The 53,144-nt window shown below is 72.1% G+C and carries 57 protein-coding genes and 4 pseudogenes (2 of these 61 running past the window's edge); 28 read left to right on the plus strand and 33 right to left on the minus strand.

Going from position 1 to position 53,144, the window contains the following annotated elements; genetic code table 11:
- Window positions 1–165: the 3' portion of a hypothetical protein gene (locus ACFWA9_RS00360; protein ID WP_352291339.1), read on the plus strand. 39 nt of this gene lie to the left of the window's left edge; only the last 165 of its 204 coding nucleotides appear in the window; the start codon falls outside the window, past its left edge; it ends in the stop codon at window positions 163–165.
- Window positions 166–448: 283 nt separating this feature from the next.
- Window positions 449–913, plus strand: a complete 465-nt coding sequence (locus tag ACFWA9_RS00365) for a DUF5709 domain-containing protein (protein ID WP_380382009.1) — start codon at window positions 449–451, stop codon at window positions 911–913.
- Window positions 914–1,129: 216 nt separating this feature from the next.
- On the opposite strand, the gene ACFWA9_RS00370 is transcribed toward ACFWA9_RS00365, so the two are convergent.
- Window positions 1,130–1,579 (minus strand): SRPBCC family protein, encoded by a 450-nt coding sequence (locus ACFWA9_RS00370; RefSeq protein ID WP_329491774.1) that lies wholly within the window; start codon window positions 1,577–1,579, stop codon window positions 1,130–1,132.
- Window positions 1,580–2,226: 647 nt separating this feature from the next.
- On the opposite strand from ACFWA9_RS00370, the gene ACFWA9_RS00375 reads away from it, so the two are divergent.
- The 3 genes from ACFWA9_RS00375 (at window position 2,227) to ACFWA9_RS00385 (ending at window position 4,370) form a co-directional block, all read left to right on the plus strand.
- A complete protein-coding gene (locus ACFWA9_RS00375; protein ID WP_380382011.1) occupies window positions 2,227–2,763 on the plus strand; it encodes a GNAT family N-acetyltransferase in 537 nt (178 codons plus the stop codon).
- Between the two features lie 433 nt (window positions 2,764–3,196).
- Window positions 3,197–3,592 (plus strand): hypothetical protein, encoded by a 396-nt coding sequence (locus ACFWA9_RS00380; RefSeq protein WP_380382013.1) that lies wholly within the window; start codon window positions 3,197–3,199, stop codon window positions 3,590–3,592.
- Window positions 3,593–3,677: 85 nt separating this feature from the next.
- Window positions 3,678–4,370, plus strand: coding sequence for a DUF6766 family protein (locus ACFWA9_RS00385; RefSeq protein ID WP_380382015.1), 693 nt, complete (start codon window positions 3,678–3,680; stop codon window positions 4,368–4,370).
- Window positions 4,371–4,583: 213 nt separating this feature from the next.
- Here ACFWA9_RS00385 and ACFWA9_RS00390 read toward each other — a convergent pair whose 3' ends face one another.
- The 6 genes from ACFWA9_RS00390 to ACFWA9_RS00415 all read right to left on the minus strand — a co-directional run bounded on the left by ACFWA9_RS00390 (window position 4,584) and on the right by ACFWA9_RS00415 (window position 9,358).
- Window positions 4,584–5,141, minus strand: coding sequence for a hemerythrin domain-containing protein (locus tag ACFWA9_RS00390; protein ID WP_380382017.1), 558 nt, complete (start codon window positions 5,139–5,141; stop codon window positions 4,584–4,586).
- Window positions 5,142–5,456: 315 nt separating this feature from the next.
- Window positions 5,457–6,260: a lipase family protein gene (locus ACFWA9_RS00395; RefSeq protein ID WP_380382019.1), complete on the minus strand. Its 804-nt coding sequence runs from the start codon at window positions 6,258–6,260 to the stop codon at window positions 5,457–5,459.
- A 594-nt stretch (window positions 6,261–6,854) separates the two neighbouring features.
- Window positions 6,855–7,148, minus strand: coding sequence for a DUF1330 domain-containing protein (locus ACFWA9_RS00400; protein WP_380382021.1), 294 nt, complete (start codon window positions 7,146–7,148; stop codon window positions 6,855–6,857).
- A 106-nt stretch (window positions 7,149–7,254) separates the two neighbouring features.
- Complete coding sequence (locus tag ACFWA9_RS00405) at window positions 7,255–8,118, minus strand: PhzF family phenazine biosynthesis protein (protein ID WP_380382023.1); 864 nt, start codon at window positions 8,116–8,118, stop codon at window positions 7,255–7,257.
- Window positions 8,115–9,035 carry a carboxylating nicotinate-nucleotide diphosphorylase gene (nadC, locus tag ACFWA9_RS00410; protein ID WP_380382025.1) on the minus strand — a complete coding sequence of 307 codons (921 nt, stop codon included), beginning with the start codon at window positions 9,033–9,035 and terminating at the stop codon, window positions 8,115–8,117. The genes ACFWA9_RS00405 and nadC overlap by 4 nt, the downstream gene beginning before the upstream one ends.
- A complete protein-coding gene (locus tag ACFWA9_RS00415) occupies window positions 9,032–9,358 on the minus strand; it encodes a hypothetical protein (protein WP_380382027.1) in 327 nt (108 codons plus the stop codon). The genes nadC and ACFWA9_RS00415 overlap by 4 nt, the downstream gene beginning before the upstream one ends.
- 133 nt (window positions 9,359–9,491) lie before the next feature.
- On the opposite strand from ACFWA9_RS00415, the gene ACFWA9_RS00420 reads away from it, so the two are divergent.
- Complete coding sequence (locus tag ACFWA9_RS00420; protein ID WP_380382029.1) at window positions 9,492–10,514, plus strand: LysR family transcriptional regulator; 1,023 nt, start codon at window positions 9,492–9,494, stop codon at window positions 10,512–10,514.
- A 281-nt stretch (window positions 10,515–10,795) separates the two neighbouring features.
- Here ACFWA9_RS00420 and ACFWA9_RS00425 read toward each other — a convergent pair whose 3' ends face one another.
- Window positions 10,796–11,452: a hypothetical protein gene (locus ACFWA9_RS00425; protein WP_380382031.1), complete on the minus strand. Its 657-nt coding sequence runs from the start codon at window positions 11,450–11,452 to the stop codon at window positions 10,796–10,798.
- Between the two features lie 338 nt (window positions 11,453–11,790).
- Here ACFWA9_RS00425 and ACFWA9_RS00430 point away from each other — a divergent pair, with 338 nt between their 5' ends.
- Window positions 11,791–12,453: a serine protease gene (locus ACFWA9_RS00430; protein WP_380382033.1), complete on the plus strand. Its 663-nt coding sequence runs from the start codon at window positions 11,791–11,793 to the stop codon at window positions 12,451–12,453.
- A 389-nt stretch (window positions 12,454–12,842) separates the two neighbouring features.
- Here the strand turns inward: ACFWA9_RS00430 and ACFWA9_RS00435 are convergent, their stop codons facing one another.
- Complete coding sequence (locus ACFWA9_RS00435; RefSeq protein WP_380382034.1) at window positions 12,843–14,261, minus strand: trypsin-like serine protease; 1,419 nt, start codon at window positions 14,259–14,261, stop codon at window positions 12,843–12,845.
- A gap of 337 nt (window positions 14,262–14,598) precedes the next feature.
- Between ACFWA9_RS00435 and ACFWA9_RS00440 the strand changes: the two genes are divergently transcribed.
- Entirely contained in the window at window positions 14,599–15,318 is a 720-nt protein-coding gene (locus tag ACFWA9_RS00440) for a hypothetical protein (protein WP_380382036.1), read from the plus strand.
- 261 nt (window positions 15,319–15,579) lie between these two features.
- Here ACFWA9_RS00440 and ACFWA9_RS00445 read toward each other — a convergent pair.
- The 4 genes and pseudogenes from ACFWA9_RS00445 to ACFWA9_RS00460 all read right to left on the minus strand — a co-directional run.
- A pseudogene (locus ACFWA9_RS00445) lies at window positions 15,580–15,755 on the minus strand (transposase); the annotation flags it as partial.
- Window positions 15,756–16,099: 344 nt separating this feature from the next.
- Window positions 16,100–16,954: a class I SAM-dependent methyltransferase gene (locus ACFWA9_RS00450; protein ID WP_380382119.1), complete on the minus strand. Its 855-nt coding sequence runs from the start codon at window positions 16,952–16,954 to the stop codon at window positions 16,100–16,102.
- A 779-nt stretch (window positions 16,955–17,733) separates the two neighbouring features.
- A complete protein-coding gene (locus ACFWA9_RS00455) occupies window positions 17,734–18,447 on the minus strand; it encodes a hypothetical protein (protein ID WP_380382037.1) in 714 nt (237 codons plus the stop codon).
- A 539-nt stretch (window positions 18,448–18,986) separates the two neighbouring features.
- Window positions 18,987–19,991 carry a helix-turn-helix domain-containing protein gene (locus ACFWA9_RS00460; protein WP_380382039.1) on the minus strand — a complete coding sequence of 335 codons (1,005 nt, stop codon included), beginning with the start codon at window positions 19,989–19,991 and terminating at the stop codon, window positions 18,987–18,989.
- Window positions 19,992–20,271: 280 nt separating this feature from the next.
- Between ACFWA9_RS00460 and ACFWA9_RS00465 the strand changes: the two genes are divergently transcribed.
- Window positions 20,272–20,649, plus strand: a complete 378-nt coding sequence (locus ACFWA9_RS00465; protein WP_380382041.1) for a hypothetical protein — start codon at window positions 20,272–20,274, stop codon at window positions 20,647–20,649.
- Window positions 20,650–20,943: 294 nt separating this feature from the next.
- On the opposite strand, the gene ACFWA9_RS00470 is transcribed toward ACFWA9_RS00465, so the two are convergent.
- Window positions 20,944–21,969 carry an Lrp/AsnC family transcriptional regulator gene (locus ACFWA9_RS00470; RefSeq protein WP_380382043.1) on the minus strand — a complete coding sequence of 342 codons (1,026 nt, stop codon included), beginning with the start codon at window positions 21,967–21,969 and terminating at the stop codon, window positions 20,944–20,946.
- 171 nt (window positions 21,970–22,140) lie between these two features.
- Between ACFWA9_RS00470 and ACFWA9_RS00475 the strand changes: the two genes are divergently transcribed.
- Window positions 22,141–23,325, plus strand: coding sequence for a M20 family metallopeptidase (locus ACFWA9_RS00475; RefSeq protein WP_352291350.1), 1,185 nt, complete (start codon window positions 22,141–22,143; stop codon window positions 23,323–23,325).
- A gap of 31 nt (window positions 23,326–23,356) precedes the next feature.
- Window positions 23,357–23,683 carry a nuclear transport factor 2 family protein gene (locus ACFWA9_RS00480; protein WP_380382045.1) on the plus strand — a complete coding sequence of 109 codons (327 nt, stop codon included), beginning with the start codon at window positions 23,357–23,359 and terminating at the stop codon, window positions 23,681–23,683.
- 145 nt (window positions 23,684–23,828) lie between these two features.
- On the opposite strand, the gene ACFWA9_RS00485 is transcribed toward ACFWA9_RS00480, so the two are convergent.
- The 4 genes from ACFWA9_RS00485 to ACFWA9_RS00500 all read right to left on the minus strand — a co-directional run bounded on the left by ACFWA9_RS00485 (window position 23,829) and on the right by ACFWA9_RS00500 (window position 26,661).
- Window positions 23,829–24,047 (minus strand): hypothetical protein, encoded by a 219-nt coding sequence (locus tag ACFWA9_RS00485; protein WP_380382121.1) that lies wholly within the window; start codon window positions 24,045–24,047, stop codon window positions 23,829–23,831.
- 387 nt (window positions 24,048–24,434) lie between these two features.
- Window positions 24,435–25,439, minus strand: a complete 1,005-nt coding sequence (locus ACFWA9_RS00490) for an NADP-dependent oxidoreductase (protein ID WP_380382047.1) — start codon at window positions 25,437–25,439, stop codon at window positions 24,435–24,437.
- 256 nt (window positions 25,440–25,695) lie between these two features.
- Window positions 25,696–25,917: a hypothetical protein gene (locus ACFWA9_RS00495; protein WP_380382049.1), complete on the minus strand. Its 222-nt coding sequence runs from the start codon at window positions 25,915–25,917 to the stop codon at window positions 25,696–25,698.
- Window positions 25,918–25,974: 57 nt separating this feature from the next.
- Complete coding sequence (locus ACFWA9_RS00500; RefSeq protein WP_380382051.1) at window positions 25,975–26,661, minus strand: SDR family oxidoreductase; 687 nt, start codon at window positions 26,659–26,661, stop codon at window positions 25,975–25,977.
- 116 nt (window positions 26,662–26,777) lie between these two features.
- Between ACFWA9_RS00500 and ACFWA9_RS00505 the strand changes: the two genes are divergently transcribed.
- Window positions 26,778–27,338, plus strand: coding sequence for a TetR/AcrR family transcriptional regulator (locus tag ACFWA9_RS00505; protein WP_380382053.1), 561 nt, complete (start codon window positions 26,778–26,780; stop codon window positions 27,336–27,338).
- A 175-nt stretch (window positions 27,339–27,513) separates the two neighbouring features.
- Here the strand turns inward: ACFWA9_RS00505 and ACFWA9_RS00510 are convergent, their stop codons facing one another.
- Both ACFWA9_RS00510 and ACFWA9_RS00515 read right to left on the minus strand, forming a co-directional pair.
- On the minus strand, window positions 27,514–27,990 hold the full coding sequence (locus ACFWA9_RS00510; protein WP_380382055.1) for an MSMEG_6728 family protein: 477 nt from the start codon (window positions 27,988–27,990) through the stop codon (window positions 27,514–27,516).
- A gap of 291 nt (window positions 27,991–28,281) precedes the next feature.
- A complete protein-coding gene (locus tag ACFWA9_RS00515) occupies window positions 28,282–28,521 on the minus strand; it encodes a hypothetical protein (RefSeq protein WP_380382057.1) in 240 nt (79 codons plus the stop codon).
- A gap of 209 nt (window positions 28,522–28,730) precedes the next feature.
- Here ACFWA9_RS00515 and ACFWA9_RS00520 point away from each other — a divergent pair, with 209 nt between their 5' ends.
- The gene (locus ACFWA9_RS00520) at window positions 28,731–28,901 is read left to right on the plus strand and encodes a hydrophobic protein (RefSeq protein ID WP_329485246.1); all 171 of its coding nucleotides are present in this window, start codon (window positions 28,731–28,733) and stop codon (window positions 28,899–28,901) included.
- Between the two features lie 73 nt (window positions 28,902–28,974).
- Here the strand turns inward: ACFWA9_RS00520 and ACFWA9_RS00525 are convergent, their stop codons facing one another.
- The gene (locus tag ACFWA9_RS00525) at window positions 28,975–29,307 is read right to left on the minus strand and encodes a hypothetical protein (RefSeq protein WP_380382059.1); all 333 of its coding nucleotides are present in this window, start codon (window positions 29,305–29,307) and stop codon (window positions 28,975–28,977) included.
- A 209-nt stretch (window positions 29,308–29,516) separates the two neighbouring features.
- On the opposite strand from ACFWA9_RS00525, the gene ACFWA9_RS00530 reads away from it, so the two are divergent.
- Complete coding sequence (locus ACFWA9_RS00530) at window positions 29,517–30,983, plus strand: aminotransferase class I/II-fold pyridoxal phosphate-dependent enzyme (protein WP_380382061.1); 1,467 nt, start codon at window positions 29,517–29,519, stop codon at window positions 30,981–30,983.
- Between the two features lie 20 nt (window positions 30,984–31,003).
- Complete coding sequence (locus tag ACFWA9_RS00535) at window positions 31,004–31,543, plus strand: CinA family protein (protein WP_380382063.1); 540 nt, start codon at window positions 31,004–31,006, stop codon at window positions 31,541–31,543.
- A 168-nt stretch (window positions 31,544–31,711) separates the two neighbouring features.
- On the opposite strand, the gene ACFWA9_RS00540 is transcribed toward ACFWA9_RS00535, so the two are convergent.
- Both ACFWA9_RS00540 and ACFWA9_RS00545 read right to left on the minus strand, forming a co-directional pair.
- A complete protein-coding gene (locus ACFWA9_RS00540) occupies window positions 31,712–32,209 on the minus strand; it encodes a hypothetical protein (protein ID WP_380382065.1) in 498 nt (165 codons plus the stop codon).
- Window positions 32,210–32,544: 335 nt separating this feature from the next.
- A complete protein-coding gene (locus ACFWA9_RS00545) occupies window positions 32,545–33,210 on the minus strand; it encodes a hypothetical protein (RefSeq protein WP_380382067.1) in 666 nt (221 codons plus the stop codon).
- 834 nt (window positions 33,211–34,044) lie between these two features.
- Here ACFWA9_RS00545 and ACFWA9_RS00550 point away from each other — a divergent pair.
- Both ACFWA9_RS00550 and ACFWA9_RS00555 read left to right on the plus strand, forming a co-directional pair.
- Window positions 34,045–34,248, plus strand: coding sequence for a cold-shock protein (locus ACFWA9_RS00550; protein ID WP_030918248.1), 204 nt, complete (start codon window positions 34,045–34,047; stop codon window positions 34,246–34,248).
- A 374-nt stretch (window positions 34,249–34,622) separates the two neighbouring features.
- On the plus strand, window positions 34,623–36,161 hold the full coding sequence (locus ACFWA9_RS00555; protein WP_380382069.1) for a DEAD/DEAH box helicase: 1,539 nt from the start codon (window positions 34,623–34,625) through the stop codon (window positions 36,159–36,161).
- 440 nt (window positions 36,162–36,601) lie between these two features.
- Here the strand turns inward: ACFWA9_RS00555 and ACFWA9_RS00560 are convergent, their stop codons facing one another.
- Window positions 36,602–36,991, minus strand: coding sequence for an STAS domain-containing protein (locus ACFWA9_RS00560; RefSeq protein ID WP_380382071.1), 390 nt, complete (start codon window positions 36,989–36,991; stop codon window positions 36,602–36,604).
- A gap of 485 nt (window positions 36,992–37,476) precedes the next feature.
- On the minus strand, window positions 37,477–37,758 hold the full coding sequence (locus ACFWA9_RS00565) for a MerR family transcriptional regulator (protein ID WP_380382122.1): 282 nt from the start codon (window positions 37,756–37,758) through the stop codon (window positions 37,477–37,479).
- 1,067 nt (window positions 37,759–38,825) lie between these two features.
- Between ACFWA9_RS00565 and ACFWA9_RS00570 the strand changes: the two genes are divergently transcribed.
- Together ACFWA9_RS00570 and ACFWA9_RS00575 are read left to right on the plus strand one after the other, a co-directional pair.
- Window positions 38,826–39,263, plus strand: coding sequence for an Hsp20/alpha crystallin family protein (locus tag ACFWA9_RS00570; RefSeq protein WP_352291365.1), 438 nt, complete (start codon window positions 38,826–38,828; stop codon window positions 39,261–39,263).
- Between the two features lie 322 nt (window positions 39,264–39,585).
- Window positions 39,586–39,984 (plus strand): annotated as a pseudogene (locus ACFWA9_RS00575) (DUF2267 domain-containing protein); the annotation flags it as partial.
- Window positions 39,985–40,323: 339 nt separating this feature from the next.
- Here the strand turns inward: ACFWA9_RS00575 and ACFWA9_RS00580 are convergent.
- A complete protein-coding gene (locus tag ACFWA9_RS00580) occupies window positions 40,324–40,719 on the minus strand; it encodes a hypothetical protein (RefSeq protein ID WP_329491749.1) in 396 nt (131 codons plus the stop codon).
- A gap of 194 nt (window positions 40,720–40,913) precedes the next feature.
- Between ACFWA9_RS00580 and ACFWA9_RS00585 the strand changes: the two genes are divergently transcribed.
- The 3 genes from ACFWA9_RS00585 to ACFWA9_RS00595 all read left to right on the plus strand — a co-directional run bounded on the left by ACFWA9_RS00585 (window position 40,914) and on the right by ACFWA9_RS00595 (window position 42,825).
- Window positions 40,914–41,105 carry a hypothetical protein gene (locus ACFWA9_RS00585; RefSeq protein WP_329491748.1) on the plus strand — a complete coding sequence of 64 codons (192 nt, stop codon included), beginning with the start codon at window positions 40,914–40,916 and terminating at the stop codon, window positions 41,103–41,105.
- Window positions 41,106–41,232: 127 nt separating this feature from the next.
- A complete protein-coding gene (locus tag ACFWA9_RS00590; protein WP_380382073.1) occupies window positions 41,233–41,433 on the plus strand; it encodes a hypothetical protein in 201 nt (66 codons plus the stop codon).
- Window positions 41,434–41,937: 504 nt separating this feature from the next.
- A complete protein-coding gene (locus tag ACFWA9_RS00595; RefSeq protein ID WP_380382075.1) occupies window positions 41,938–42,825 on the plus strand; it encodes an MMPL family transporter in 888 nt (295 codons plus the stop codon).
- Here ACFWA9_RS00595 and ACFWA9_RS00600 read toward each other — a convergent pair.
- The 3 genes and pseudogenes from ACFWA9_RS00600 to ACFWA9_RS00610 form a co-directional block, all read right to left on the minus strand.
- Window positions 42,713–43,465: pseudogene (locus ACFWA9_RS00600) on the minus strand (catalase); the annotation flags it as partial. The gene ACFWA9_RS00595 and the pseudogene ACFWA9_RS00600 overlap by 113 nt on opposite strands.
- A 330-nt stretch (window positions 43,466–43,795) precedes the next feature.
- Window positions 43,796–45,699 (minus strand): annotated as a pseudogene (locus ACFWA9_RS00605) (molybdopterin oxidoreductase family protein).
- A 203-nt stretch (window positions 45,700–45,902) separates the two neighbouring features.
- The gene (locus tag ACFWA9_RS00610; RefSeq protein ID WP_352291593.1) at window positions 45,903–46,226 is read right to left on the minus strand and encodes a plasmid stabilization protein; all 324 of its coding nucleotides are present in this window, start codon (window positions 46,224–46,226) and stop codon (window positions 45,903–45,905) included.
- 301 nt (window positions 46,227–46,527) lie between these two features.
- Between ACFWA9_RS00610 and ACFWA9_RS00615 the strand changes: the two genes are divergently transcribed.
- The gene (locus tag ACFWA9_RS00615) at window positions 46,528–47,088 is read left to right on the plus strand and encodes a hemerythrin domain-containing protein (protein WP_352291591.1); all 561 of its coding nucleotides are present in this window, start codon (window positions 46,528–46,530) and stop codon (window positions 47,086–47,088) included.
- Window positions 47,089–47,311: 223 nt separating this feature from the next.
- Window positions 47,312–47,821 carry a hypothetical protein gene (locus ACFWA9_RS00620; RefSeq protein WP_380382077.1) on the plus strand — a complete coding sequence of 170 codons (510 nt, stop codon included), beginning with the start codon at window positions 47,312–47,314 and terminating at the stop codon, window positions 47,819–47,821.
- 173 nt (window positions 47,822–47,994) lie between these two features.
- Here ACFWA9_RS00620 and ACFWA9_RS00625 read toward each other — a convergent pair whose 3' ends face one another.
- Both ACFWA9_RS00625 and ACFWA9_RS00630 read right to left on the minus strand, forming a co-directional pair.
- A complete protein-coding gene (locus ACFWA9_RS00625; RefSeq protein ID WP_352291587.1) occupies window positions 47,995–48,243 on the minus strand; it encodes a hypothetical protein in 249 nt (82 codons plus the stop codon).
- Window positions 48,218–48,907 (minus strand): hypothetical protein, encoded by a 690-nt coding sequence (locus tag ACFWA9_RS00630; protein ID WP_380382079.1) that lies wholly within the window; start codon window positions 48,905–48,907, stop codon window positions 48,218–48,220. The genes ACFWA9_RS00625 and ACFWA9_RS00630 overlap by 26 nt, the downstream gene beginning before the upstream one ends.
- A gap of 110 nt (window positions 48,908–49,017) precedes the next feature.
- On the opposite strand from ACFWA9_RS00630, the gene ACFWA9_RS00635 reads away from it, so the two are divergent.
- Both ACFWA9_RS00635 and ACFWA9_RS00640 read left to right on the plus strand, forming a co-directional pair.
- Entirely contained in the window at window positions 49,018–49,452 is a 435-nt protein-coding gene (locus ACFWA9_RS00635; RefSeq protein ID WP_380382081.1) for an Hsp20/alpha crystallin family protein, read from the plus strand.
- A gap of 126 nt (window positions 49,453–49,578) precedes the next feature.
- On the plus strand, window positions 49,579–49,872 hold the full coding sequence (locus ACFWA9_RS00640) for an STAS domain-containing protein (protein ID WP_380382083.1): 294 nt from the start codon (window positions 49,579–49,581) through the stop codon (window positions 49,870–49,872).
- A 157-nt stretch (window positions 49,873–50,029) separates the two neighbouring features.
- On the opposite strand, the gene ACFWA9_RS00645 is transcribed toward ACFWA9_RS00640, so the two are convergent.
- Entirely contained in the window at window positions 50,030–50,449 is a 420-nt protein-coding gene (locus tag ACFWA9_RS00645) for a hypothetical protein (protein ID WP_380382085.1), read from the minus strand.
- Window positions 50,450–50,787: 338 nt separating this feature from the next.
- The gene (locus ACFWA9_RS00650) at window positions 50,788–51,756 is read right to left on the minus strand and encodes an LLM class F420-dependent oxidoreductase (RefSeq protein ID WP_380382086.1); all 969 of its coding nucleotides are present in this window, start codon (window positions 51,754–51,756) and stop codon (window positions 50,788–50,790) included.
- A gap of 480 nt (window positions 51,757–52,236) precedes the next feature.
- Between ACFWA9_RS00650 and ACFWA9_RS00655 the strand changes: the two genes are divergently transcribed.
- Window positions 52,237–52,611 carry a hypothetical protein gene (locus tag ACFWA9_RS00655; RefSeq protein WP_380382088.1) on the plus strand — a complete coding sequence of 125 codons (375 nt, stop codon included), beginning with the start codon at window positions 52,237–52,239 and terminating at the stop codon, window positions 52,609–52,611.
- 208 nt (window positions 52,612–52,819) lie between these two features.
- Window positions 52,820–53,144, plus strand: the start of a protein-coding gene (locus ACFWA9_RS00660) for an ABC transporter ATP-binding protein (protein WP_380382089.1). The gene runs 371 nt beyond the window's last position; the window shows 325 of its 696 coding nt (coding positions 1–325); the start codon lies at window positions 52,820–52,822; its stop codon lies beyond the right edge, outside the window.

Raw genomic sequence — 53,144 nt, forward strand, 5'->3', positions numbered from 1 at the left:
GAGCGCGAACCGGACGGCCCGACTGCCGCGCAGGGCGACGAAAGCACACAGGACGAAGCACAGGACCTGGACGAGCGACAGGGAGACGCCACCACGGCCGACCCGACGCCCACCCGCCACCTGGGCCCCGACGACAAACCGGCCCCGGAGGAGTCGAGCCGCTGACCTTCCGGTCCTGACCGGAAGGAAGTCCAGTGGCCCCACCTGAGCGGTGAGGGTTGGCGCCACCAAGTGGGCGAAGGTGCCGGCCCGCCGGGCTGGCACCCGGACACCGCCGGAAGACCACGGTCCACCGCCGGCACCCGCACCGACGGCCCGGCAGCAGGAAGCGGCCAGGAGCGGCGGTCGGGAAGCGGCAGCCGGACCGGCAGGGAACCGGGGACCGATCCGGGCCCCCGGGGCAGGCGCCCGGCAAGCACAGCCCGAGCCCCACGAAAGGACGGACATGATGACCGCAACGGACGACGCCAGGGGCGACGACGTCTACCAGCCCGATGCCACAACCGATGTCGGCGACGACGCCGGCCTCCTGGACCCGGAGGACACCCTGCTCGACCGCGCCGCCGGTCCCTACGAGGAGGGCTGGTCCCCGCCGGATCGGCCGCTCGCCGTCGAACACCAGGGCACCACGGCGGCGGAGCAGAACGAAGGCGAGAGCCTGGACCAGCGGCTGGCCGAGGAGGTCCCGGACCCAACGCTGGCCGTCCCCGCCCAGGACCCCACAGACGGCACCGACGAGACCGCCGACACGAGCGAAGAGCCTCGCGACGAGGAGGTAGGCGCCGCCCGCGCGGGCCGGCTGCGCCCCCGGGCCACCGGACCGAGTACCTTCGCGACGGATGTCGGTGTCGACGGAGGCGCCGCGTCTGCCGAGGAAGCCGCCGTCCACATCGTCCCGGACGAGGAGCCCTGACCATCGCTTGAGCCCGCCCCAGGCGGACACCCTCAGTTCCGGGCCAGGATCCCGGCGACTGGGGGCTGGCCATGGGGACGGTCAGCGGTGAGGGACCGGGCAGCACCTGCTGCCCGGTCCCTCCGGGTTCGCCCCCGCTCGCACATGACCTCGACCAGCCGACCGCCCCCGCCACATCCGTGGGTGTGGCGGGGGCGGCTGAAGGCGTGGTCCGGGTCAGAGGGTGTCGCGGTAGCCGCCGGAGGCGGTGCCGCGCTTCTCGATGAAGTGCTTGAACCGCTTGAGGTCGCCCTTGACCTGCCGGTCGAGCATGCCGGTCATGTCGGCGGCCTTCTCGGCCATGCCGCCGGGCTGGAAGTCCATCTCCATCATCACCCGGGTATGGGTCGCGTCGATCGGCTCGAACCGCACCATCCCCGTCTGCCGCACGTCACCACTGGTGGTACGCCACGCCACGTGGTCGTCCGGCACCTGGTCGACGATCTCGGTGTCGAACTCCCGGGACACACCGGCGATCTTCGTCTTCCAGTGGTTGTGCCGCTCGTCGAGCTGGGTGATCTCCTCGACGCCCTCCATGAACATCGGGAACTGCTCGAACTGCGTCCACTGGTTGTACGCCGTGCTGACCGGCACATCGACGTCGATCTGCTCCTGCACCTTGCTCATCGCTGCTCACTCGCCTTCGCATCGCTTCGCGGTCGGACAAGCGCCTGCCCCGACCGCCGGCCGGTATGCCCGACCCCTACCGATTCCGCCGCATTCCGGACGGATCGGCAACAGCCGCCACCCATCCGAGGCCCTGGACCAGACCCGCCAGGCCCGGACGATGCGAGCGCGCCGGCGACCGGCAGGGCGAAGGGCAGCTCGGGGCCCACCCGTCCTCCTTCACCGGGGCCCTGGGCCGATGCCGAGGAAGCAGGTGAGGGCCTCGGGATGGACGGTGGGCCGGTCTCGGTCGATGCGCTCGCTCCAGGGAGCGGGCACCTCACGCGTTCCAGGGCGCGGTTCGCCCGCAGGCGTCGCGGATCGTCGTCGCGGTCTCGGCGGCGGCCACCCGCCGGGGTCACGGTCCCGACGGCAGGCTCGCCCCGACAGCGGTCGAAGCTCGCGTGACGGCGGCGTTCCCAGGATCTCGGCCGTCACGAGCCTCCCGATATCTCGGCCGTGCTCCCCCACCCGCCCGGCACAAGCGTCGGTTCCGCCGGCTGCGGCCGGCCTCCCTCTCCGCGGGGGTCACCCTGCGGGGGAGCCGCCGGACGAAGATCATCCTCGCGCGTGATCCCGCCACGCCACGGCCGTGCCAGGCTCACCGCATGCACTACGTCGTACACCGGATAGCCGCCGAGGAATGGCGGGAGTTCCGCGAGATCACACTGGAGGCGCTGCGGGACTCCCCCGGCGCCTTCAACCTCTCCCACGCCGACACCGCCGCCCACCCCGACGCCTACTGGCAGCAACAGGCCGCCGCGGAGGCCGCCGGGCAACGTGCCACCCTCACGGCCCGTGACGCGAGCGGGACCTGGGTGGGAACAGCCGGCATCGAGCCCGTCCCCGACGTCCCGGACACCGTGTGCGTCCGCTCCGTCTACGTCACCCCGGCCCACCGCGGCGCCACCGGCCCCGCCACCGGCCTCGTGCGGGCCACCATCCGGCACGCACAGGACCACACCGACGCACGGTGGCTGACCCTCGGCGTCAACGAGAGCAACGCACGCGCCCTGGCCTTCTACCGACGACTCGGCTTCGAGGACACCGGAAAGGTGATCCCCTACGTCCGAAACCCGAGCGAGAAGGTCCTCATCCTGGGCTACCCGGGCTTCCGCAGCGACCCCCGGCAACCGACCCTCTAGCCTGACGGGCCGGCGAAGCGCCCCGCGTCGGCCCCTCCGCTCCCCCGCGAAGTGGCGGCTCGTCCCCCCATCCCGACCTCCGGTGGGCCTGTACGGCGACAGGCCCAGCGGATACAGCGACGGCGCCCCGGCGCAGCCGTGAGCGCGACGGGTCACGGCCCGATGCGTGGCGCGGCCGCCGCAGTGGCCGGCACCCCTCCTGCCCGACCTGCCGCCTCCCGAGGAGTGCGAGGCGCCGCCGGCCAGGCTCGCCGGCGAGGTGGCGCCCCGCTCGCCCGGCCGCCGGCGCCATCGGTGAGGCGAAGCCCTGCGGGGGCGGGCACTCTCGTGACGCTCCGTCGAACCACTCGTTCGGTCGTGTGACGGCCCCGCGTCGCCCGGGTGGGCGGCCGGTCGTGGTCGACTGCCCTGCATGGTGTCAGGGCGGAGCAGGATGTGGGCGGGCCTTCAGGTCGGGCTTGCCGTGGCGGTGCTGTGCGGCTGTTCGTCGCTGTCGGACCGGGAGGACGCGGTCGCGGCCGCGGCACGCGCCTTCGAGGCCGACCTCGCCCGCCAGGACAACGCGGCGCTGTGCGGCGCACTCGCCCCGGGCACGCGCGAGGAACTCGAGGACAGCAGCAAGACGGGCTGCCAGCAGGCGATCGGCGACAGCGACCTGCCCGCAGCCGCGGACGTCCGCCGAGTCGACGTCTACGGCCGGCAGGCCCGCGCCGTGCTGGACAGCGACACCCTCTTCCTGTCCGCCTTCCCGGACGGATGGAAGATCACCGCCGCCGGGTGCGACCCGCAGCCCCGCAAGCCCTACAAGTGCGTGGTCAAGGGAGCGTGAGACCGGTGCGCAGCCTGTTCGCCCTGTGCGTGCTGATCGTCGTCGGCGGTCTGGTCTACTTCACGACGATCGGGGCGCTGCACCGATGAGCCGCACGGACCGCGCGGGGCGATTCCTGCGCGACAACAGCCTCACCCTGGCCTTCGGTGCCGCCTTCCTGCTCACCCTGGTCGGGCAGGCCGCCGCGGGGCTGGCGGAGGTGAACAACGAGCTCGTCGCGGCCGATCTCCAGCCCGTCGGTGTCGCAGGCTATCTGACCGGCTCCGACTTCGCGGTGGACGTCACCGAGAACTGGCAGTCGGAGTACCTGCAGTTCTTCCTGTACATCTTCGGCACCGTCTGGCTGCTGCAACGGGGGTCCCCGGAGTCCAAGAGCCTGGACCGGCCCGGTACCGAGTCCGACCGCGAACAGAAGGTCGGCGCTCACGCCACCGCCGACTCGCCCTCCTGGGCCCGCGCGGCCGGACTGCGCCGCACCCTGTACTCGCGCTCCCTCGGCACGGTGATGGCGCTGTTCTTCGTCGGCTCCTGGTTCGCCCAGTCGATCACCGGTACGGCCTCGTTCAACGCCGGGCGGCTGCGCGACCTCCAGGCGCCGTTCACCTGGTGGGACTACGTGCTGTCCGCGGACTTCTGGAACCGCACCCTGCAGAACTGGCAGTCCGAACTCCTCGCGGTCGCCTCCATGGCGATCCTCTCCGTCTACCTGCGCCAACGCGGATCACCCGAGTCGAAGCCGGTCGGCGCGGCCCACACCTCCACCGGCGTCGAAGGCTGATGCCCACCGGCGGCCCACCGGCGGCTCCCGTCCGGGCCGGGCGGAGGACGCCACGGAGACGCTCCAGCCGGTGGGATCCGCCGGGCGCGCGGAGGTACACGAGTGCGGGCGGGGGCATGACCCCGTCACGCCCTGCCCGACCGAGCGGGGCGTGTGCCCCGTCGGGCAAGGCGTGACAGGGAACCGCCGGGGTTCGGTCGGCGCGGTCGGGGCCTACTTGCCGCGGCCGGTCACGAAGTCGCGGGCCCGGTCCACGAGGCCGACGCCGGGGCCGAGGAGCTTGCTGGCCGTCGGGCTGTCCGGGGCCGCCGGATGCGGGCGGGTCGGGGCCATGGCCTTCGCCCGGCGGACCTTGTCACCGAGGTCGTCCAGCTGCTCCGGGGTACAGGCCGTGCGCAGCATCGGGAAGAGGTTGGTCTCCTCGTCCTCGACGTGGGCGGACACCTCGTCCATCAGCTGCCGGAGCACCGAGCCCATCGTGGGATCGTCGGTGCGCAGGTCCTCCAGCTGCTTGAGGAGGTCCTCGACCTGGCGGTGGTCCTCGATCTCCCTGTCCGCGAGGGCGTCGCCGCCGTCGAGGTGCTCGCGGACCGCGGGGTAGAGGTACTGCTCCTCCGCGACCGAGTGCCGCACCAGCTCGATGGTGACCTGGTCGATCACGTCCCGCAGTGCCTGGCCGCCGCCGCTCATGGCCCGGATGCGGCCGAACATGTCCTCCACCTCGCGGTGGTCCGCCATCAGTTCCTCGATCACGTTTCCGCCGTGTCCCATTGTCCTGCCTCTCGTCGTCCGCGGGCGAGTCGGTCCGCGCCCAGCCGGAGGGCGTTCCCGCTCCCTCGCGGGCCTTCGCCGGTGGCCCGCTCCTCACCGGATCGGGCGGCCGCAAACTCCCCCGGTCCGGTCCGGTCCGGTCCGGTCCGGTCCGGTCCGGTCCGGTCCGAGCGGGCGACGGGCCGAGCGGGCGACGGGCCGGTGTCGTGGTGGGTGGCGGGTTTCAGGTTGGCTTGGCCGTCTCGTCGAAGAACCTGATGAGCCGGGGCAGGGCTTGCAGCACCGATCCGTTGTGGTCGACGTCGCCGACATCGGTCAGCCGGGGCTGTTCAGGAAGGCCTCGGTGAACAGGGCCTCGGAGGTCGCCGGGAGGGCGTGGGCGATCTCCTCGGTGGTGTGGTAGCCGCCGAAGAGGTCCTCCACGTCACCGGCGTAGGGGGGGCTTGAAGGCATCGCCGGGTGTGGGGTAGAGGCCGTACATCCTGTTCCAGGCGGTGGCCAAGTAGGCCAGGTAGAGGCCGGCGTTCCTGATCCTGTCGTCGGCTGCGGCGGCCTCGAAGGCGGAGAGGTTGTAGGGGCCGCTGACCGGGGCGAGGGCCCCAGCCGGAAGTAGCGGTCGGTGTCCTTCTGTTGGAGCGCGCGGCCCACCAGCATGGTCGCGGAGCCGCCCTGCGAGAAGCCGCTGACCTGGACGTTGCGCTGCAGTTCCCGGCCGTTGCGGTGGGCGACGGTGCGGGCCGCACGCAGGCCGTCCACCGAGGCCGCGACGGTGGCCCGGGGGTCGCCGTAGGGGTGGAAGCCCTCACCCGAGCCGAGGCCGACGTAGTCGGGCGCCGAAACGGCTCGTCCGGTCGAGGCCAACAGCAGGGCGACGAGCCGGTCGTTCGACTCGGGATTCCCCGAGGCGACGTCCTTGCGGTAGACGGTGGTGCCGTGCAGCCAGGAGACGACGGGCAGGTCACGCGCCCCACTCCTGGGCAGAACGACGAGCTGGCTCGCGGTCGTGGGGGAACCCGCGCTGTCGGAGGTGCGGTAGGTGACCCGGTAGGTGACCCGGTAGGCGGTCACGCCGTAGCGGACCTGGGTGGAGTCGATCTCGCCCCGGAGTCGTCCGGCCACTTCCTACTTCCTCCGCCGTGAGGTCTGCCGCTTGCCCGACCGAGACGACGGCCCCTCCCTGGGCCCGCTCCCTGGGCCCGCTCCCTGGGGAAGTCGGCCGCCGCCGAGACCGGTACCGCAAGCGCGGACACGCTGCCGAGGACAGCCGCGCCCGCCAGGATCCGAGTACTTGTTCGCCGTGAAGTCATGGAGGGATCCTGCCGCTTGGCCGCTGCGCCGGGACATGGAGCCACCCCCGGCCGTCACGGGGGGGGAAGACCCTCTCAGGGTCTGTCAGAGATGCTGGGCGCCCATCCCTCAGGGGACCGGTCGGATGCCACGGTGCAGGGTGTGGATCGGCGGCCTTCGACCTGGAGCTGGCGATGGCGGTCCTCTCCGGGGCATCACCCCGGCCCAGGCCGAGTCCTCACCGCGGGCCGGGCCGCCGTCCACACCGCCGACCGCGACATCCCGCGCTGCCACGCCCTTGCCGCCGGTCCCGGCCAGGCGGCCCGAAGCCGTGTCGGAACCAGCTGGTGACACCGTTCACGGGAGCGGGCCGGTATACCCCGGGACCCCGCTGTATCGGTGAGGATCCGACCGGAGCACGGTCGGTCAGTCGATGCCTTCGACGATGCGGAAGTCGCGCTCGACGCCGTCGCCGAGGGCGGCCAGCGCCTCCTGGTAGGCCGCGCTCTCGCGGGCCGCGACGGCCTGCTCGAAGCTGTCGAACTCGATCAGGATGGTGCGCGCGGCGATTCCGGCCTCGTGTGCCACGACCCGACCGTCGCGGGCGAGGAGCCGTCCGCCCCCGGCCCGGACGGCCGGACCGGCCAGCTCGTTGTAGGCAGCCAGCTTGTCAGGGTCCGAAATGGTGCGGTAGACGCTGACCCAGTAGCCCTTGGGCATGGAACCTCCAGTGTGGGGATGAGTGCATTCGATGGACGGGTTGGTCTTGGACGAGCGTCGGCGGCCGGCCCGGTCGGCCTGCCGGCCACCGCGAGTCGCTTTCGTGTCAGTCGAGCCGGGGAAGGCGGACGGCGCGCGCGATCTGCGCGGCGCCGCCCACACGGATCAGGGTGCCGGACGCGCCGCGCCGCGCGTCGGCGATGATCGTGGACGGATGGCCGAGGTGATCGCCCATGTCGACCGCGATGGCGGTGACGCCCTGATCCGCGAGATACGCGGCCAGACACGCGGTGCTGTTGGCGTTGGCGACGTCCTCGGGGACGCCGATCGACGGGGCGAACATCCGGGCCGCCGCCCGGCCGTCCGCGTCGGGGACCGAGTAGGCGTAGCAGCCCAGCAGTCCGTAGCGGTCACAGGCATCGCGCAGAGCCGTGAAGTCCGGGCGGAGTTCGGCCAACGCGGTGCGCGATCGTACGGGCAACAGGAGCCGTGGCCGGCCGGGTGAGGCCACGTGGGCAGCGTCGGGAAGGGTTTCGCTGTTCAGGCCGAGGGCGGTCGCGATCGCCCGGAGTCCGGGTCCCCCGGCCTCTCGCGGGCTGATCGGGCCCGGGTCGAACGTGGCCGTCAGGTCGTCGTGTTCCCGCGTCGCCCGGCCTTCGAATACGCGGGTCGTGGTGTGCAGCATGGCCCGGTAGTCGGCGTCGCCGCCGTGGAGCAGCGCGAGCAGCGCCAGTGCGGCGACCGTGCCGTGACCGCAGGCGGGCAACTCGCCTTCGCCGGTGAAGAATCGGAGCCGATACGACGCTCGGGCCCGGTCCTCGCCGTCCACCGCGGTGATGAAGACCGCGTGCGAGGTGCCTGTCGCGGCGGGGACGTGCCGTCGCTCGGCATCGGTGAAGGGCGCGTCGTCGAGCACGGCGGTCGCGCTGCCGCCCCGGCCCTGTCGCCGGCACGCGTCGACGATCGTCACCTCGGGCACGGCGCCGCGTCCGTCGTGATCAGCATCGTCAGGTCGAGCGCGGGCGCGCTGTGTGTCAGGGACCCGATCGAGATGAGGTCGACGCCGGCTTCGGCGATGGCGCGAACCCCGTCCAGGGTGAGGTTGCCGGAGGCCTCCAGGAGGATCTTCGAACCGCCGCGACGGCCGGCCCTCATCCGCGTCACTTCTTCGATGTCGGCCAGTTCCATGTTGTCGAGCATGAGCCAGCCCGCTCCCGCTTCCATGGCCTCGCGGGCCTGCGCGACGGTCTGCACTTCGACGTCGATCGGCAGGCTCCTCCCGGAATCGGCCATACCCTTTCGGACCGCGTCGATCGCCGCGGTCACCCCGCCCGCCGCGGTGATGTGGTTCTCCTTCAGGAGGACCATCGCCGCCAGGGTGAGCCGGTGGTTGCCGCCGCCGCCGGCGGTGACGGCGTACTTGTCCAGCGCCCGCAGCCCCGGGGCGGTCTTGCGGGTGTCCAGGATCCGCGCCGGAGTTCCGGCCACGGCCTGGACGAAGGCGTCGGTGACAGTGGCGATGCCGCATAGGCGCTGCAGGAAGTTCAGCACCGTGCGCTCGGCGGTGATCAGGCTGCGGGCCGACCCGGTCAGCCGCACCAGGACGTCCCCGGCCCGCACCCGTTCGCCGTCCGCGACCAGAGCCTCGACCCCGACCTCCGGGGCGCTCTGGGCGCTCTGGGCGCTCTGGGCGCTCTGGGCGAAGACTTCGCGGACCACGGGCATTCCGGCGACGACGCCGGGCCGGCGGGTGCTGATCTCTGCGGTGGCGACCAGATCGGCCGGGACGCTCCACAAGGTGGTGACGTCGCCGTCGGCCCTGTCCTCCGTCAAAGCGGCGGCCACACTGGCCCGCGCCGCCGACACGGGGAAATCGGCGATCCTCATAGGTGGTTCCTCGCCTCTCGGAGATCGATCATCAGACCGACGAGGCCCTGGACGGCTTCCTCGACGGCTTTCGCTCGCGTCGGGTGGGCATGGATGTGCCTGGCGATCTGCTGTGAGATCCCACATCCGGACGGAACACCACCGGCGCCGATACACCCGCCGCCCCCGTACTCGGCCCCGACCACCGCGGTGCGCGGCCCCGGCGACTGCGCCGCGCGGATGGCCGCGGCGCAGTCGCCGGGACCGGCACCGAGGACGACGACGCCACCGGGAGCAGCGGCGGCGGCGAACCCGACGCCGGCGCGGGGAAAGTCGTCGTCCATGACGTGTTGCTCCGTTCAACAGCCGCCGGATCGACGGTGTGCCCCCATCAAAACCCCTGCGATCCGCTGCCCGCCAATAGACCCACGAGGCCACCCCATAGGCTCGGACCTATCCCGGGAGCAAGGAGCGGACATGCACGACCACCAAGGCGTCGAACTGCGTCATCTCCGCTACTTCGTCACCGTCGCCGAGGAAGGCACGATGACGGAGGCCGCACGGGTGCTGCGGATCGCCCAGCCCAGCCTCAGCCAGCAGATCAGCGCCCTGGAACGCCGGGTCGGGGCCAAACTGTTCCACCGCCGACCCAAAGGGATGGAGCTCACCGAGGGCGGCCGGATCCTGTACACGAGCGCCACACGCACCCTGGCCGAGATCGAGTCGTCGCTGGCGCAGGCACGCGACGCCCGCTCTCCGGTACGCGTAGGGGTCTGCGGCACCGTCCCGGACCACCTGCTGGCACGGGTCGCGCAGGTCCTGGCCGAAGACGGATCCCCGGACGTCGAGTTCACCGAGACCGACTCTCCGAAGCAACTCGACCTGCTACGGACCGGCACCCTCGCCCTCGGGGTGATGCGCGCCTTCCACGACATCCACGGCCTGGCCACGCTCACCCTGGCCGACGAACCACTCGGCGTGCTCCTGCGCCCCGACCACCCGCTGGCCCACCACACGGCCCTGTCCTGGGCCGACCTCGCGGGCCAGGACCTGCTCTGGTTCCCCGCCGAACGCAACCCGCACTTCACCGAGGACGTCCTGGCCCACCTCGCCGGCCACGGCTGGTCACCACGACTACGTACCGTCGACGCGCACAGCCGGGCCCTGTACCGCCACCACCTGCGCAACAACCAGGACCTGATCACCCTACGAACCCGGACCGCCGTCACGAAGGACACCGGGATCACCTGGCGCCCCTTCGCGTCCGACCCGCCACGCGAACGCTTCCTCCTGGCCACCCCCGACGACAGCCCCTGGGCGCACCTGCTGGCACGCTCGGACAGCCGGCCGTCCGGCGACGACGGTACCGGCGGAGCCGGCCAGCACGCGACGAACTCCCCGGTCGCCACCTCGTCGACCAGTGCCGGGCCCATCCGGTCGCCGGCAACCAGCACGACGCGCCCTGGCCCCGCCCGAGCCCGCGGCCGGCACGACCGCTGACCGCTTGCCGCCTCGGCGCCCGGCTTCGCACCTGGGGTCGCCGGAAGGCAGCACCGATTGATCTTGCCGCCCAGATGCCCCCGCTGCCCTCCACCGGCTTCTGGGGCTCAGCATCACGAGCACTCAGTTCCGGTCCGTCCGCGGGGCCCCCAGGAACGAGTCCGCCGCCGAGCCAGCTCGGCGGCTACGAGCATTGCCAGAAGGAGCGTCCTTCGCGGCAATCGGGGCTGACGAAGGCAAATCCTTAACCGTAGCCGAAGTCGAGGACGTACGGATCCTCCTCAGCTTCGCCGGCGTCGCTGATCTTGAAGAGGAACTGCCCGGGGGCCCGACCCGGAAACTCGGGCGGAGGTGACAGCCTGCGCCGCGGCGGCGGCCTCGGTCTGCGCGCGACCGACCTCGGTCGCGGCAGTCGCGGCCCGCCTCGCCGCCCGCTCCTCCGTCTCGGCGAGGGCACTGCGCGCGGAACTCGCCGCCACAGCGGCCTGCGCGGCCCCCGCGCTGGTGCGCTCGGCAAGCGCGGACGCCCGCGCCGCACTCTCCTGCGCGGCGGTGGCACACCCGGCCTGGACGGCCTGTGCCTCACCGGCTCGGGTCGCAGCGTCGGCGGCTGCCTGGGTGGCGCGCTGCGCCGCCTCCGCGCCGGTGCCGGTCGTGGCCTGTGCACGCGCGGCCATGGTCTGGGCGAGTTCCTGCGCCCGGGTGACTCGGGTGGTCGCCTCGATCGCCGCTGCCCGCTCGGCCTCCGCGCGGGCAGCGGCCTGCGCCACGACCGTTTCCGCGCGCCCGGACCGCCCGGCGGCTGCGGCAGCGGCCTGCTGGGCGCTCGCCGACCGCTCGACCGCAGCCCGCACCTCCTGTTGCGCCACCGTGGCGACCTGAGCGGCGGCGACCTGCGCCCGACCGAGCCGGGCAGCGGCCGCCTCGACCCGCTCCACCTCCGTGCGGATACTCGACAACTGGCCGTCGAACGAGCGAAGTTGCTACACGCCGCCGCGCAGCCCGGTCGTCAGACCGGCCAGCCCCGCCTGAAGCTCGACGTAGAGGGTGTAGGCGCCGGCCATCCGGCTACTCCTGCCTGGGCCTCGCACCCGTTGACCTCAAGGACGGCGGTCGGGCCGCTGCCCTGGATACGGACACGCTGAAGCTCGGGGGGTATGGGGGTGGGGGTCATGATCCCGAGCGTAGAAGCCGCGACGGACATGCTGGCCGAGTTCGCGGCCGGCGTCCAACGAACTGACCTAACCAACTACGCCGTTCTGGCAGACTCTTCGGCATGTGGGACGGAGTGATTGATGCGAGGCACCTGTACACCGCGGTTAGGCTAACCGCGCACACCCACGGGCGAGATGGCGCGCCTTCGAAGACAGTTGTCAGCGGAACGGGCTTCATCGTGCGCAGCGGCCTGTTCACCGGGGATCGCAAGGGCTTCCTCGTCACGAACCGGCATGTACTCGACCCTGACTTCGTCAAGTCCAGGCTTCGGACCGTCTACAAGGTTGAGGTCGCGGGGTTCGTGCAGAACTCGGGCGCGTGGAAGGGAGTCTCGTACCTCTCCGGCAACGCGAAGCCGGTCAGGTTCACTATCGAGTCCCCTGAGCCCATGTTCGCGGACGGCGATCACGACATCGCCCTGATCGATTTGGAGACGGCGAAAGTTCCTGGCGGCTGCCCGGACCTTACTGAACTGAGCAACCTGAATCTCGCCTGCAACCTGGACTTCGAGCAGCGGGTTCATGTCGGTGCCCAGGTGATCACCCCGGGCTATCCATCGATCGACCATGTCACCGCGCACCGGCCAATCCTCGTAAGTGGCACAGTGGCATCCAATCCGCGCGAAAGTGCAGAGACCGGCGCACACCAGTGGATGGATCACGTGTTGTGCCACTCCTTCGGCTGGGGTGGCATGTCGGGCTCCCCGGTCTTCGGGTCGAACTAGTCCACATCGACGAACCGTTGGCCGATGTGGAGCCGAACGGCGGGTCGCACGGCTGATCGAGGCTCGGCCCCCAGGCAGACGCGGCGCCCTGGGGGCCGAGCAGGGAAGGCCACAACGTCACGCTTTCGCCTGGGCGGGTCGCCCGGGCCACGGCGACGGTGCTCGCCTCTTCCGGGTCGAGAGCCTGCCCCGTCCGCCCCGTGGTTCCGGTCGGTGCCGCCGCCGCGGTGACGCTGACCGCCGGCACCACGGGGCAGCGTCGACGCGCACAGCGGGGTGACGACCTCAAGAACGAGTAACACCCGATGAGCCAGCACTTTCTACGACGCGTAGCCGTGTCTGGGGCTGTAGAGCCGACGTGGTCCGGCCATAGGCACGGCAGGGGTAGGTCAGCCGGTCTTCAGAACCCATCCCATGTCGGCAAGGATCTGATTGATCGGGACATACCAGATAGTGCTCAGGCACCATGGCGTGCGGTAGCCGGCGTCTGCGGTCTGGCGGCCCTGGCAGTCACGAGTGTTGTCGAGCGAGGTGATGGTCCCCCGGGCCTGGTCCTTTCCTCCACCGTCGGTGAGGGCGAAGACTGGGCCACCGCTGTCGCCATTGGCTGCGGCAATGTCGTTGGGGTCGGTCTGGACGGCCTTGTCCTGGAACTTGCGCCAAACACCGTTGGGTCCCTGCATGTGCTGATCGACGAGCTTGACCTGAAGTCCGCAGTGGACTCCGGAGTTCGCGGCCGACTGGCAGACGTAATCCCCGACGTTGTTGTAGCCAGCTCCGGATACCGGCTTGGCGTAGTTGCTGTCGTCGTTCCACGCGCCGTCGTAGACCCAGGCACTTGAGTGGCCGTTGTTCTTCGGCACGATGCCGATCACGTCGTCAGTGTCGAGGCCGTCGTTCCGGTAAGCGTTTCCCAGGTACTCACGGCTGTACCAGGTGTTGTACGAGCCTTCCCCGCAGTGCCACGCGGTGGTGACAAGGTCCTTGTACAGGCTCGGGCTGTAGACACCGAAGCCCGTCGAGCAAATGCCGCCGCCGGGGGTCTGAACACCGGCTCCACCAGCCCAGGGGTCCCAGTCCGCCCCTCGGGTCAAGTCTGTGACCTGTGGCTCGTACCTCGCATGGACCTCCACCCCCGCTACGGCCGATGTGATGGCGGCGACCTGTGGCGACAACTCATCAGCCGGGAGAGGCGCCCGCAGCGCGAGAGGGTCAGCAGCTCGGGCGTCATCGGTCTCATAGCCAATTTCGAGACCGCTACCGTCGGCGGCCGGCCCGACTCGGTTGATGTGACTGGCTCGCTTCGCCGGGATGGGGAGCGGCTTGCCGTTCGGCAGCAGCTTCTCCCGTGCGGCGTGCAGCTCGGCCTTCGAGTACTTGGCGGACACAACCTGAGTCGTCACACCCTGGGGCAAGTCCCGGAGAACGGCATTGACAAACTCGGGAAGATCACCCTTCCAGTGCAGGGTGATTCGGCTGGCCGCAGCGTCGACCTCGACCTCAGAGAACCCGGGGATCTGATCCCGGTTGGACTCTGAGCGCCCACCAGTGATGCGGTCGACAAGCTTGTCGAGGATCTCCTGCTTCTTCATCAGCTCGATGACCTGAGGGCTTGCTGCTGCAGACAGTACGGCCGCGCCCTGCCCCTGGGTGGCAGTCGGCTTGGGTGCACGATGCGTCGGGCCGCCCGGCTTGGTGAAAGCGGAACTTCCCTGTGCACCCATGGCCGGAACCGCAGCCGAGAGCGACGCGAGGACGACAGTAGCCAAAACCAAATGGCTACGGCTGAATATCTTCCTTTTGGCCATGCAGAAATCCCCCACTATACGATGCCGCCCTGGGCTCACCCCCGGCGAGTACACACTCAATCTTAACGAGCAGGTGCCGCCCTGCGCAGCGGAATTAAAGCCACACTCTGCGCCAATACGGGTAAACTTGGGGCATTTCGCAGCCAGAGTTTTACGACCTCATGACGAGTCCGCCGTGGCCCTTTTGTGAAGACGCTACCCAGATGAGCCAGCGCGGCCCTTCGCCGCTTGACTTGACCGCTGCCCGGCCGCGAGCATGGCAACGACCCCGGGAGGGCCCGTGAAGCAAGGATCTGCCCGCCGCCCACTGCGGCTCGGACGGCACAAGCGCCTGGCCATGATCACAGCAGCCAGCATATTCGGCGCCGGCCTCGCGGTAACGGCGTGGGCATCACAGTCCTCAGACTCAGACGTATACGAAAGCGCCATCCAGGGCCAGCTACTGGTGAGTGCCGACGGCCAAACCATCACATTCACAGCGGGCTGGAGCTGTGAACGGAAGCCCGAACTGGCGGTTCGAGAGAGTTCGCAATCCGTCAAAGTCTCATTGAGGCACAAGAAGCTTTCAGGCCTCTGCGACCCTGGGGGGTACGCGCGAATTACCGCGCATCTGCACTCTCCACTCGGCACTAAATCTCTCGTAGATGCCACTACAGGTGGTGCCATCGTCCATTTCGACGGCCGTAACCTTGCCCAGCCGACCTACCTCCCGGACCACTACCAGCCGTTCAGCGCCGACGAGGTTGCCCAGCTTCCCAGTTTGCCGCCGTTCCCTGCCGACGTCCCGAACTGGGCAACTGGCTATCGCTACGCGTCCGATACCCATCCCGGCTCTTCGCTGCTCATTCGCCAAGCGATGGGGACCTTTGTGGAGTCGACCGGCCAAGGACCCACTATGGTCAACGGCCATCCGGCGGTCTTGAGCAACGCTGACCCCAAGCTCGGTCCCCGGACGCTGACGTGGGCCGATGGCACGTTCACCTACAGCATTTCAACGGGCACTCCATCGTTGCTCTCCGACCAGGATCTGATCCGAATCGCGGAAGGGCTCAAGTAGCGGCTTCTGAAGGGGACCAGGCCGCCTGGAAGCGCCTCCGCAGGCCTGACGAGGCCGGTACCACAGCACACAGCCTCGTCAGACCCAGGTTCAGGTCGATCCCGATAGGTCAGATATAAACGACCTCGTCAAGACGCGTAATCCGGGCAACCGCAACCGTACTCGCCTCCCGTGGGTCAAGGGTCTGCCAGATGCGGCCCGCAGTGCCGGCCGTCGGCGAGGCAGCCGCAATTACGGCGACCAGGCAGTGCCGTCAAAGGGTCAGGTCCACATGAGGAGTGAGGCGAGGGTGACGGCGGCTTTGTAGGACAGGCGGTCTTGTCGTACCTGGTCGCGAGACCGCGCCACTGCTTCAGTCGGTTGAAGCACCGCTCGACGACGTTGCGCCGCTTGTAGAGCTGCCGGTCGAATGCCACGGGGCGACCGCCGAGGCTGCCCCAGGAGGGGCCGCCGCTCCCCGCTCCGGCGGGACCGCCTCCCCCGCTGCCAGTGATCGGCGGCTGGTGCGGGTCCTCCGACCGGCCATGGCTCGCCTTCCCGACCGTGCGACGTGCTCATCTACCCCAGGGCAGGGCATGGCCGAAGACTGCGTTGACCTGTGCCGCGACGTCCTGGCGGACGGTGGCGGGCGAGATGGTGGCCAAGCGGCGAGGGTCCAGGACAACTCGGCCCCTCCGAGGGCTCGGCAGACATCCTCCGCATCCCCGGGCCTGGAAGCGAAGAAGGGCGGCAGTTGACCGATCCCACCGACCGCTGACCGGCCGGTTGCCGGGGCCGTAGGTCAGCGCGCGGTGACCGAGTACGCGGCGAGCGCGCGGTTGCCGCGCGGCTTGGCGATGGCCCGGAGAACGTCGGCCTGGCTCAGGACGAGCTGGCGCACCGGCTCGGGCAGCGCGGCCAGACGCTCCTCCGTCGCGGCGAGGTCGAGGCAGGCGGCTATCTCCCAGTCGCCGTCCTGAAGCTCTCCGGTGTCGACCGGGCCGCTGCCGTCGGCCGTCCAGCCGGCCTCGTGCGTGAGCCTCAGCAGCGCCTCACGGGAGAACGGCGTGCGAACGTTGCCCTGGCCATGAGACCCCGCGGCCTCGGTCTGCCCCTGGATCAGCACGGCGAGAAGGTGCGCCAGCTGGTCGCCGGACGCAGGCGTCAAGTCCCACTCGGCGAAACACAGTCGCCGCGCCCACGGCCGTACCCGGGCCAGTGTGTCCCGCACCTGTCCGAGCGATGCGAAGTACCAGGAGCAATGCGCGAACACAACGTGGTCGAAGGTACTTCCGGGGAAGTCGACCGACGGGTCGAGGACGTCCGTGCCGAAGCGGAAGTCGATGCGCGGCCCGAGAGGGCCTGCCGCGATCCGGGCCGCCGATTCTCCGAGCGTGACCGGCGCCCCGTAGGAGGGGTCGGCCACGTCGACGGCCGTCACGCGCCCTTCGGGCCCCACCGCCTCCGCGAGGACGACGGTCATGTCGCCCTGGCCGCAGCCCAGTTCGAGGACCGTTGAGCCGGGCGCGATCTGCCAGCTCGCCACGAGCGCGGCGCGGTGGCGAGTCTGGGACAGCTGGATGTCCGGGCTGTGATCGGCAGCGGCCATGCCGGCCGCGAGCGAGGGGGCCTTGGCGTGGAGATCGGAGTGATTCACAAAGTCCTTGGTGATACTCGACGGGTCGGTGCGGGCCGATGCTATGGGACTCGTGGGCAGCGCCGCCTCCGATTTCCTGGACATCCCGTGATGCCGCAGTCCGAGCAGGGGGACACACGCGCTCGGTTCCGTCCGATGGTCCATCGTGCGCCAAGGACCGCCGTGCCGTGTCCCCGCTTTGCAGGCTCGCGTACAACGCCTCGACCCGCAGCCGCCGCCCGCCCCAGGTGATCGCGGCGTAGAAGCAGCAAGGGGACGTCTCGGACAGGCACGCTCTTCAGCGCGCCGTCGCCGACCGCGCCCCCCGCGCCCCGCTCCAGGCAGGCGCCTGCTCCGCGCCCCGAAGCGGCAGCACCGTCATCACCCCGCCCCCGAACCTGATCTCGTTCGCCGCGCTCCGCCGCCCGCCGCAGCTCCGCGCTCACCGTCCGGTCCTCCCCGGCCTCGGCCGACTGCTGCGCACCAAGCACCGCGACGAGCGCGAGCACGCCCACGGCAACCGGGCCAGGGGCCGGAGAGCAAGTCACCATGCGGGCAACCCAATGTGGCTGCCCGAGCCCCCGGGACGACCTGACACCGGAACTCCCGCCGTCGGACGACACCCCGAGGCCGGCCTGCCAGGGCCCGTACCAGCCGGCCGCCGTCCGGGCCGTCGGGCAGAGGCACACCGGGCCGCCGTCCGGCGGTCCGCGGACGGCTTCGCGGGACAGACGCGTACCGAGACAGGCCGGAACGCCGCAGGCGCGAACCCCCAGACCGGCCACAGACCAAGGGCGGACTCAGGGGGCCTTGGTGACGACGGGGTCGATCCACGCGCCCACGTTGTTCGAACCGAAGGTGTAGCAGTAGGTGGAGCCAAGGGTGCCGCGGAAGACGCCCTGGACGTTCAAAGTCACGGGCGTCGTCGAGCCGACCGGCACATCTCGTTCCAGTTTCCGGGCGCCGTCCAGCTCGATGTACATCCTCACGGTCTTGCCGGAGGACGAGCTGTCGGCCAGGCCGTATGACGTGGTCAGGGTGGTGTACTGGCGGTCCAGTTGCCAGGTGGCGGTGGCGCAGGTGCTGGAGAGCACGGTGGGGTACAGCGTGCCGTTGACGTTCTGCGGTCCGCGGTCGTAGTTGCCCTGTTCATGGTCGACGGGCAGCAGGTCGTCCACGAGGGAGACCCGCCCGGGTGTGGTGGGCGGCGGCTGGCCGCTGCCGCTCGGGGCCGGAGCGGTGATGGGCGTGGAGGGGCCTGCCGGGGTCGCGGTCACGGTCACGGTCACCGTGGCGCGTACGGTCTCGGTGACGGTGCTGGCGGTGGGTGAGTTCACCACAGCGGGAAGTCCGAGGAAGCCGAGGAGGAGACCGGCGAGGGCGGTGCCGGCCGAGACGAGCGCCGCGATCTCGCCGAGGCGGCGGCCGGACGCGGGCGCGGGTCCGCCTCCGGCACCCGGCGGCGGGCCCGGGGGCACCGGCGGGACACCGCCCGGCGACGGTTCACCAGTCACTGCCGGCTCCTTCAAACGGCGTCACCGCACGGGCGTTGGCTCCCCTGCGCCGACTGACGGAATATCAGGAACGATATTCGCCGATCCCGAGCCCGCACAACAGAGGGCCTGCGGGAAGCATGGGGCCGCGCTGTCCGGAGTGCCGCGTAACACGCGAGGCCAGGGCGGAGTCGATCCGGGGTGAGAACCAGCGGCACCACCTCTGCCTTCTCCCCGGCCCCGGCCCGGCGGGCTCGACCCGAAGGCCGGCCGCGCCATCGCCGGGTCGGCGATCGGCTCGCCGCGCTCTCCGCTGCCCTGGTCGCCAGAAGCGGTGTGGACCGGCCAGCGGGCCGGACTCGGCCGCGCGCGGGCCGGTCCACCCGGAGGTCCGCAGAGCCGGCCGGGCGGCATCGGGCATCGGCTCGGCGGTCACCGGCGCCACGGCGCGGGCGCTGCGGAGGGCGTCGAGTGCCTCGCCCCGTTCGCGGTGGGCACGGGGCCGGTCGCGATCACCGAAGGCGGCGGACCAGGCCGGCTGCACCGGCCGACGCGAGTGATCAGTTGGTTCTGATGTCCGGGATGGCGGTCGGGGCCGGCACGGGCTCCAGGGTGAAGCTCTGCCCGGCGGGAGGGTCTGCGCAGGGGAGCTGGCGTGCGAGGACGCCCGGGGTGCCGATATCGCCCGGGATGGTCACGCAGGCGTTGCTGTGGACCAGCTGGATGAGGTAGCTGCCGGCGCCTCCCGGCGACGCGCGCAGCCGGAACCGTTCCGCGGTCCCCCGCCGGCCGCAGTAGTCGTTCATCAGACGGGCGCCGTCGGCGAGGAGTGCGGCCTCCACTCCCAGGCAGCCGTGACCCATCACCGGATGGAGGGAGCGGATCGTGTACTGGCCGCCGCCGGCCGGCTCGAAGACGTAGGTGGGCACATTGCCCGGGCACGCGAACTGCCCTACCTCCCCGCCGCTTTCGTGCGTGGTCGACTCCCCCAGGCAGAGTCCGGAGCCCACCGGCCGGATCAGATACGCGCCCGCCGCGACCGGTGCCCGTTCCTGGGCGCCGGAGGAGGGAGCGGGCGCGGCCGGGCGGTGCGCACGGTCGTGGAGGAAGGCCGCCCCGCCCGCCACGGCGGCCGCCAGTGCCAGGACCACCACGATCGGAGTAGCGCTGCGCGGCAGCCGCCGGCGGGAGGGCGCGGGCGGTGCGGTCCGCGGGGCGCCGGGCAGCGTCTGCGGGGCGGGTGGGCCGGCCTCGGCGGGGACGCCGGGCCCCGGGTGGGTGGCCTCGTGGGCCAGCCGCTCGCGTGCCGCGAGCCACACGGCCGGGTCCTCGCCGAGGCCGCAGGCCCGGACGAAGGCGTCGAGCAGTTCCGGTCGCGGCAGCAGGTCGTGGCGGAGCGCCTCGGCGATCGTGCTGCGCGGGAGCACGGCCCCGACCTCGGCAGCGCGGCGTTCCAGCGCCCTGTAGGTCAGCCCGGACCGTTGCCGAAGCTGTCGAAGACACGCGACGAACTCGGCCGTATCCCGCGCTAGGGAGGGATTCGGTGGCAAGGGTTGGGAACTCATACCCCGATCCTGGCGGAGCAGTCCGCGGCCAACCACGTTGATTCAAGACGTTGTTGGCCAGGATGAGGGCGGCGGTGCGGCCGGCGCCGTTGTCCCGCGGTCCGGGAGGTTCGGCTGGTCAGACCGAGTCCGGCGTGTCCGACCGTTCCCCGGACCGCCCAGGACAGTCCCGGACAGTCCCGGACACCTCGGCAACCTTGCCCGGCCGTGACCGCGGCGGCAAGGGTGAGGGCTCGCCGGGCCGGCCGGCTCGGCGACCCGCTCACGAGGAGTTCGCTTCATGACATCCCGTCTCCGAAAGACCGCACTCGCCGTCGGGCTGACGGCCGTGGCCTCGCTCTCGTTCCCGGCCGTGTCGGCGGCCGCGGCGCCGTCGTCGTCCGACCTCGCTGCCGTCACCTGCGGCAACGCGAACTGGCCGCACAGCAACCTGGACCCGGGCTCGGGCACGATCTCGGCGAGCAGTGCTCCGGTGCGGACCGGCCCGTACGGAGCGTGCACCCTGGTCGGCTCGTACTCCCAGGGCGTCCGGGTGGACTACGACTGCTACTCCGTCAACGACTACGGAAACACCTGGACCTACGTCCGGGGCCCGGCCGGCAGCGGCTGGATCTACGACGCCAACCTGAGCAACGGCGGCTCCAGCGTTCGCTGCTGACCCAGACCGGACGCAGCGGCCGGCCCGGGCGGGGGCACCGGGGGTGCGGGGCCGGTCACGCGCCCGCGGGCGCCCTCCCGGGCGTGGATCGGCTGCCGGTCCGGCCGCCCGCGCCCGCCGGGCCCCTGCTTGGCCGCAGTGGAATCCTTCCGTCCGGCGGATATGTCGGGCGAACACTTCTGGTGGTTTCCCACCCGACTGCGTACCGCGGGACCCGCAGGCGGGTCGGCCGGCCGGTGGCGGCGAGGCCTCCGCGACCGTCTCGCGGGGTCGGCACCTCCGGGTGGACCACCGCTAGGAGACCGGGATCGGGTCTCGCCAGATGTCCATCGGAACGGCGCGGACGGCGCGGCCGTCCGAGCCCAGGATCCGTCCCATCCTCTTCACGGTGCGCAGTGACACGCGGCGCTCGGCCACTCGCAGGTCGGGGAACCTGCGGGCGAGTGCGGCTTCCAGTCGCTGGACGTCGGCGAGGGAGCGCTGCCAGACGGAGAGGATGAGGTTGTGCCGGCCGGTGACGGCTACGCACAGCCGGATCTCGGGGAGCCTGGCGAGTTGGGGACCGACCTCGTCGAGCCGGTCCGGAGGGATGTCGGCCCGGAAGGTCGCCAGGACCGGTCGGCCGGCGTCTCCGGCGGCGATCTCGCAGCGGAAGCGGATCGCGTCGGAGGCGGCCAGCCGGTCGAGGCGGCGGCGCAGCGTGGACGGGCTGAGCCCGGTGGCGGCGGCCAGCTCGGCTTGGCCGAGGCGGCCGTCGGCGCCCAGCCTGATGAGCAACTCCCGGTCTTCGTGGCGGATTTCGGCCCGTACTGGGGAGGACATCCCGTAGCCCGTCGGGTGGTCGTCGTGGAGTTCCAGGCGCTGGGCGGGGTCGAGTGAGTCCAGTCGCCAGCGGATCCCCTCGGCGTAGAAGCCGGTCGCCAGGTGGGTGCGGACGGCGGTGATCCCCGGGAGCCTGCCCAACCGTTCGGCGGTGTACCGGGAGACCGTCGCCAGGTCGGTGAAGGCCGCGGCGATGACGAGGTCGCAGCCCTGGGAGAGGTGTTCGACGCTCATCACGTGCGGGTCCTCGGCCAGCTCGTCGGCGATCTGCCGGATCCGGTCGGGAGCGCAGTCGATGTCGAGGTACGCGACGCAGCCAGGGTCCTCGGGGTGGGGCAGGCCGTAGGCGGTCACCCAGGCGATCCCGGCCTCCGAGAGCCGTCGCCAGCGGCGCGCGGCGGTGACCGGGCTGATCCCGAGGGTCTGGCCGAGCAGCGACCAGGGTGCCCGGGGCCGCAGCTGCATCGCGTTCACCAGGGCGAGATCCAGCTCGTCCACTGTCTCCTCGGAGCCGGTCACCGTCGACTGCCGGTTGGTTCGTTCATCGAAGGGCCTCTTCGTGGCGTGATCCTGCGAAATCGCGGGAATCCCCCGCTGCGGGCTCCAGAATCGCGGAACAAGATCGCTCCGCACAAGTTCCCGCCCCGCGCGGGCCCGATGGAGGTACCTGTGTCCCTACACGACGACGCCCTGGCTCTGGCTCCCGACCTGGTCCGGCTCCGCCACGACCTCCACCGGTTCCCCGAGCTGGGCCTTGACCTCCCGCGCACCCAGGAGCGGGTGCTGCGGGCTCTCGAGGGACTGCCGCTGGAAGTACGTCAGGGCTCCGCGCTGAGTTCGGTCACCGCGGTGCTGCGCGGCGGGCTACCGGGGCCGGCGGTGCTCCTGCGCGCCGACATGGACGGACTGCCGGTCATCGAGAAGGCCCCGCTGCCGTTCGCGTCCGACAACGGTGCCATGCACGCCTGCGGACACGATCTGCACACCGCCATGCTCACGGGCGCCGCACACTTGCTCGCCGCACGGCGGGAGCGGCTCCACGGCGACGTGGTCTTCATGTTCCAGCCCGGCGAGGAGGGCTGGGACGGCGCCGGAGCCATGCTGGCCGAGGGCGTTCTGGACGCAGCGGGCACGCGCCCGGTCGCCGCATACGCCCTGCACGTGGCGTCGACCATGCCGCACGGGGAGTTCAGCTCCCGGCGCGGGCCGATCCTTGCCGCCTCCGATGCGCTGAACGTCACCCTCCACGGTGCGGGCGGGCACGGCTCGGTACCTCACCGGGCCAAGGACCCCGTCCCGGCGGCCTGCGAGACGGTCACCGCCCTGCAGACCATGGTGACCCGCCGCTTCGACGTGTTCGATCCGGTGGTGCTCACCGTCGGACTCCTCCGGGCCGGTACCCAGCGCAACATCATCCCCGAGACCGCCTACTTCGAGGCGACCGTGCGCACCTTCTCCGCCGAGACGCGGGCCAAGGTCACCGACACCGTGGTGGAGCTGGTGCGGGCCGTCGCGGCTGCCCACGGCCTGCGGGCCGAGATCGAGTACCTTCCCGGGTACCCGGTGACGGTGAACGACGGGGCCGAGACCGATTTCCTCGGGGACACCGTCCGGGAGGTCTTCGGCGAGGAACGCTTCCGGACGATGGCCAACCCGATGACCGGGTCGGAAGACTTCTCCCGGGTACTCGACGCCGTTCCGGGGTCGTTCGCGTGGCTCGGCGCCGCCCCGAAGGGGAGCGATCCCGACACCCTGCCGCTCAACCACTCTCCCTACGCCGAGTTCGACGACGCGGTGCTCCCCGACGGAGCGGCGCTCTACGCCGAACTCGCCACCCGCCGTCTCGCGGCCTGAACCCCTGCCCGAGGAAGAAACGATCAAGCACATGACCGAACCGCGCGACGTGGTCGAGCAGCAGCTCACCGCCTACAACAACCACGACATCGACGCCTTCGTCGCCACCTACGCCGAGGACGTCCTCGTTCTGCGGCGGGACGGCAGCCGGCTGGAAGGCCGTCAGGCCCTGCGCGACACCTACACCCGGCAGTTCGCCGCGGGCCGCTGCCGGGCGGAGATCGTGGGACGGCTCACTGAGGGCGACTGGGTGGTCGACCACGAAGTCGCCCACGGCCTGTCCGACGAACCGGTCCGCGTCCTGGTGGCCTACCGGGTCCGCGAAGGCCTCATCGACCGCGTCGAGTTCCTCGGCTGAGCCGCCTGGGCGTGCGGTGATGTGCGGGCGCTTGACTTCCCCTGAGCCCCGCTGAGCGGCCGGGTCGGCCGAACGGCCCAGGAGCCCGGCATCGCCGCCGGAGGAGCAGCGACGGCAGGTCGGCCCGATCCCGGTGCCGGGCCGGTCAGCCGTTGCGGCGTTTGCCGAACTCCTCGATCAGTACGGGATACTGCTCCGCGCCGTGTCCGGCGGCGATCTGCTGTGCGAACGGCGCGTACGTCGCGGCGTCGACGCCGGCCGTCCTGAGCATGGCCGTGCCCTGGAGCCACGCGTTCAGGACGCTCCACATCATGACCAGGCCGGCCACGTCGTACAGAGCCGCGAGCCCATGGTCCGCCCCCAGGTAGGTGACGGTACCGAGCGTGCCGAGTGTCGACTCCCCACCGCCGCGTCACCAAGCGCGTCCAAGCCGTTCTCCTCGCCCGCGACGCCGGCGTCATCAACTGACTTTGACGAGGCGGCCGTCGACGAAGGTGCCCCAAGCGGTCGGGCCCTGAGAGGCCATCCAGCGGGTCACCACCGAGAACACCACGCTCAAGCAGCGGGTCCGCCGGCTCACGACCGACAACCGCACGCTCGACGGGCGGCTCAAGGCCACTCGCTCCCATCTGCGTTGCCCACACTGCCGCGTCGCCGGCCGCGAAGCCCCGCTGTCCGCGCCAGGACGACACTCGTCTCCCGGCAGCCGAGGGGGGGCTCCGCCGGTCTGCCGGCGGGAGGACTGTTTCGGTCAGGTCATCGTGACGACGACCTTGCCGGCCTTCGCGCGGCCCTTCTCGACGTACTCCATCGCCTCCCCGGTCCGGTCGAAGGGGAAGACACGGTCGACCACCGGGCGGATCTTTCCGGCGTCGATGAGCGCGGTGAGTTCGCGCAGCTGGTCGCCGCCGGCCTTCATGAACAGGAACGAGTACGTCACGCCGCGGCGCCGGGCGCGGCGCCGGGTCCTGAAGCTCAGCGCGCTCATCACGAGCCGCAGGGCCGCGTTCGCGCCCAGCTCGCGGGCGAACGCGGCGTCCGGAGGGCCTGCGACGCTGATGACCGTCCCGCCGGGCTTGAGCACCCGCAGCGACTTCTCCAGCGTCTCACCGCCGAGGGTGTCCAGGACGACGTCGTAGCCGTCGAGGACGGACGCGAAGTCCTGCTTCCTGTAGTCGACGACGATGTCGGCGCCCAGCTCCTTCACCAGGTCGGTTTTGGCGGTGCTCGCGGTGGTGGCCACCTGCGCGCCCAGGTGTTTGGCCAGCTGGACGGCGATGGTGCCCACCCCGCCGGAGCCGGCGTGGACGAGGACCTTCTGGCCCGGCCGCACGTGTGCCCGTTCCACCAGTGCCTGCCAGGCGGTCAGGGCGACCAGGGGAAGGGAGGCGGCCTCCACCATGGTGAGTGCGGCCGGTTTGGGGGCGAGGTCGTCCTGGTGGACGGCGATGAGTTCGGCGAACGTGCCGATGCGGTCCTTGTCGGGCCGCGCGTAGACCTCGTCGCCCACCGTGAACCGGGTGACGGACGATCCCACCTGGACCACCACCCCGGCGAGGTCGTTGCCCAGGACGAGAGGGAGACGGTAGGGCAGGATCGCCTTGAAGGCCCCGTCGCGGAGCTTGACGTCGAGCGGGTTGACGCTCGCCGCGTGGATCCGGACCAGGACGTCGTCGGCGCCCACCCGGGGGTCGGGCATCTCACCGGCGTGGGGGCCGGCCTTGTCGCCGTACCGCTCGATCAGGAAGGCCTTCATCGTCGTCTCCGCTTCTCGTCCGGGAGGGGACGGGATCTCTGGTCCATGCTGGGCTTCTCCCAGTAACGGGACACTCTGTGGTGCTTGTTTCGGTGTTCCGGGGCCATTCGCCGATGCGGCGCTCTGCGCTCACCGGCTCGGCGTCCGTCGCGGGCCCGGGGCGGCGGCGACACTCCGGTCGCCGCCGCCCTCGGGTGTCAGGCCACTGGTGCGAGGGGGGCGATGACGCGGTTGGGGTCGCCGCCGCCCTCGGGTGTCAGGCCACCGGTGCGAGGGGGGCGATGACGCGGTTGGAGTCGCCGCCCTGGATGCCGCCCAGGGAGGCGGCGATCGCCTCGTGGGGAGCGCCGAGCGGCACCGCGCTGACCTTGGACAGGCGGCCGCGCCGGCGCTCCAGCCGGTGGCCGAGGTTCGCCGTGCCGAGCGCGTACTCGGACACGCGCAGACCCGTCCGGCGTCCAAAAGTCGTGTAACGCATCAGGTGTCCTTGCTCAAGGATCAACAGAGGAGGGAGGGAGGGTGCGGCGGGTGCGCTTCACGCCGCGTTCGGCGAGGCGGCAAGGCCTTGCTTGACGTACCGGGTGCTCTCGTCGGCGAGGATCTCGGGCAGGCCCGTCTCGATGCCGTGCAGGGCCTGGGCGGCGACCTCGGCGGGGTCGGCCTTCTGGTCGGCGGGAATCCCTGCGGCCATGTCGGTGTCCATGTATCCGACGTGCAGCGCGGAGACGGTGATGCCGCGCGGGGCCAGTTCCTCCCGGGCCGCGCCGGTCAGTGCCCACGCCGCGGCCTTCGCCGCCGCGTAGGACCCCAGGGCCGCCGGATGCAGCCACGACAGCACGGACAGGACGTTGAGCACGGCGCCGCCGCCGTTGGCCTCGATGACCGGGGCGAAAGCCCGTGTCACCGCGAGCGGGCCGAAGTAGTTCGTCTCCATCTCCAGACGCACCGCGTCCAGGCCGCCCGCGATCAGCGGCGTGGCGGTGGAGATGCCCGCGTTGTTCACCAGCAGCGTCGCGTCGGACGCGACGCGGGCAGCGGCCCGGATCGACTCCTCGTCCGTCACGTCCAGCCGCAGCGGGACGACACCCGGCAGGTCCACCGTCTCGGGGCGGCGGGCCGCCGCGTACACCTTCGCTCCGCGCTCCACGAGCTGGGCGGCCAGATGGCGGCCCAGTCCCCGATTGGCTCCGGTGACCACGGCGACCGCGTCCTTCAGTTCCATGTGCGCTCCCAGCGTCGCGGCGGCCCGACCGTCCGGGCCGCCCCCAATTAGATTACGCATCCAATCTAACCTGCGGCTAGGATAGATGCCAGTCGACTTCCAAATGGAGGTGCCCGATGGGCCGCGTATCGCAGGCGCAGGCGCGGGAGAACCGCAAGCGGGTCGTGGAGACCGCCTCACGGCTCTTCCGCGAGCAGGGCACGCACGTCAGTGTCGCCGACCTCATGAAGGCGGCCGGATTGACCCACGGAGCCTTCTACAAGCAGTTCGCCTCCAAGGAGGCCCTCATCGACGAAGCCACCACCCACGCGTTCGAGGAGCTCACCCAGCGCCGCGGTGCCGGACTCGAGCAGCACGCTGGGCAGCGCGAGGCCGCCCGGCGAGCCCTCGTCGACATCTACCTCTCCACGGAGCACCGCGACGACGTGGCAGAGGGCTGCCCCACCGCCGCACTGGCCGCCGACATGGCGCGCGAACCCGGCGCCCGCGACGCCCACCGCGCCTACACCGAAGGAGTGAGCGACTTCGCCAAGTGGCTCGCCACCGAGGACCAGGACGGCATCGCCCAGCTCTGCACGATGGTCGGCGCACTCGTCCTGGCCCGCGCCACCAAGGGCTCCCCGCTCTCCGAGCAGATCCTCACCACCGCGCGCGCAGCCCTGACGGCAACCAGCTGATCCGCACAGCCAGGCTGGTCGGCGCGGTGCTCGACAACCCAGCGCTCGCGGCCCAGGCGACGCGACCGAGAACCGCCCCGAACGGACGACACCAGCTCGTACCGCGACGCCGAAGCGGCCATGTCTCGGAGCGCAACCCCAGGCCGGCCGCTGCGCGGCGGGCGGTGGCCCCGCCTCACACCCGGCGCGCACGGTCGGATGCGGGCCACACGTAGGACAGGTCGTCCGGTTCGTCCGGGAAACGGGCCCGGTAGAAGGCCGGGTCCTTGCGGAGCAGCGCGGACCGGTGGCTGGCGTGGAACTCCGCGGCTCCCAGCCACGGAGGGAGTTCTCCCGCCGCCGCCAGCTCCGCCTGCGAGCGCACGGCGGGCGCCCCGGCCCCGTGTTCCGGCAGGCCGTCCCGGAGGCTGTCCGCGCAGGTGTCCCGGCGCCCCTCGGCGGTCCAGGCCCGGCAGATCTCCAGCCCGTACCGGACGAGCGCCTCCTCGTACCCGGCCCACATCCCTACGGCCGGATGGTGGCGCCAGCCGTACCCGGGGACGGTCAGCCCGCGAAGCACCTGGAGGGCCTCCACCCGCTGCTTGCCGAGCCGCCTCGGGTCCAGCACCGCGGCGGACTCAGCGAAGTCCGGGTAGGGCAGGAAGGTCTGCACCCCTCCATCGTGCCGGGCCCCTCCGGAGCGCGCGCGGCAACGCGGGCGCCCCGGCCGGCCGGATCAGTGGCCCGGTTCGGGCTCGCCGAAGCGCCGGGCGCCCCGGGCGCCGGAAACGGCCGGAGCACCTCGTACAGGTGCAGGTCGGATCCGCTCAGTCCGCTGGTGGTGACGCTGACGATGACGTCGATCGGGTCCCTGCTCACGGGATCGGGTCCCTCTTCGGTCCTCATGTCCCGCTGGCCGTGCGCCGGCTGACAGCTTTCACTGTGTCCCTTGCCAGGGGGGCAATCACTCGTCGGGTCGGTCGCTCGTGGACTGCTCCCGATCCCCGCTCTCCTGCCGATCGGCCTTCCGGTCGGTCCGCTGTTCGGCGACCGGCTGTCCGGCGCGGACGGTCTTCGCCTCCCGGCCGCGGCCGTCCGACGGACCGCCCGGGGTCGCGGGGCTGTCGGGAGTCCCGGGGTGGCCGGGGTCGTCGTGGTGGTGACCGGGCACTCCGCCGGAGCCGCCCTGGGGGATGTCGTCCATGGCTCCTCCTCTTCGGGTACCGCGCGCCTGCCCGGGCGGTCCTGCGCCAAACGGGCACCGCGGCAGCCCGCCGGGCCCGGGAGGCGCCGAAGCGGTGGGGGGCCCTGCGCCAAACAGGCCCCTCTACCCCGGGCTGGCGGAAGGATTCGGGTGAATATGCGTGCGCCCCCGGGGCAACCGGTTGCTCGACACCGACTGCGGAGGTTCCGATGGTTCCCCTTCTTCTCGTTCTCCTGCTGGCCCTGCTGCTCTTCGGCGCCGGGTTCGCACTCAAGATTCTCTGGTGGGTGGCGATTGCCGTACTCGTGCTGTGGCTGGTGGGTTTCGTGGCCCGTGGCACGCACTCCTCGGGCCGGCGCCACCGCTGGTACCGCTGGTAGGTCACATCCGCAGATCAGGCTCGGCGGGGCGCACGCGTGAAGCGGGCGCCCCGCCGCCGTGCGTGCGGCCCCGTCAGCCGGCCGTCGTTCCCGCCGGACGGGAGCCGTCGTCACGACGGTCCTGAGCGGCCGGCCCGGCGCTCTGCTCGGCTGTCCGGCACGTGTAGCAGGTGTTCCAGCGCGCCTGGCGCCAGGGCTGCTCGGGGTCGGTGGGTCGGTGCGGGGCGAGGGTCATCTCGCCGGTGTCCAGGCCGCACAGGGTGAGGGGGCCGCAGACGCCCGAGGCCTCCGCCGGGGCGGCGTGTGCGCGGCGCACCGGGCCCTGCGGATCGGCCGGGGCGAAGTCCGCTTCCAGGAGCCGAATGTTGGTCGGGGTGTCCGGCTCCAGCACGGTGACGATGTCCATCTCCTCAACCTGGCCGCAGGGACGGTCCGTCGCACCCCCACGGTGGCATCCGGACCAGCCCCGTCGCCCGGTGGGGGGAGCGGAGGGTGCGCGCACCCCCGGCACCCGGGTGCGGACGCCGCCCGGCCCGCGTCCGTCCCGTGGACCTGCGCCGGCTCCGAGCCGGCACCGCCCCGTTTCCTGCCCCGACCGGTGGGAAGACGCGCGGCATGGACCAGTCCCAGGCACCGGTACTCGAAGCCCTCGCGGCATTCCACGCCAACCCGCTGACCGCCTTCACCCCGCCCGGCCACAAGCAGGGCCGCGGCGCCGACCCCCGCGTACTGGAGACCCTGGGCACGGGCGTCTTCCGCGCGGACGTCCTGGCCACGGGCGGCCTGGACGACCGCCTCGATACGCGAGGCATCCTCCAGCACGCCCAGGAACTGATGGCGGAGGCCGTCGGTGCCGACCACACGTTCTTCTCCACCTGCGGCAGCTCCCTGTCGGTGAAGGCCGCGATGCTCGCCGTCGCCGGCCCCCACGAGACGCTGCTGGTGGGCCGGGACGTGCACAAGTCCGTCGTCGCCGGACTCATCGTCGCCGGGATCCGGCCGCTGTGGGTCGATCCCCAGTGGGACGCGGACCTGCACCTCGCGCACCCCCCGACCGCCGAGTCCTTCAAGGCGGTGTTCGACGAACACCCGGACGCCCGCGGCGCCCTGGTGACCTCGCCCACCCCCTACGGGACATGCGCCGACCTGGAGGCGATCGCCAGGGTGTGCCATGACCGCGGCAAACCGCTGATCGTCGACGAGGCCTGGGGCGCGCACCTGCCCTTCCACCCCCGGCTGCCGCGCTGGGCGATGGACGCGGGGGCGGACGTCTGCGTCACCTCCGTCCACAAGATGGGATCGGCCCTGGAGCAGAGTTCCGTCTTCCACCTGCAGGGCGACCTGATCGACCCGGCCGTCCTCAAGCAGCGCGAGGACCTGCTCGGCACCACCAGCCCCTCCACCCTGATCTACGCCGCTCTCGACGGCTGGCGCCGCCAGATGGTCCAGCACAGCCGCGCCCTCTACGACCGCACCCTCGACCTGGCCGACACGACCCGCGCCCGGATCGACGCCCTGGAGGGTCTGCACGTCCACGGCCGCGACGACTTCTGCGCACCGGGCCTCGCCGCCGACCTCGACCCGCTCCAGGTCATCGTCGACATCTCCGCACTCGGCACCACCGGCTACCGCGCCGCCGACTGGCTGCGCTCCCACCACCAGATCACCCTGCACGTCTGCGACCACCGCCGCGTCAGCGCCCAACTCACCCACGCCGACGACACCACGACCGCCGACACCCTCATCCGCGCACTGACCGAACTGGCCGAGAGCGCCCCGGATCTGCGGCCGGCGCCCCGTGTCCACATTCCCGCCCCTGGGGACCTGCGCCTGGCGCAGGTCATGCTGCCTCGCGACGCGTTCTTCGGCCCCACCGAACAGGTGCCCATCGAGAAGGCGTCCGGCCGAATCACCGCCGAGATGCTCACCCCCTACCCGCCGGGCATCCCCGCCGCCCTCCCGGGCGAACGCCTCAACGACGACGTGATCGACTACCTGCGCAGCGGCGTCGACGCGGGCATGCTCGTCCCCGACAGCGCCGACCCCGAACTCGCGTCCCTGCGCGTCGTGGTCGAGACCTGATACTTGTCTGAGAGATCCCCATGCCCCCCGACACAGGCCGCACCGGACACGGCGGCCAGGACGGCTCCCGCGGGCTCGACCCGGCGGGCGTCCTGGTCCGACAGATCACCTCCGCGCTGGCCGCCGCCGGCCACAGCGTCGCGGCGGCCGAATCCCTCACCGGCGGCCGCCTCGCCATGGCGCTGTCGGACGCGCCCGGCTCCGGCGCGACATTCCTCGGCGGAGTCGTCGCCTACGCCACTGACCTCAAGACCGGGCTGCTGCACGTCGATGCCGCCCTGGTCGGCGAGGTCGGAGCCGTCCATCCCGAGGTGGCCGCCCAGATGGCACAGGGCGTGCGCGCCCTCACCCAGGCCACCTACGGCCTGGCCACCACCGGTGTGGCCGGCCCCGCCCCGCAGGACGGCCAACCGGTGGGCACCGTCTTCGTGGCCGTCGCCGCCCCGCACGCCACGATCACCACCCAGCCCGAGCCGCGCTCCGGGCACCGCAACGACATCCAGAACGACGCGGTCCTCGCCGCCCTGCAGCTCCTCCACGACCTGCTGCGACCCGACTGATCAGCACGGACACAGTTCGGGCGCACAGGCGTGGCGCAGTCGGGGAAGAGTCTCCGCGTCGGCGAGGGCTGTCTTCCCCCTTAGCCGGGGGGGGGACGGGCCGCTCCCCCTCTACCCGTGGAGCGCTTCCCGCCGTGCCCGGACCGTGCTCGGACCGGCGGGCGCGTCTCACCCGAGCGGAGGCGCGTCAGCCAGCTCGAAGGCCGCAGCGGGTGGCCACGCGGGCCGGGAGAGGATCGTCGTCAAGGGAATGCACAGGTACAGGGCCTCCCACAGACGTCGGCAGGCCCGACCGAGCGCCTCGCCCGCCAGCGCCGACTCCACACGCCGCAGACACGCGACCGCTTCCTCCACCGTCGCCGCCTCCACGACACTCCGCGGCCTGCCGGAACGGTCGCGCAGCGCGTTCTCGACAGCCACGGCCAGGTGCTGGCGGTCCGGCGTCTGCGGCGGCCGGCCGACTGCGGACCGCAGACGACGCGCCACCTCCGCGGCCGCATCGCCGGACCGCCGATCGAAGAGCGGCACCCCGTGGTCGAGGACGGCCGCCGCCAGGACCAGGAGGCCTTCGTCGACCCGTAGGGCCGCTCGCCGCCGCCCCTGCCCGGGCTCCCCGCCGTCTGGGCGGCCGGGGGAATCGGTTCGCTGTGCCGTTGCGTGCTCCATAACCGCAGGCTGCTGCCGAGTCACACGCCGTGGCCAGCCCAGCGCACCCGTCCAGGTGAGCCGCGCCCGGGACGTCGAAGGGGCCGCGGCGCCGTTTCGCCCGAGCAGGCCTCCTTGCCCACCCGAGGAGCCGCTCGGCGCCCCTACCGCCCGCGAGGTCACGGTGGTCCTGGCGCGTCTCCCGCCGACGCACTCGACCACGGGACGCACGGCGCCCGCTACGCCCTGTTCGGGACGCTCGGCCTGGATCCCGTGTCCCGATCACCGCCGCCGCCCGCTACCGGCACGGCCTCCTCGTCTGGTCCGCCTGACCATCTCCGGGGCGGGCCGCCCGGCTACCGTCCGGCCGGCTTCGGTGCCTCCAACTCGGTGTGGTGGACGGTGAAGCCACCCCGCAGGACCGGGGCGAACGGCGCCGGCGCCATACAGGTGCCGACCACCGGCTGGTACGGCTTCCCGTCGGCCCCCGTGTCCATGTTCGCCACGCCCCAGGAGAACCCGAGCCGACCGTCGCCGTGCCCGGTGCCCTGGTAGACGCTCAGGCCTATCCGCTCACCGGTGTTGCCCACGTCCGACCTGGTGACGACAGCCGTCAGCGTGGCGACCGGGCCGCCGGTGCTCAGGCAGTCCACCTCCGCCTCGGCGCTGTAGACCTCCCCGGTGGCGGCCCTCCGGTGGGAGTAGCGGATGGTGCCCCGGGCGTCGGTGGGCAGCCCCTCGGACGCCTGGGTACCCGGCAAGGGGCGGGTGTACGGCTCCGCCCAGGCATCGAGGGTGAACCGGATCTCGTCGTCCGGAGTGATCGCGTACCAGATACGGGCCGTACCACTGACGCTCGCAGGACGACCGGGCCGCCCGTCCTGCGGCACGGACGGGCCCGCAGCGGGGCCGGTGGCACCGGTGGCCGACGCCGGAGCGATCCCCGCGAGCCCGGCAAGGGCCAGCCCGGCAGCGGCGGCACCCCGGACGACACGGGCGCTGACGCGGGCACGGCTACGCATACGGAACATGGTGGGCTTCCCTCCTCCGGGCGGCCCCGTCGGCCGCCGTCCTGATGCCCCTAACCCTCGCCTCCCCACCCCCTCCCGCACATGTGCCGATCGGCATGAACGGGGCCGCCTTCCCGGGGCGTTGAACCCTGCCGATCGGCACGGCGCAACGCTCCGGGAGAGGCCCCGGCGACCTCAGCCCCCCGATGCCCGGTCACGCCCCCGCCCGCTCGACGGCCCCGCGGGGATTCCTCCGTCGGCTCGTCGCAGTCGAAGCCGTGGACGCCGTGCGGCACGTCGACCGGCCGCCCCTCCGGTGGCGAGCGCACCGGAGGGGTCCGCGTTCGGCGGTACGCGCCGGAGAGCGCGGGCACGAGGCTTTTCCGGCGCATTCGATTTCGGGGGACGGAATGCCGTGTACGCCGCCCGGCGCCTTGGATTGCAAGGTGGGCGTGGTACGTCACGTTTACGGCGCTGCCGGAGGAGCCAGGGTGCCGCCGGTAGCGGGACACCTTTTCCCGGGGAGACACCGGTGCCGACGGGGGTGCGGATGCTTTGTCAACTGACCTTCCATAGAGGGGCGTTGGTGATCCGGCGAGCTCGGGTCCGGCGGGCCCCGAGGAAGGCTGTCGCACAACCGGAGGTGAAGAAATCCACCACGGGAGGCCGTGACCTGCTAGAGTTGCTCTTAGTTGCAGTAGTGGTTCCCATGAACTTTGTGTGCGCCTGCTGATGTTTCGCAGGCGCATTTTTGTTTCCCGGCTCTTCCCCGGGTGGGTGCTCATCGCGGCGACTCGAAGCACGCACGGTGCGTGCTTCGGACAGCCCCTTGAAGGAGATTTCTTTATGGCTAATGGCACTGTGAAGTGGTTCAACGCGGAAAAGGGCTTCGGCTTCATCGAGCAGGAGGGTGGCGGCCCCGACGTCTTCGCCCACTACTCGAACATCAACGCCAACGGCTTCCGCGAGCTGCTCGAGGGCCAGAAGGTCGAGTTCGACGTCACGCAGGGCCAGAAGGGCCCGCAGGCCGAGAACATTCGTCCGCTGTAGTTTCTGCCACGGCACCCGCCTGGTAGCGAGGGGCCCGCACCGCGTACTTGATGCCCGGTGCGGGCCCTTCGGCATTGCGCCACGACGCGCATCCCAAGGCCGTTCAGGCCCCTGGCTCCGCCACCGGCGGCCATCCCCACGCGAGACGCCCAGCGCCGCGTCCGGATCGGCGCCCTGCCGTGAGATCTCACGGTTCGAGGTTCTTCGCTCCCGCCCCCTTCGCGGTGAGCGCCGACCGTAGGTGACGTGCCGCACGGTTCTACCGTCCACGCTCCGCCCGTCACACTTTCGGCCCGTTCCCTTGCGGTCTCCGCCGGCGCCTCCGCGCCACGGAGCCTTCCTCGTGACGTGCCGCCCTGAGGAAGGTCTCCCACATGAACCGCTCCAGTCGCTCGTCGTACCAGAACGCCAACTCCCGCTCCTCCGCAGGCTCCCGCTCCGGCGGCAGCTCCTTCTACGGCGACCGGCCCGCCGGCGGCCGGTACTCCTCCGGCGGCCGGGGCTCCCGTCAGGGCTCGTCCCCGCAGGGCGAGTTCGCGATGCCGGTCAGCACCACCCCGGCGCTGCCGGCCGTCGAAGCGTTCGACGAGCTGGACATGCCGAAGGCGCTGCTGTCGGTCCTCACCCGCCAGGGCGTCACCTCGCCGTTCCCGATCCAGGCCGCGACGCTCCCGAACTCGCTGGCGGGCCGCGACGTCCTCGGACGAGGCCGCACCGGCTCCGGCAAGACCATCGCCTTCGGCCTCGCCGTCCTGGCCCGCACCGCCGGGCGCAAAGCCGAGCCGCGCCGCCCGCTGGCCCTGGTCCTGGTCCCCACCCGCGAACTCGCCCAGCAGGTCACCGACGCCCTCACCCCCTACGCCCACGCGGTGCGCCTGCGGATGGCGACCGTGGTCGGCGGAATGTCGATCGGCCGCCAGGCCCAGACACTGAACCGCGGCGCCGAGGTCGTGGTAGCCACCCCCGGGCGGCTCAAGGACCTGATCCAACGCGGCGACTGCCAGCTCGACGGCGTCGGCATCACCGTGCTCGACGAGGCCGACCAGATGGCCGACATGGGCTTCCTGCCGCAGGTCACCGAGCTCCTTGAGCAGGTCGCCGAGGGCTGCCAGACGATGCTCTTCTCCGCCACCCTGGACCGCAACGTCGACCGCCTGGTACGCCGCTTCCTCAAGGACCCGGTCACCCACTCGGTGGACCCGTCCGCCGGAGCGGTCAGCACCATGGAGCACCACGTGCTGCACGTCCAGAGCTTCGACAAGAACGCCACGATCGCCCACATCGCCTCGCGTGACGGCGGGGTGATCATGTTCATCGACACCAAGCACGGCGCGGACCGCCTGGTCGACGAGCTGCTCGCCAACGGCGTGAAGGCCGCGGCCCTGCACGGCGGCAAGTCCCAGCCCCAGCGCACCCGCACCCTGGAGCAGTTCCGCACCGGCCAGGTCACCGCCCTGATCGCGACCAACGTCGCCGCCCGGGGGATCCACGTCGACGGCCTGGACCTGGTCGTCAACCTGGACCCGCCGAACGACCACAAGGACTACCTCCACCGGGGCGGGCGCACCGCCCGGGCCGGCGAGTCCGGCACCGTCGTGACGCTGGTGCTCCCCAACCAGCGCCGCGAGATGGCCCGGATGATGACCACGGCCGCCATCACCCCCGTCACCACCCGGGTCGCCGCCGGCGACGAGGAACTGTCCCGCATCACCGGCGCCCGTGTGCCCACCGGCATCCCCACCGTGATCGCCGACCCCGTCGCCGAACGCCCCCGCCGCAGCGCGTCCACCAGCCGTGGCCGCCGCGGCCGCCCCGCAGGCGGCTCCGGCGACACCCGGTCTGCCGCAGGCCGCGACAACCGGGGCACCTCCGGCCGCCGCCGCGCGCCCGGGCGCGTGGCCCTCGCCGCGTAGCACCCGCCGGGCCCGGTGCTCACAGCGCACCGGGCCCGCGCGGTTCGCCGCCTCGGCGACACCGGCTTCCCGCGACGCCCCGCACGCGCGAGCCACCGACAGCGCCCCGCCCCGGCTGACCCCGCCGGCCCGTCCCACCGACGTGCCACGATCGCCCGCCGGGCTCGCCGGACTCGCCGGACCCGCCGGGCGAAAGACGGCGAGGACGGCCGCTGCGCCCCGGTCTGCCGACCGGCCTGCACCTGGCGCCGTTTCCGGCCCGGTCCTCGTCCACCGAGCGCTCCCCCGTACGCGACATCGTTCTCGACCGCGCCCCGTTCGCCACGCCGGGCATACCCGCCGACACGAAGTCCCCCCGGGCTCAGCAGCCTCGGGCTACCCGCTGCCCCGGCCACCGGCGGCCTTCTCCCCTCGGGGCGCTGCTCCGCGGCGGTGCGACCTCACGCGAACCCGGGCATGGTCTCCTGGGTGAAGACCGCCGCAGGGTCCGCGCCCACGAGCAGGACCTGGTCCACGCCGGTACGGCGCAGCAGAGCCGCGACGGGTGCGGTCGGACGCATCAGGTGAAGCTCCGACCCCGCTTCGCGGGCGCGCAGGTGGGCGCGGATGAGGGCGTTGAGGCCGCCGGAGTCGCAGAACGCCACCCGGGACATGTCGACCACCAGCTTCCCGGGAACGGCCGGCGCGTCCAGGACGCTCTCCACGGCGGCGCTCAGCAGTGGACCGGTGGTCTGGTCGAGGTCGCCCGCCGCGTCTAGCACCACGTCGCCCGCGTCCGGCCTCAGGCGGACATCGAGGGCAGGAGGTCGACTCTCCTCGGAGACGGTCACCGTTCACTCCTTGCGGCCCCGCTCTCGGCGGCCCGGGGTGCGCCCGCGAAGCGGGAATCTGACCTGACGGCCCGCGTGCGGGGGCACATCACACCGTAGTGGCCGGGGGCCCGGCGGACCACCCGCGTGGGCGAACCGCCGACGGGCGGGTCCCTGGCAGAGCCGGTCGGGAGACAGGCGCGGTCCGGTCGGCGGAAGTGGGCCGGTCATCGCCGCCGGGCAGGCGTCCTGACCCTGGCGCGACGGGGGTGGATGGGCGTGTCGGGGCGTGGGCTCGGGAATGACGACGAAGCCGTCGTACCCGGTGGTCACGGACAGCTCGCACTGGTGAGGCGGGGTCTGCGGCCGGCCCGCGCAGGAGAGGACGCTCCGCGATCCAGGATCGGCGGCCGGCGGCGTTGGTCTCAGACGGGCGGCCGGGCGGCCTGCGGTGAGCGCTTGTCGCCCACCGCGGGCCGGTCTCGTCGGCCGGGCGGGGCAGACGGTCAGGTATCGGCGTCGGGGGCCTGGCCCTGCTGGGAGCGGCGGAGCTCGTCGTTGATACGCAGGGCTTCTTCGAGCTGGTCTTCCAGGATGACGATGCGGCAGGCTGCGTCGATGGCGGTGCCCTGGTCTACGAGGTCACGCGCGCGCATCGCGATGCGCAGCTGGTAGCGGGAGTAGCGTCGGTGGCCGCCTTCGGAGCGCAGGGGGGTGATGAGGCCCTGGTCGCCGAGGGCGCGTAGGAAGCCGGGTGTGGTGCCGGTCATCTCGGCGGCGCGGCCCATCGTGTAGGCGGGGTAGTCGTCGTCGTCGAGACGGTCGGGGGTGTCGGGGGTATGCGGTCGGATGGTTGCCGTGGTCACTGCACCTCTTCTTGTTGTGTCCGGGGACGCGCTGAGGGGCCCCGGGGCCGTTGCGGCTCCCGGGGCCCCGAAGGGTTTTACACCATCTTCCGGCCCTATGGCCGGGTTCCTTGAGTCCGCCTCGCCCCGGCTGAGGGGGCGTGCGGGGATCGCGTATGCGTGACCGGAAACCACCGTCCTTGCCTCGGGGTCCTCGGATTCCGCCCGGTGCATTGCCTCACGGGCCGGGCGATCCTGATGGCGCTACGTCCCTCCGTTCATCCTCTGCACTACCCGGGTTCTGTCCCTGCGAACTGCGGTTACTGCTGTACTGCCAACTACTGCCGCGGCGGTCCTGATGGTCCGCCCGGTCCGGCAGCCAGCCCCGTCGCCCGTCGTGCTCACCTGCTCGGCTTGGAACCCCACTGCCCGGACCTCCCAGCACGCGCGCCCGCAGTCCTGGCGCCTTTACTGGGATACCGCGTCCTGCGACTGCTGGTACTGCCCAACTCAACTTCACCTTCGGGTCATGCACTTGCTGAACTGCGGTAACGCTGGGTGGCGGCCCCTGATACCTGCGGGCCGCCCGGAGCGGCTGCCGGTCCTGTTGCCTTACCGCACATCCCTGGCTTCAGGACCCTGCAACCGCGCCGACCTGCGAACTTGCGTACTGCTGCCCGCCAGTTCGTGTCTGGCGGGTACTGCTTGACCGCGTCTACGAGAGAAACAGTAACCACGACACCAGGCAATGTCTACTTCAGCGGGCATAGATTTTCCGGTGCGTACCGACGAGGCAGTCTTCTCCCTGCGCGAGGGCCAGGCCCGGCGGTCCGCATCCGGAGACCACACCGGCCGGGCCCGGCGGCGGCCCGCACCGGGCGCGAGCGCTCTCTCCTGGCGTCACTCTTCGGAAGACATCAGCTGTTGTCATCGGATGGATGACATGCTACAACGGTGTCAGGTGAAGCGCATTGGCACTTGGTTGCCTGGACCACTGGAGGTGTTTCGCGATGTTGATGCGCACCGACCCCTTCCGCGAGCTGGACCGTCTGACCCAGCAGCTCGTCACCCAGAGCGGGACCTGGAGCAGGCCCGCCCCGATGCCGCTGGATGCCTACCGGGCCGACGACGAGTACGTGATCGCGTTCGACCTTCCCGGGGTGGACCCGGCGGCGATCGACATCGACGTGGAGCGGAACATGCTGACCGTCAAGGCAGAGCGGCGCCCGCGCCCGGAGGCCGAGGGCGCGCGCATGGAGCTCTCGGAGCGGCCGCTGGGCGTGTTCTCCCGCCAGCTGATGCTCTCCGACACCCTCGACCCGGAGGGCATCAGCGCCGACTACGACGCGGGCGTGCTGACCCTGCGCATCCCGGTCGCGGAGAAGGCCAAGCCCCGCAAGATCTCCGTCACCGCCCAGGGTCCGGCCCCCAGGCAGATCCGCGCCTGACCTCCTGAGCCTGCCGCCCTGCGCCCTGCACCCCCGGGCCGCGCAGGGCGGCACCCCCTCCGGCGCCCGCCCGGGCGTCAGCGGGGAAGGGCCGGCCCCGGGTGGTCGCCGCCCCACGGCGCCGCCCGCAACCGTGCCGACACCACCGGCCACCACCCGGCGCTACGCGGCCGCAGCACCCGGTCACCCGGATCCTGCGGCCCACCGGCCTGGGACGGCGCCTGACCGGCGGACCCCGACCTCACCGCCGCCGGGCCCGCGAACGGCAGCAACCCGCGCCCAGGCCCAACCGCCCACCCACGCATCCGGAGAGGCAACCACGATGACTCTTCGACCCGAGGCGTTCCTGGCCCAGGTCCGAGAACGCGGCGAGTACCCCACACCCCGCGAGGCCGATCAGGCCGCCCGCGTGGTCCTGGCCCTGCTCGGTGCCCACGTCGCCGGCCGCGACCGGGCCGAGCTGGCGGCCCGGCTCCCGGAGACCTTCGCCCTGGTCCTCCTCAACCCCCTACAGGCCGCCCAGCCCCTGGACGCGGAACGGTTCGTACGGGCCACCGCCGCCTGGATCCCCGGCGCGAGCGAGGCGACCGCCGCCTGGGACGTCAGCGCCGTCCTCAGCGTCGTCGCCGACGCCGCGGGCGACGACCTCACCCACCGCCTCCTGCTCCAACTCCCCCCGGGTTACGACCTCCTCTTCGGCCGCCCCGACCCCGCAGCAGGGCCACCCCCGCCACGACCCGGCACACCCGCCTCGACCGCGACCGCATCCTCGGCCGCCACCAGAACAGCCCGAGGGCCGAACGCGCCCTGACCACGGCCAGGGCGTCCTCGGCGCACGACTCGTCGGCGAGGAGCGGTGCAGGCCTCGCCGACGCCTTCCCCGTCGAGGCCTGCACCGCGACGACCGGCGGGCTCCCCCTCCCCCGGCCACTGGTGGCCCTTGTCGTCGTCAGCGCTCCTGTTCGGCAACGCGCGACCGGCCACCGCGGCCCGACACCCCGCACCATCACCGCGCCGCGCTGAAGCCGACCATCCAACACCGGCCATGGCCGGCCTGGTGTCACTGGTCGGAGTAGCTGAGGTCTCCCACCGTCCAACTGCTGATGTCGGCGATGGCGATGCGGTACATGCCGCCGGTGTGCGGCAGCCCGTAGCTGCCCTGCAGGATGCGGGCGACGTGCAGGTGCAGATGCGTCGGCCGCACCGCCGGCACCGCCGTGCCTTCGCCGGCCGCGTCACCAGCACCGGCCGCGGGCGCCGCGAAGAGTGCGGCGAACGGCTTGAGGTGCTCCGAGCCGGCGAGGACTTCCGCCACCCGCTCGTTCCACAGGCTCTGCGGCGCGAGCCGGCCGGTGATGACCGCCCCAGGCACGACGACGGTCAGGGGCATTTGGTTGCTGTGCTCGGACTCCACCATCGCGGCGATGTCGACGAGCAGCCCATCAGGGTTCGACATGCCACCAGAGGATAGTGCCCGCCGCAGCGCGGCCGTGCGGGCACCCCCGGCCCGCTCTCCGCCGGCACCTCCACCGGGCGCGCCGGGTGCAGGGAGATTCCACTGCCTGTGATCGAAGCGTGGAAAAATGTGGTGCAGCCAGGGCAGATATCGGCGGCGGCCTGGCGCCTCCGCCGGACTACGGAGGGAGAAGCATGATCCTCAACTTGTCGGCCGTCGTGTTCTTCGGCGCGGTCCTCGCCGTGCTGATCCGTCAGCGCCGCGCGACCCCGGCCGCGGCGTGCGTCGCCGTCGCCTTCGGGTTCCTGCTCGCCTCCAGCTCGGCCGCGCCCGCCGTTCACGGCGCCCTGGCCGCCGCGCTCACCGCACTCGCGCCCGCCGGCTGAACGAGCAGCCCAACCCGGTACCCCGCAGCTCCGGGCCGCCGTGCGGCCGGTAGCCTCCCGCCCTGTCCGAGATGTCCCAGGCCCCGGAGAGGGCCTACGCCCCTGAGGGGCGCGAAGGAGGGTGGAAATGCAGCAGCCCGCACCGACCGTGGACGGTTCCGTCCTGAGCGGAATCGTGGAGGCGGTCCGCGACGGCGACGACCGGGTCCTGCGCCGACTGCTGGCGCGCCTGGCCGAGCAGGCGACCGCCGCCGACCTCTACGCCCTGCGAGACGCCCTCGAACCGAGCTCCGACGGCCCCGTCGCCGGCCGGACGAGGCCGCAATAAGGTCCGGCCTCCAGACACGGAAACCTGTGCTGGTGAGAGTAGACATTGCACGGCAGTCTGTGTAGTGTTCCTGGCGTTGGGAGAGCAGGACAGCAGAACGGGCAGACACGAACTGCCCGGGCAGTACCGCAGTTCGCAGTACCAGCAGTGCAAGCGGTGATGCAGGAGGCGTGCAGGTCGTCAGTACGCGGGACCCGGTCATGACAGAACGGGTTCGCGGCGGAAGGCGGGTGACCTGCCAGGCGTCACGGGCCCGGTTGTGCGTGGGGCCCGCGGCGGTGGCGGTCGCGCACGCGCAGGACGCACCATCCAGCAGTTCGCAGTACCGGCAGTACGCAGTACCGGCAGTACGCACGATGCACACCAGAGGAGAAGGGAAGGGTTCACCCCGTCGGATCGCCCGCCACGGCACGCAATCGGAGCCAGGCGGTCACCGCAGTAGCCATCGTCATGGAACGTCATGGAAGAGGTGGTCTTCGGTCACGCATACGCGATCCCCGCGCAATGCCCCTCCCCCGGGCAACGCGGACACCGCAAGCCGGCCCGACAGCCGGCAGCAGTAGTGCAGTAGATGGAGCAGTGAATCCTCATATCCCTGGGCCCCGGCGCACACAGCGCCGGGGCCCTCGACCCGTTGACGGGACGGCAGGTACCGGCGGAACAGGCCGCCCTCGCCACCGACCGGAGCACGGCGGACCACCTGAGCGCCGAGACCAGGCCCGCGACGACGACTACCCCACCCCGCGCTGCGGAGATCCTGGCCCCCGCCGGGCTTCCCGATCAGCCTCGACGACGCCGCACTCGTCCCGCGGCCCGAACCGAAACCGGATCGGAGGGAGCGCACCGCTGCCCCTGTTGCTCACCATGGCCGGACTTGCCGCCTCGGCCGGCTCGCTGGTGCTGATCAGCCATCTGTTCCCGGTCTCCATCTGGGCGATGAACTTCGCCATGATGTTCGCCCTCGCCCTCGGCATCGACTACACCCTCTTCCTGCTCGCCTCCGCCAAGGAGCACTGCGAGCGCACCGGCGACCCCAAGGAGGCGATGGTCGGCGCACTCGCCCACTCCGGCCGGGTGATCTTCGCGGGGGCCGGCGTCATGGTCGCGGTGTTCTTCACCTTCGCCCTGTCCGGCCCGCTCCCGCCCAAGGAGATGGGCATCGTCCTCGGCGTCGCCGTGCTCCTCGACGCGGCGCTGGTCCGGCTGGTGCTGCCGCCGGTGATCCTGCGGCTGACCGGCCGCGCTGCCTGGCACACCCCGGCCTGGCTTGACCGCGTGCTGCCGCAGTGTGCAGCGAGACGAAGTCCCAGAACGTGTCGTGGGCGCTCTGTGCCTGCGGGATCTCCCGGTCCGGGTGCGGCTTGGCGGCGTGCACCACGTCCGGGAACTTGATGGCGTCCTGGATGAAGAAGACGGGGATGTTGTTGCCGACCAGGTCGAAGACGCCCTGGCCGGTGTAGAACTTGGTCGCGAAGCCGCGGGTGTCGCGCACGGTGTCCGCCGACCCGCGCGAGCCCAGCACGGTGGAGAACCGTACGAACACCGGCGTCTCCACGCCTTCCGCCAGGAACGCGGCCCTGGTGACCGCGGCCGCTGTCCCGTAGCCCCGGAAGGTGCCGTGGGCTGCGGCCCCGCGGGCGTGCACCACCCGCTCGGGGATCCGCTCGTGGTCGAAGTGCATGATCTTCTCGCGCAGGTGATGGTCCTGCAGCAGCACCGGGCCACGCGGCCCGGCCTTCAGCGAATGGTCGCCGTCCGGCAGTCGCACCCCCTGCGCGGTCGTCAGGTACCCGCCGTTCTGCGACAGGGCGTCTGCCGGCAGGCCGGTGTCGCGGCCGGTGGGCGACACCGGCAGGGGCCCCTGCTGGTCCCGCTTCGCGGGCAGCGGAGCCCTCGGTTCGAGCGGCTCCGCCACCTGAGGCGGTGTGCTGCCCGGCGCTCCGGGCACACCGCCCGGCGGCCGGCCGTCCTCGCGCACGGCCTCGGCTACGGCGTCGACGATCCTCTTCACGGGTCCCGGCTTGTCGTCCATCATGTCCTCCGGCATCGGGTCAGGTCCGGCACCCGCGGGCACGATCGCCGGACCGGCGCCACGCCCACGAGTGCTGTACGAACGACTATCCCGACCGGCGCCGACCCGCCCGGCACGACACACCCGCTCCCCCGAGGAACGGCCACCCCGCCGCCTCCTCTGTCGCTCCTCCTCACGCCGGTCGGCGGTCTCCCGGGTGGTGGCGGGCTGTGCGGCCGGCGCTCGTTCCCTCCTGTCGACCTCGTCCTGGAGGTGCGCCGGGCCCTCGGCCTTCCGGTAGCCGCCCGTCACCCTGGCTTCCCGGATGCCGGGGGCGTTCGGGGTGCGGGGTCAGCGGTGGTGTTCGGAGCGGGCCAGGCGGGCGGTGGCCGTCTTGAAGACCGGCTGCTTCGACGAGGGGTCGAGGCGGGTGGCGATGAGCTCGTTCGCGGCGCGGTCGCGGGCGCGGCGGGCTGTCGGCGTGGTCGGGGCCGTGGTCCCAGTAGCCGTAGTGGAACGGCAGGAAGAGCAGCCCCTCGCGGATCCCGGTGATCCGGACCCGGGCGGTGACGGAGCCACGGGCGGTGGTCAGGACGGCCCTGTCCCCGTCGGTGAGGCCGTGTCGGCAGGCGTCGGCCCGGGAGCATTCGACCCATACCTCGGGCGCGGCGCGCTGGAGTTCGGGAACACGGCCGGTCTTGGTGCGGGTGTGGAAGTGGTAGATGGTGCGGCCGGTGGTCAGCCACAGCGGATAGGCGTCGTCGGGCGGTTCCGGGGGCGGCTCGTAGTCGGCAGCCCGGAGGAGTGCTTTGCCGTGCGGGTTCAGGGCCCGGTACTGGGCCTCGGTCGCGGGCTCGCCGGTGTCGAGGTCGCGGCCGTAGGCCTCACAGGTCTCCGGATGGGCCCAGAAGCGGCCCTCGGCGTAGAGCCTCGGCGTGCCGAAGGGGAGAGCGGGTGTCGCGGGCCACTGGGTGCCGCCGTGTTCGCGCAGCAGTTGGTAGCTGAGCCCGGTGTAGTCGCAGGGGCGGCCCTTGCTGCACTGCTGCCATGCGGCGAACGCCGACGGGGCGTCCTGCCAGGTGATCAGTGGACGGCCGGTGCGGGTGCGCAGGTCCATTCGGTGGGCGAAGCCGAGGAAGATGTCGAGGTCGGACCTGGCGAGGCCCGGTGGGTCGACGGCCTTCTCCGAGAGGTGGACGGTGCGGTCGGCGTTGGTGAAGGTGCCGGTCTTCTCGCCCCAGGTCGCGGCCGGCAGGACCACGTCGGCGAACTCGCCGGTCTCGGTGGGGAAGATGTCCTGCACGACGACGAACAGGTCGGGCCGGGCGAGGATCCGGCGGATCCTGGCGAGGTCGGGCAGGGACACAGCGGGGTTGGTGGCGCTGATCCACAGGAACTTCAGGGCGCCGGTCCCGGCGAGGCGGAACATCTCCAGCGCATGGGTGGGCGGGCCGCCGTGGTCCAGCACCGCTGGGCGATGTTCCACAGCTCGGCGAGTTCGGCGACGTGGCGCGGATTCGCCCAGTTGCGGAAACCCGGCAGGTCGCCGTTGGCGCCGCACTCGCGGGTGTTCTGGGCGGTGGGCTGGCCGTTCATCTGAAGGACGCCGGCGCCGGGGCGTCCGAGTTGTCCGCGCAGCAGGTGCAGGTTGTTGACCTGGACGGCGCTTGCCGTGGCCTGGTGCGATTGGTAGACGCCTTGGAGCACGGTGGAGACGAGCCGGTCGGTGCCCGCGATCAGCTCGGCGGGGCGGCGGATCTCGCCCGCAGGCAGTCCGCAGATGCCGGCCGCCCTTTCGGTTGGCCGTCGCAGCCGAAGGACTCCTTGAGGGCCTCGCCCGCTGTGGCGGTGCACAGGCGGGTGTTGCCGTCCAGGTGGTTGGTACCGATCCCGGCGCGGGCGAGGACGGTCAGCGTGTAGTACTCCTCCAGGAACAGCTGCCCCGAGGTGTAGAAGCCGACCGCGTCCGGCCCGTGGTCCTTCAGCACCGACCGGCAGCGCCCCGCGACGGTGTCCTGGGCGGTGTCCCAGTCCGTGGCGACGAGTCGGCCGCCGCGGCGGACCTGCGGCGCGGTGAGCCGGGCGGGCGAGGCGTTGGCGGGCCACCCGAACAGGTCCTTGATGTCGAGGCGGCCGTGGTTGACCCGGTCCCCGGCCCGGCCGCGGACACCGACGATCCTCCCGTCACGGACCGCGATGTCCATGGCGTCGCCGTTGGAGTGCAGAAGCGACGCGGAAGGCACCCAGCGCTGCACGTCGGCCTCGCTCAGCCCGGGGGCCAGTTGGAGGTCGACCCGGGCGGGCCACGGCGTGCCGGGGGCGTACGGGGTGCGGGGCCCCCAGGGATCGGCGGTCCGGTCCACGGTCGTGCTCCTTCCGTCGCCGACCCCGGTGGTCGGGAGGCAACTTCTGCGCGGTGGCGCTGGGGACCCTCAGGGGGTGCGCGGGTGGCGGTCGGTCAGTGGCCGAGAGCGCTGGCGAGTTCCTTCTTGGTCATCTTCGAGCGGCCGTGGATGTTGCGCTGCTTGGCCTCGTTGTACAGCTGTTCCTTCGTCGGCCCCTGGGAGCCGGAGTGCGAACGCTGGCCGCCGCGCCGGGAGGAGGAGGTGTCGTGGGTGGAGGAGCGGCTGGCCGTCTTCGACTCGCCATGCCGGGCCCGTTCCTTGTTCACGGTCCGGGCCGCGATCTCCTCGGCCCGCTTCTTGCTCTCCCCGCGGTCCAGGGCACTGTCCTTGATGTGCTCGTACTGGCGTTCACGCTTCTTGCTCGATCCGGCAGGCATGACTCCTCCTTCTGACGGTGCTCCGCAGCGGCGTCTACCCCGAACGTAAGGGCCGACTCGCGGGCCCGCCCATGCCCGTCCCGGCGGTGCGCCGTGCCGCGCTGCCCCCCGCGCCGGGCCCGGCCACGTGCCGGGGCCCCTCTCCGGCCTCGGGGACCGGGACCGGGGACCTGGCCGCGGTCGGCCCCCGTTCGGGTGAGGTGGCGTCGCTGTCGCCCACCGCACGCACCCGCCGGGGAACGACTGCCAGGCGGCCGGGACCGGCCCGGCCCGGACGGAACGAACGAGAGGCAGGCGTTTCATGGGACACGGCGGAAACGTGATCGACGAACTGATGGCCGACCACCGGGAGGTGGAGGAGATGTTCGCCCGGATCCAGGCGATGACGGGCGGCGGCCAGCAGCTGCGGGACGTGGTCGACGAGGTCACCATCGAGCTGGTGCGGCACTCCGTCGCCGAGGAGCAGTACCTCTACCCGGCGGTGCGCGAGCACGTCCAGGGCGGCGACCGGCTGGCGGACAAGGAGATCGCCGACCACGGCCGGGTCGAGGAACTCCTCAAGAAGCTGGAGGACACGAAGACGGACGACCCGCAGATGAGCCCCCTGCTGCGGCGGCTCATGGACGAGGTCGCGGCACACGTCCAGGACGAGGAGCACAACCTCTTCCCCATGCTGCGCCAAGCGTGTACGCCGGAGCAGCTGAACGACCTCGGTGACAAGATCCGCCGGGCCAAGTCCATGGCGCCGACCCGCCCCCACCCCGCCGCGCCCGACAGCCCCGCGGCCAGCAAGCTGCTCGCTCCCGGTGTCGGCCTGGTCGACCGGGCCCGCGACTTCGTCACCGGCCGCGGCAAGTCCTGATCCACCCCCGCGACCGGCCGGCGATCCTGGCGTCGGGGCGGGGCCGTCGCACGGCCCGCCCTCCCCCGACGCCAGGATCGGGCCGGCGTGAGCCCGTCATGCAGCGCCCGGGAGGAAGCGTCCTACACTGGGCGGCCACGAGCGGGGCAGCGCGGCTCCGCACCGGACGGCTCGCACCACCGACACCGGACCAGGCGAGCACCTCCCCGAGGGACCGATCCCCGTGCCCGACCTGTCACCCGTCATAGCCTCCTGCACCCGCTGGCTCCTGAACGCCTACCCTCCCCCGGCCGGCGCCTTCAGCCGCGCACTCGCCGAGAGCCAGGCCCGGCAGGCGACCGCCCTGGCAGCCACCCTGTGCTACCCCACCCCGATGGACGTCCAGCTCCTGGACCTGCTCGGCCCCGGCGGCGCCGACCGGCTCGACCGGCTCACCGGCCACGACCCCCGTCCGGACGACGCCGCGTGGCGGACCTGGGTGGACGAGACCGTGGTCAGCTGGGCCGCCTGCTTCCTCGCCGACCCCGCACTCGCCTCGCACGCCCACCAGACCCTCGCCACGACCGAGCACCACACCGGGGCGGGAGCCCTGCGACGCCTCACCGAGCCCGGCATCCGCGACACCGAGGCGGCCGTCCTGCTGCGCCACCCCGACCTCCTGGAGCCCGTCGCCGCCCTGCACCGGGGCCGGCTCGGGGAGCGGCTGAACGTCGAGGGCGCCCCGACGGCGTGATGCCGCCGACCGGCCGAGCATCCGACATCGGGGCCGCCTGGAGCTGGTAGACCGCTGGAGGCCACTGGCGCTGACCGCCGCCGGGCCGCGCCGGGGGGACACGGACGCGGACCGTACGGCGGTCGCGGGCCGCGGACGGCTCCCGGCCGGGTCAGGGCTGCTGGTTGGCCGGGTCAGGCCTGCTGGTTGCTCGCCGGCGGCGTGGCCCGGGGGCTGCCTGCATCGGGGGCGGGCAGTGGCCAGTCGGGTCGGGCGAGCTGGTGGCGCAGGGTGTCGAGCCGGGCCAGGTGGGAGTCGAGGGCGGTGGTGACGGCGACCGTGGTGGCGGCCACTCGTGCTTCGAGGTCGTGAATCCGGTCCAGGAGCTCCTGCCAGCGCTCCTCGCCGGCGACGGGATCAGGCGCGGCGTTGGTCGCTGTCATCGCGGAGCTGGGCGGTGTGGTGGGTGAGGGCGTCGAGGCGGGTGGCGAGGTCGTCCTGGCCGGCGCCGAGGTGGGGGCGGACGGCGGCGAGGGGCTCGATGAGGTCGGCGGGGTCGGTGGCGCCGAGGGCGGCGGTCAGGGCGGCCTGGGCGGGGCGAGCGCCGGGGGCGAGCGCGGTCGTGGTGATCCGGGCGGCGAGGACCCGCAGCTCGGCGGCGTTGTCACGGGCCCAGGCGGTGACGGTGCGGTCGGCGGCTCGGCGGTCACGGACGGCCTTGACGCGTTCCGCGCCGGTACCGGCCTGCGTCGTGCGACCTGCGGCGGGCTTGAGGCGCAGGTAGCGGTTCTCGGCCGCCTGGCGGCTGGCAACGCCCATGGGACGGGCGAGGTCGGCCCAGGTGGCACCGGCCTCCCGGGCGGTCCGCACCAGTCCGGCCTCCCAGCCGGCAAGCTCGGTACGCAGCTCCCGCAGCAGGACGAGAGCGGCCAGAGCGGGCTCGGGGCCGTCCTGCGCGTCAGGGGCGCCCGGGGGCTGCGGCCCGGGGTCGCGGGCGGTGCGGACGGCGTCGTCGATCGCGGCCAGCGCCGCCGCGGCCGCCAGGAACGAGGCGGGTTCGACCGGCCGGGGGCCGTCGGGGGCGGGTCTGCGGGGCTTCTCATTCATGACAGTCACTCTATAGGCGACGCGGAGACTTGTCATCGGATGGATGACGCGCTACAACGGTCTCAGAAGAAGCGCACTGGCACCTGTTCGATCAGTGGAGGTGTTTCGCGATGCTGCTGCGCACTGATCCGTTCCGCGAGCTGGACCGGCTGACCCAGCAGTTCCTGGGCAACACGGGAACCTGGTCGCGGCCGGCATCGATGCCGTTGGACGCCTACCGGGCCGGGGACGAGTACGTGATCTGCTTCGACCTGCCCGGGGTGGACCCGGAAGCCATCGACATCGACGTCGAACGGAACATGGTGACCGTCAAGGCCGAGCGTCGCCCCCGCCGCGAGAGCGAGGGCGTGAAGTGGGAGCTGTCCGAGCGCCCGCTCGGGGTGTTCTCCCGCCAGGTCATGCTGTCCGACACCCTCGACCCCGCCGGGATCACCGCCGACTACGACGCCGGCGTGCTGACCCTGAAGATCCCGGTCGCCGAGAGGGCCAAGCCCCGCAAGGTCGCGATCAGCCACAGCGGAAGCCGCACGCAGATCCAGGCCTGACCCGCCCCGATGCCGTTCCGCGCCGCCCCCGATCTCTCCCCCCTCGATCGACGGGGCGGCCGGAACACCCCCGACCGCAGGCCGGCCCCGCCCGGACCGGCCCGCCCGCAGCGACGCGGAAACGCCATGAACAGCCGGAGCAGCGAACCCTTCATCGTGCGGGCGAACGGCGAGATCGACCTCGACACCGCCCCGGCCCTGCGCCATGCCCTGGCCACCGCGCTCGAGTCGCACCGGGAGGTCGTCCTCGACCTGTCGGAGGTGACGTTCATGGACTGCGCGGGCCTGGGCGCCCTCGTCCAGGCCCGCAACCAGGCCGACCGCAACGGCAGGCGCCTGATCGTGCGCGGAGCCGGGCGCTGCGTCATCCGCCTGCTGAAGCTCACCGGTCTGCACCGGCGCCTGGCCGTGCTGCCCTGACCGCGCACCGGCTTTGGGGGTGGAGGGAGAAGCGCGGTGGCTCTTCCCTGGGAGGCGTTCCTGGCGGAATCCGGGAACGCGGTGGTTACGACACCCCCCAGGAGGCCGAGCGGGCCGCCCGGATCGTCCTGACCCTGCTCGGCGCCCAGCTGGCCGGTCAGGTGGTGCGGCTGCCGCGGGTGAGCATGGCGGCGAGGAGGCGGGTGGCGGCCTCGGCGTCGGCGAGTTCGTCGCCGGTGGGGAGGACGGCGCCGAAGGTGCGGTTGCCGGGGGCGTCCAGGGCGCGCCAGTGAAGGACCGGTGCGAGGTGGCTGCTGGCGTCGGCGAGGAACCAGGCGAGGTGGCCATGGGTGCGGGCGATGGTCAGTGCCAGGGCCGCGAGAGCTTCGCGCAGTGCGGCGAGCCGCTCGATCCTCGCCAGCGACTGGTGGGTGTCGGCGGGGCCGATCGCGGCATCGAGGGCTGCGGCGGTCTTGCGGGCCAGAGCGGAATCGGTCGCGGTAAGTTCCCAGGTCCCGTCGGTGAGCTGGAGTTCCGCCTCGTGGATGACGCGCTCGACTGCCGTGACCATGCTCATGACGGGCAGTCTATCGGCTGGGCCCAGCGCGCCGGTCGGCGGTGTCAGCGGAGGCGGGCTGGGCGTGCGGGCAGGTGGGCCGGCCTGGTCCGACCGGTCCTGCGAGCGGCCGGGCCGCCTCCCCGACGGTCTCCCTCCGGAAGGTGTCGGTTCTGTCCGTGTGCGCCGGCGCCTCCCCGGAGCAGGTCACGCCCGTCAGATCGACGATCGGCCCGGGAGGGCGGTCCGCGAGCGCCTTGGCGAGGGCGGTCCGCGAGCGCCTTGGCGAGGGCGTCGTCGAGCCTGCCCTGACCGTCCTGTGCCCGGCGGAGCCGCGGCGTGGCCGAGCCGACCAGGTTTCAGAACGCCTCACGCAAGGCCGGCAGCAGGGTGCCCTCGGCCCAGTCGAGGAACGCGGGCTGGCTGTCGCCGCCGACCTGGATGAGGGCCACCTCGTCGAACCCGGCGTCGACGAACGGCCGCACCGCCTCGACGAAGTCGTTGACCCGGTCACCGCACGGAACGGATTCGGCGACGTCCTCGGGGCGGACGAAGCAGCTCGCGGCGGCGAACCCCGCCGTCCCGGGCAGCTCGGCGTTGACCTTCCAACCGCTGCCGAACCAGCGGAACTGCTCGTGGGCCCGCCGGACGGCGGTGTCCCGGTCGGTGTCCCAGCACACCGGCAGCTGACCCACGGCCGGCTTTCCGGCCCCGCCGTGCTCGGCGAACCCGGTGATCAACGCCTGGTCCGGCTCCACGGCGATCACCAGGTCGGCCAGCCGGCCGGCAAGCTCGCAGGAGTCCGGCCCTGATACCGCCACCCCGATCGGCGGGGGCCGGTCGGGCAGATCCCACAGCTTGGCGCCCTCGACGTCGAAGTACCGGCCTCGCCGGGTGACGTACCCGCCGTCGAACAGTGCCCGGATGATCTGTACCGCCTCGTCGAGCATCGCCTGGCGCACCGGTACGGCCGGCCAGCCCCGCCCGATCACGTGCTCGTTGAGGTTCTCACCGCTGCCCAGCCCGAGCCGGAAGCGGCCCTCGGACAGCAACTGCAACGTGGCGGCCTTCTGCGCCACCACCACGGGGTGGTAGCGGAACGTCGGGCACGTCACGTAGGTCATGAGCGGGATCCGGGAGGTGGCTTGCGCGGCGGCACCGAGCACCGCCCACGCGTACGGAGCGTGACCCTGCTCGTCCAGCCAGGGGAAGGAGTGGTCCGAGATCACCGAAAAGTCGAACCCGGACCGCTCGGCGCGCACCACGTCCGCGACCAGGTCACGCGGGCCGCGCTGCTCGGTCATCATCGTGTATCCGATTCTCACCATGACCCCGCGCCTGCCCGATCACCGTCACCCTCACACCGAGCGGCCCCATCCCATCCGGGCCCCCCGGGTGCCGGCAGCGGCAGCGGCCACCTGGCGGCGCCCGCCCGACACGGGCCGTGGCTGCGCCGCTTCCGGCCGCGCGCGAGGGAGGCACTCAAGGCGAAAGCCAACCCGAGCTCTGGGCGCAGCGTGCGCCACGCCCAGAGCTCGGAGGGCCGGGCTCCTCTCCTGGAGCACCCGGCCGGCACGGCTCGGCGCGGGACGGCCGGCGCAGCCCCGTTGGACGGAACTTGCCGGGCCGGGCCGGGTGACGGTCGCGGAGGCGGAGGCGGCGCGGTACTGGCACAGCCGAGCCTGGCCCACCCATCACCTCCACCTTCCGTGCTGTCACATTCCATCGCCGGCATCCGTCGGAGGTATGCAGGGAGCGGCGATCCCGCCCCTGTCGAAGTGCTCGAACCATCCACGGAGGAAACAGTCATGAGTATTCGTCAGACCGCTGCCCGAGTCGGCCTGGTGGCCGCCGGCCTCGCCGTCGTCGCCGGTGGCGCGGGCGTCGCCCACGCCGACATGGACCGCTACACCCCGGGCTCGCACTCGTGGCGGACCGGCAGTGGCGCCGGCGCCCCCAACGCGATGGCCGCGGTGATGGACACCAGGGCGGACGGCAACCCCGTCTACACCCGGTACAACCGCAACTACCCGAGCACCGAGCTCTACTCGCTCTGGAACAAGTCCGGCGAGGGCACCACCAGCTACAGCGGGACGGGCGGCGTCATCTGGGACATGAAAACCTGCGTCTCCAACCCCGCGGCGGAGGACCTCTGCAGCGTCTGGTGGTCCGACGACCACTGATCCTCAGGTGATGGCGCCGATGACCTCGCCGGTGACCTCGCCGGTGACGGCGCCGATGGGCTCCCGGTGACGTCCGGCGGGGCGGGTAGCGCTGCCCGCCCCGCCGGACCCCGGAGCCCCGTCCCGTGAACTCCGATCTCCCCCCCGCCGAACGAGGCGGAGCCCCACCGTTCGTGAACACAGCGGCTACGAAAGGCCCGGACCGCACATGACTGACGAACCGCCGGTCGTCATCCGCAGACTCAGCTACCGCCTCGGCGACCGCCGACTCCTGGACGGGGTCGAACTGTCCGTCGCGGCCGGCGAGTCGGTGGCGGTGATGGGACCGTCCGGTGCCGGGAAGAGCACGCTGCTCGCCCTGATGATCGGCCTGGCTCGGCCCTCGGCGGGCGAGATCAGGATCGGCGGCGAGGACGTGCGGCGGCTGAGCGGCACCCGCCTCGCAGCCTTCCGCCGGGACCGCGTCGGCATGGTGTTCCAGTTCGGTGAACTGCTACCGGAGTTGGAGGCGCTGGAGAACGTGGCCATGGCGG

The sequence above is a fragment of the Kitasatospora sp. NPDC059973 genome (genome assembly GCF_042737525.1).
Classification (GTDB): Bacteria; Actinomycetota; Actinomycetes; order Streptomycetales; family Streptomycetaceae; genus Kitasatospora.

What these genes read in the sequence shown, in the direction of transcription:
- ACFWA9_RS00490 (WP_380382047.1), bottom strand. Translation starts at nt 25,439, where the DNA reads ATGAAGGCCTTCCTGATCGAGCGGTACGGCGACAAGGCCGGCCCCCAC.
- ACFWA9_RS00550 (WP_030918248.1), top strand. Translation starts at nt 34,045, where the DNA reads ATGGCTAATGGCACTGTGAAGTGGTTCAACGCGGAAAAGGGCTTCGGC.
- ACFWA9_RS00515 (WP_380382057.1), bottom strand. Translation starts at nt 28,521, where the DNA reads ATGGACGACATCCCCCAGGGCGGCTCCGGCGGAGTGCCCGGTCACCAC.
- ACFWA9_RS00580 (WP_329491749.1), bottom strand. Translation starts at nt 40,719, where the DNA reads ATGTCGAACCCTGATGGGCTGCTCGTCGACATCGCCGCGATGGTGGAG.
- ACFWA9_RS00535 (WP_380382063.1), top strand. Translation starts at nt 31,004, where the DNA reads ATGCCCCCCGACACAGGCCGCACCGGACACGGCGGCCAGGACGGCTCC.
- ACFWA9_RS00365 (WP_380382009.1), top strand. Translation starts at nt 449, where the DNA reads ATGACCGCAACGGACGACGCCAGGGGCGACGACGTCTACCAGCCCGAT.
- ACFWA9_RS00545 (WP_380382067.1), bottom strand. Translation starts at nt 33,210, where the DNA reads ATGCGTAGCCGTGCCCGCGTCAGCGCCCGTGTCGTCCGGGGTGCCGCC.
- ACFWA9_RS00625 (WP_352291587.1), bottom strand. Translation starts at nt 48,243, where the DNA reads ATGACAGCGACCAACGCCGCGCCTGATCCCGTCGCCGGCGAGGAGCGC.
- ACFWA9_RS00380 (WP_380382013.1), top strand. Translation starts at nt 3,197, where the DNA reads ATGTGGGCGGGCCTTCAGGTCGGGCTTGCCGTGGCGGTGCTGTGCGGC.
- ACFWA9_RS00530 (WP_380382061.1), top strand. Translation starts at nt 29,517, where the DNA reads ATGGACCAGTCCCAGGCACCGGTACTCGAAGCCCTCGCGGCATTCCAC.
- ACFWA9_RS00525 (WP_380382059.1), bottom strand. Translation starts at nt 29,307, where the DNA reads ATGGACATCGTCACCGTGCTGGAGCCGGACACCCCGACCAACATTCGG.
- ACFWA9_RS00465 (WP_380382041.1), top strand. Translation starts at nt 20,272, where the DNA reads ATGACATCCCGTCTCCGAAAGACCGCACTCGCCGTCGGGCTGACGGCC.
- ACFWA9_RS00400 (WP_380382021.1), bottom strand. Translation starts at nt 7,148, where the DNA reads ATGCCCAAGGGCTACTGGGTCAGCGTCTACCGCACCATTTCGGACCCT.
- ACFWA9_RS00435 (WP_380382034.1), bottom strand. Translation starts at nt 14,261, where the DNA reads ATGGCCAAAAGGAAGATATTCAGCCGTAGCCATTTGGTTTTGGCTACT.
- ACFWA9_RS00590 (WP_380382073.1), top strand. Translation starts at nt 41,233, where the DNA reads ATGCAGCAGCCCGCACCGACCGTGGACGGTTCCGTCCTGAGCGGAATC.
- ACFWA9_RS00655 (WP_380382088.1), top strand. Translation starts at nt 52,237, where the DNA reads ATGAGTATTCGTCAGACCGCTGCCCGAGTCGGCCTGGTGGCCGCCGGC.
- ACFWA9_RS00630 (WP_380382079.1), bottom strand. Translation starts at nt 48,907, where the DNA reads ATGAATGAGAAGCCCCGCAGACCCGCCCCCGACGGCCCCCGGCCGGTC.
- ACFWA9_RS00570 (WP_352291365.1), top strand. Translation starts at nt 38,826, where the DNA reads ATGTTGATGCGCACCGACCCCTTCCGCGAGCTGGACCGTCTGACCCAG.
- ACFWA9_RS00370 (WP_329491774.1), bottom strand. Translation starts at nt 1,579, where the DNA reads ATGAGCAAGGTGCAGGAGCAGATCGACGTCGATGTGCCGGTCAGCACG.
- ACFWA9_RS00460 (WP_380382039.1), bottom strand. Translation starts at nt 19,991, where the DNA reads ATGAGTTCCCAACCCTTGCCACCGAATCCCTCCCTAGCGCGGGATACG.
- ACFWA9_RS00480 (WP_380382045.1), top strand. Translation starts at nt 23,357, where the DNA reads ATGACCGAACCGCGCGACGTGGTCGAGCAGCAGCTCACCGCCTACAAC.
- ACFWA9_RS00645 (WP_380382085.1), bottom strand. Translation starts at nt 50,449, where the DNA reads ATGAGCATGGTCACGGCAGTCGAGCGCGTCATCCACGAGGCGGAACTC.
- ACFWA9_RS00440 (WP_380382036.1), top strand. Translation starts at nt 14,599, where the DNA reads ATGATCACAGCAGCCAGCATATTCGGCGCCGGCCTCGCGGTAACGGCG.
- ACFWA9_RS00615 (WP_352291591.1), top strand. Translation starts at nt 46,528, where the DNA reads ATGGGACACGGCGGAAACGTGATCGACGAACTGATGGCCGACCACCGG.
- ACFWA9_RS00640 (WP_380382083.1), top strand. Translation starts at nt 49,579, where the DNA reads ATGAACAGCCGGAGCAGCGAACCCTTCATCGTGCGGGCGAACGGCGAG.
- ACFWA9_RS00505 (WP_380382053.1), top strand. Translation starts at nt 26,778, where the DNA reads ATGGGCCGCGTATCGCAGGCGCAGGCGCGGGAGAACCGCAAGCGGGTC.
- ACFWA9_RS00495 (WP_380382049.1), bottom strand. Translation starts at nt 25,917, where the DNA reads ATGCGTTACACGACTTTTGGACGCCGGACGGGTCTGCGCGTGTCCGAG.
- ACFWA9_RS00610 (WP_352291593.1), bottom strand. Translation starts at nt 46,226, where the DNA reads ATGCCTGCCGGATCGAGCAAGAAGCGTGAACGCCAGTACGAGCACATC.
- ACFWA9_RS00385 (WP_380382015.1), top strand. Translation starts at nt 3,678, where the DNA reads ATGAGCCGCACGGACCGCGCGGGGCGATTCCTGCGCGACAACAGCCTC.
- ACFWA9_RS00555 (WP_380382069.1), top strand. Translation starts at nt 34,623, where the DNA reads ATGAACCGCTCCAGTCGCTCGTCGTACCAGAACGCCAACTCCCGCTCC.
- ACFWA9_RS00430 (WP_380382033.1), top strand. Translation starts at nt 11,791, where the DNA reads ATGTGGGACGGAGTGATTGATGCGAGGCACCTGTACACCGCGGTTAGG.
- ACFWA9_RS00520 (WP_329485246.1), top strand. Translation starts at nt 28,731, where the DNA reads ATGGTTCCCCTTCTTCTCGTTCTCCTGCTGGCCCTGCTGCTCTTCGGC.
- ACFWA9_RS00500 (WP_380382051.1), bottom strand. Translation starts at nt 26,661, where the DNA reads ATGGAACTGAAGGACGCGGTCGCCGTGGTCACCGGAGCCAATCGGGGA.
- ACFWA9_RS00650 (WP_380382086.1), bottom strand. Translation starts at nt 51,756, where the DNA reads ATGGTGAGAATCGGATACACGATGATGACCGAGCAGCGCGGCCCGCGT.
- ACFWA9_RS00390 (WP_380382017.1), bottom strand. Translation starts at nt 5,141, where the DNA reads ATGGGACACGGCGGAAACGTGATCGAGGAACTGATGGCGGACCACCGC.
- ACFWA9_RS00565 (WP_380382122.1), bottom strand. Translation starts at nt 37,758, where the DNA reads ATGGGCCGCGCCGCCGAGATGACCGGCACCACACCCGGCTTCCTACGC.
- ACFWA9_RS00540 (WP_380382065.1), bottom strand. Translation starts at nt 32,209, where the DNA reads ATGGAGCACGCAACGGCACAGCGAACCGATTCCCCCGGCCGCCCAGAC.
- ACFWA9_RS00420 (WP_380382029.1), top strand. Translation starts at nt 9,492, where the DNA reads ATGCACGACCACCAAGGCGTCGAACTGCGTCATCTCCGCTACTTCGTC.
- ACFWA9_RS00595 (WP_380382075.1), top strand. Translation starts at nt 41,938, where the DNA reads ATGCCCCTCCCCCGGGCAACGCGGACACCGCAAGCCGGCCCGACAGCC.
- nadC (WP_380382025.1), bottom strand. Translation starts at nt 9,035, where the DNA reads ATGAGGATCGCCGATTTCCCCGTGTCGGCGGCGCGGGCCAGTGTGGCC.
- ACFWA9_RS00585 (WP_329491748.1), top strand. Translation starts at nt 40,914, where the DNA reads ATGATCCTCAACTTGTCGGCCGTCGTGTTCTTCGGCGCGGTCCTCGCC.
- ACFWA9_RS00635 (WP_380382081.1), top strand. Translation starts at nt 49,018, where the DNA reads ATGCTGCTGCGCACTGATCCGTTCCGCGAGCTGGACCGGCTGACCCAG.
- ACFWA9_RS00415 (WP_380382027.1), bottom strand. Translation starts at nt 9,358, where the DNA reads ATGGACGACGACTTTCCCCGCGCCGGCGTCGGGTTCGCCGCCGCCGCT.
- ACFWA9_RS00375 (WP_380382011.1), top strand. Translation starts at nt 2,227, where the DNA reads ATGCACTACGTCGTACACCGGATAGCCGCCGAGGAATGGCGGGAGTTC.